The following is a 49783-nucleotide window of genomic DNA, read 5'->3' on the forward strand; positions in this document are numbered from 1 at the left end:
GGGGCGTCCTCGAGCGACGCCCGGCGCAGCCGGCGCCACAGCGGCCAGTCCTCCTCGCCGAGGCGGCGCAGCGACGGCGAGGGCCGGTCCGCGGGCGGGCGGGTGCTCACGAGCGCACCAGCAGGGCGAGCGCGTCGGCCGGCACCGGCCGGTCGGCCCAGACCAGCCGGACGGCCCCGGGGTCCGAGGTCCCGACGTCGGCCCCCCGCCAGACGAGGTCCAGGCCGGCGTGCTCGACGGCGCGCCGCGAGCCCCCGTCGTGCTCCAGCAGGTCGGCGACGACCGGCAGGTCGGGCCGCACGGCCGCCGCGGCGCTCCGGGCGGCGACGAGCTCCTGCGCCAGACCGCGGCCCCGCACCCCGTCGGAGGAGGCGGTGGCGGTGGCGGTGGCGGTGGCGGTGGCGGTGGCGGTGGCGGTGGCGGTGGCGGTGGTTCCACACCACGCCGTGGCGGACGTCGCAGCCGCCGACGCCCAGCAGGCGCCCCGCCTCCTCGCCGTCCCGGCCGCGAGCGACCCAGCTGCCGAGGCCGCAGTCGTCCCAGCCCTGCTGCCACCGGGCGACCACCACGCGGGTCTGCTGCCCGAGCACCTGTCGGCCGCTCGGCAGGCGCTCCTCCGCCCCGAGGTCGGCGTGCAGGGCGTGCACCTCGCCGAGGTCGTCGTCGGTCGGGCGCCGCAGCTCCAGCCGCTCGGCCAGCACCCGCTCGAGGTCCCCCACGCGGGCGAGCCTCGCACGGGCGCCGCCGCTCTCGCCGCGACGGACGGCCGTCGGAGCGCCGCGCCGCGTCAGCCCTCGCGGAGCTCGGCCGGCAGCGCGTCGAACCACTCGACCACGGCCGTCTCGTAGCGGGTCCCGAAGTCCAGGGTCACCAGGTCGACCGGTCGCGCCCCGGCCGCCAGCGCCTCGACCCGCGCCTGGTGGTAGCCCTCCAGCCGAGCCGCGTGCACGGCGCGGTGCTGGGCGACGAAGGCGGCGAGCTCTCCCGGCGGCAGGTGCCGGGCGAAGGCCAGCACGAGCAGCAGCGGGTACCGGATCTGCTCCTCGGCGGGGAGACGGGACAGCCACTGCCGGAACGCCTCCCGCCCCTCGTCGGTCACGGCGTACGCCCGGCGGTCGCGGGCGCCGACCTCGGCGGCGACCACCAGCCCGTCGTCGGCCATGGCGGCGAGCTCCCGGTAGACCTGGCTGCGGGTGAGGCTCCAGAAGTCGCCGATGGCGCGCTCGGCCGTCCGGAGGAGGTCGTAGCCCGACTGCGGCCCGTCGTGGAGGAACCCGAGCAGGGACGCCGCGGTGGCGTTGAGAGCCCTCGGCATCGCCACCCCCTCCCTGCGCCCGGGTCTTGACCATCCACTGTAGACCGTGCCACGCTCCCGGCATCGACAGTCCACAGTGGACACGGGAGCCGAGATGGACCTGCACACCGCCCTGCTCGTGCCGCACGTCGTCGCCGGCGGCCTCGGGCTGCTGCTCGGCCCCGTCGTCATGGCGCTGCCCAAGCGGCGCGACCGCCACGGCCTCGCCGGCCGGGTCTACGTGCCCGTCGCGGTCGTCATGACCACGACGGCGCTGGGCCTGTTCGCCCTCGACCCCGGGCGCCTGTGGGGCCTCGCCCTGATCGCCGCCGCGACGCTCGTCACCGCACTCTCGGGGGCGTCCCTGGCCCGCCGCCGGCCGCGCGGCTGGGTGCCGGCGCACATCCGCCTCATGGGCGCGTCCTACCTGTCCTTCGTCACGGCCTTCCTGCTCACGCAGTGGTCGAGCCCGCTCGCCTGGATCCTCCCGACCGCCGTCGGCACGCCCCTCATGGCCCTGGCGGTCTCCCGGCTCCCGCCCGGGATGCGCGCGACGGGCGGGCGACCGCGGAGCGCCGCCGCCCGCCCCGCCGAGACGGTGCCCGGCACCTGAGGCCGCGCGTCACGGTGCCGTCACGACGTGCGCGGCACGGACCCGCGCGCACCCGGGGCCCCGCGAGCGGTGGCAGAGTTCGGCCACTCGCCCGTCGACGCCGGCGGGCCGCACCCCGAGCACCGGAGGATCCCGTGACCAGGACCAGGACGACCGTCGCCGCCGCCGTGAGCGCGCTCGCGCTGCTGGGCGCCGCCGCCTGCGGGAGCGAGGAGGAGCCGGCGACCACCGAGGGCGGCGTCGAGCTCATCTCGGCCGGGACGCTGACGACGTGCACGCACCTGCCCTACGAGCCCTTCCAGTTCGAGGACGGCGGAGAGATCGTCGGCTTCGACGTGGACGTCGTCGACGCGATCGCGGCCGACCTGGGGGTGGAGCAGGAGGTCATCGACATCCCCTTCGAGACCATCCAGTCGGGCGAGGCGCTCAACGCCGGCCAGTGCGACCTCGCGGCCGCCGGCATGACGATCACGGACGTGCGCGAGGAGAACATGGACTTCTCCACGCCGTACTTCGAGGCCACGCAGGCCCTCATCACCCCCGTGGGCTCCGGCCTCGACTCCGCCGACGCGCTGGAGGGGCGCCGCCTCGCGGTCCAGTCCGGCACGACCGGCGCCGTCTACGCCGAGGAGCAGATCCCCGGCGCCGAGCTGGTCACCTTCGAGGACCTCGCGCTGCTCCTCACCGCGGTCGAGAGCGGCCAGGTGGACGCCGCCATCAACGACAACGGCGTGCTGCTCGACTACGCCGCCGACAACCCCGACCTCGAGGTGACCACCGAGTTCAACACCGGCGAGCAGTACGGCATCGGGGTCCGCACGGGCAACACCGCGCTGCTCGAGCAGGTCGACGCCACCCTCGCGCGCCTCGACGACGACGGGAGCTACGACGAGATCTACACGACGTGGTTCGGGGCGGCGCCGGGCGAGGCGGCGAGCGCCGCGCCGACCGGCAGCTGACGCGGCCGGTGAGCAGCAGGAGGTCACGGTGACGTCCGCCGGGTCGGCGCGACCGGCGGCGCCGCGGGCGGGGCTGCGGGAGCTGCTGCGCAGCCCCCGCCGCCGCGCCCGCGTCATCCGCGGGGTGCAGTACGCCGTCCTGGTCGCGGCGCTCGTCGCCATCGCCCTGGTCGCGGACTGGGGCGAGATCCGCCGCGCCTTCCTCGACCCCGAGGTCGCCGCGGCCCAGTTCCCCGACGTGCTGACCGTGGCGCTGGTCAACACGGTCGTCTACACGCTGCTGGGCTTCACCTTCGGCCTGGCGCTCGGCCTCGTGCTGGCGCTCATGCGGCTGTCCAGCGTGGCCCCCTACCGCTGGCTCGCGACGATCTACATCGAGTTCTTCCGCGGGCTCCCGGCCCTGCTGGTCTTCATCGCCATCGGCAACGGCATCCCGCTGGCCTTCGGCGTCTTCCTCAACCGCTACGTCGTCGTGACCCTCGCGCTCGGCCTCGTCGGCGCCGCCTACATCGGGGAGACCATCCGCGCGGGCATCCAGGCCGTCCCGAGGGGGCAGGTCGAGGCGGCTCGGTCGCTGGGCATGTCGGCGGGTCGGGCGACGCTGACCATCGTCATCCCCCAGGCCTTCCGCATCATCCTGCCGCCGCTCACCAACGAGCTGATCATGCTGACGAAGGACTCCTCGCTCGCCTACCTGCTCGGCGCGACGATCGCTGAGCGAGAGCTGGCGCAGTTCGGGCGCGCGGCGCTCAACGACTACCGGAGCCTGACCCCCGTCCTCGTGGCTGGGCTCTGCTACCTGATCATCACCGTGCCGCTCGGCTTCGTCGTGCGGCGTCTCGAGTCCAGGACGGCGAGGTCGCGATGAGCGCCTCCGGCACCAGCAGCTCCCTCGAGGCGCCGGGCGCCTCCCGCGGCGAGGACGACGCGGTCGTCGTCCTCGACGGCCTCGTCAAGCGCTTCGGCGAGACCGAGGTGCTCACCGGCATCGACCTCGAGGTCCGCCGCGGCGAGGTCGTGTGCGTCATCGGGCCGTCGGGCTCCGGCAAGTCGACGCTGCTGCGCTGCGTCAACCTCCTCGAGGAGCCGAGCGGCGGGCGCGTCGTCGTCCGCGGCACGGACGTCACCGACCCGGACTGCGACATCGACGCGGTCCGCCGGCACGTCGGCATGGTCTTCCAGTCCTTCAACCTCTTCCCCCACCTCACCGTGCTGGAGAACTGCACGGTGGCCCAGCGGAAGGTGGCGAAGATCGGGAAGGCGGAGGCCGACGAGCGCGCGCGGGCGAACCTCGAGCGCGTGGGCCTGGGCGAGCGCGGCGACGCCTATCCCGCCGAGCTCTCCGGGGGCCAGCAGCAGCGCGTGGCGATCGCCCGGGCGCTGAGCATGGAGCCCGACCTCATGCTCTTCGACGAGCCGACCTCCGCCCTCGACCCCGAGCTCGTGGGCGACGTCCTCGAGGTGATGCGCGACCTCGCCGACGAGGGCATGACCATGCTCGTGGTGACCCACGAGATGGAGTTCGCCCGTCAGGTGGCCGACCGCGTCGTGTTCATGGACGGCGGCGTCGTGGTCGAGGAGGGCCCGCCCTCGCAGGTCATCGGGGCGCCGCGCGAGGCCCGCACCCGCGACTTCCTCGACCGGGTGCTCAACCCGACGCACGAGCGCTGACCGGGCGCGACGACCGGACTCGCGTGCTGGGCTCAGGCGGTGCGACCGAGGCGGGCGAGCACGCGCACCTCGCGTGGCGCGCCGACGGGGGCCTCCACGCCGGGCCGGCAGACGCCCTCCCCGTGGATCGCCTCGCCGAAGCCGTCCGCGCCGCCCTCGACCCGGTCCAGCTCGGCCTCGGAGAAGGTGCCGCCCGTCGAGCCGGCGCCGACGGCGCGGGCCACGTCCCAGCGGTGCACGAGCATGTCCCAGACGTAGAACTGCTCGAGCGTCGCGCCCAGCGTCGTGGGGCCGAACCAGCCGTCGTAGGCGATGGCGGGGACGGAGGGGTCCGCGAGGGCTGCGGCCACCCGACGGGCGTGCTCCCGCCACGCCGCGGCCGGGTCCGCGCTCAGGTCGGGCGCCTCGCCCAGGTCCACCCCGTGGGTGGCGAACAGCTCGCGCTGGGTGTCGACGAGGTGGGCTACCACGTCGCGGGCGGTCCACCCCTCGCACGGCGACGGCGCCTCCCAGCCCCCGGCAGGGACGGCGTCGAGGACGGCGGTGAGAGGTCGGTCGGCGGACTGGTGCTGCTGCAGCGTCGTGGTCATGCCGCCGGACCGTAGGGACTGCGAGCAGGCTGGGTCTTGATGGAACCCGACAGCACCCCGCCGCGAGCGCCGGCGCGCGCCGACCTCGTCGAGCGGGCCCACCTCAGGGACCCGCGGGACACCTCCCACGTCATGTCCCGCTACGACCCCGACCCGGGCCTGGCGCCCCTGGTGCGGCGCTTCTGGATCCCGGTCTGGTCGGTGCCGCCGGGGCAGGAGGCCCCGCAGCAGGTGCTGCAGCACCCCGTGTGCCTGCTGGTCGTGACACCGGACTACGCGCGCTTCTACGGCGTCACCTCGGGGCTGTCCACGACGGTGCTGGCCGGCGACGGCTGGGCGGTCGGCGTCATGTGCACCCCGGCGGCCGGGCACCTCCTCGCGCGACGGCCGCTCGCCGAGCACGCGGACCGCGCGGTCGACGTCGGGGAGGTCCTCGGCGCAGCGGCCGGCCCCCTCGTCGAGCGGGTGCGCACGGCGATGGCCGCCGACCCGCTCGACCCGGCGGCGCACGCAGCCGCGATGGCGGCCTACGGCGACGCGCTGCGCCCCCTCCTGCCCGTGGACGCCGAGGGCGAGCTCGTCGACCGCGTGGTCGCCTTCGTCGAGGAGCGCACCGACGTGACGCGCGTGTCCCAGGTCTGCGAGGCGTTCGGCCTGTCGGAGCGGGCGCTGCAGCGCCTCGTGCACCGGCGGGTCGGCCTCACGCCGAAGTGGCTGATCCAGCGCCGACGCCTCCACGAGGCCGTGGGGCGGCTGCGGGCCGGCGGGACCACGCACGCGGAGATCGCGGCGGACCTCGGCTACGCCGACCAGGCCCACCTCGTCCGCGACTTCTCGAGGGTGACGGGCACGACCCCCGGGCGCTTCGCCGCCGTCCACCGCACCGGTGTCGCGCAGGCTCAGGCGGACGACGCGGCGCGCCCGTAGACGAGCCGGCGGAGCAGCACCTCGGCGGGGCCGGCGCGACCGGCGCGCTCCAGCGCGACGGCGACGACCGCGGTGAGCGCGTACGTCGCCACGCCGACGGCCGCCACGAGCGCCGTGCCGGCACCGACGCCGAGACCCGCGCCCCACGGCGCCAGCAGCGGCGCCATGACCACGGACTGCAGGAGGCAGCTCGTCAGCGAGCGCTTCCCGACGGCGGCCGCGACCCACCAGGCCCGGCGGGGCGCCCACGGGCGGCCCTGCGACGTCGCGCGCTCCTGGCGGGCGCCCACGAGCCACCCCACCAGCGCCACGAGGGCGACGGCACCGGCACCGGCACCGGCCAGGCCCGTCCCGGCGTGCAGGACGCCGAGCAGGTACCCGACGGCCGGCCCGACCTCGCGCACCTGCACGGACGCGAGCACCAGCGGCACGGCGCCGGGCGCGCTCAGGGCGAAGCCGCCGACGGCGAGGCGGCGCAGGAGCGCCCGGTGCTCGACGGGGCGCTCGAGGACGCGGCGTCGGGCGAGCAGCAGACCCACGACCGCCGGGCTGGGGAAGCACACCACGAGGAGCGGGCCGCCGAGGAGGACGACGACCGCGCCCAGCGCCCGCGTCGCCGAGGACGCGAGGTAGGTGTCCGGGGCGAGGGGCAGCCCGTCGGTCGCACCGTCCTCGCCGAGGGCCACGCCGTCGAGCCCGCCGACGGCGAGGAACGGCAGCAGGCCCGCGGCCCCGACCCGGAGCAGCACCCGGTCGGACGCCCGCACGAGGAGCACGAGGGCCAGGTCGAGCAGCCCGTACGTGAGCAGGACGTCGCCCTCGAGCAGCAGGACGAGGTGCGCCAGCCCGAAGGCGCCGAGCCACAGCGACCGCCGCAGCAGCAGGGACCGGGCCTGCGGCCAGGGCGCGCCCCGCTCGGCCGAGCGCCGCACCACCACGGCGAGGCCGTGCGCCACGAGGAGCGTGAACATCGGGAACGCGCGGTTGTCGACGAGCAGGCCCACGACGCCGTCGGTCGCGCGGTCGGCCCCGGTGCCGTCGACGGGGCGGAAGCCCGGCCCCAGCACCCGGTCGGTGACGTGGGAGGTGCTGTTCGCGAGCGCGATGCCCAGCAGCGCCACCCCGCGGGCGACGTCGGGCACGGGCGAGCGCTCCGCGGCGGTCAGCGGGGCGGCGCGCGGGACGGGCGGGATGGCCGGCGGTGCGGTCGTCGCGACCCGCAGGCCGGCAGAGGCGGGCTCCGCCCGGGGGCGCCCGGCGCCCGCGCGGTGCCGGGGGGGCGTCGACGCCGAGACCGAGGTCCGCGTCACCCCTCGACGTCCGCCGCGGCGCGGGCCTCCCCCTCGGCGCGCGGGTGCGGAAGACTCCGGGCCGCGCCGGCCCACCCGCGCACCCGCCCGCCGGAGGGGCGGCAGGACGCCCCCCGGCCCCCGCGCGACGACCCCAGGAGGAGCCGCGATGAGCCGGCCTCGCTGCCCGGAGCGCCTCGAGCCCGTCCGCGGCTGGCAGGCCCTGTGGCGCGGGGCGTACGAGGTCGAGCACGCCGGCTCGACGTGGACGGTCGACGTCGACTTCTTCGACTGGCAGGAGCGCGTGGGCCTGTACCGCGACGGGGTGCGCGTGGACGAGCGCCGCTCGCGGGCGCGCTTCGCCCTCCCCGGCGGAGCCCACCTCGACGCCCGGCTGTCCACCTTCGGCATGCGCCGCGCCCACCTCGTCGTCGAGGGGCGCGAGGAGCAGATGCGGCCCCTGCCCGGGACGGGCGAGGCGTGGCGGGCCGACCTCGGCCGACGGCGCCCGCGGCTGGCGAGGGCCCTCGCCGCGCTGTCGTGGGTCGTGCTCGCCGTCGCCCTGGTCACGCAGGTGCCCGGCTGGGTCGACGGCGCCGCGGGCCTGCTCGGCGCCGAGCCCGTCGTGGGCTGGGAGCTGCCGGGGCCGGCCGACTCCGTCCTGGTGGTCGCCGGCGTCCTCGCCGCGCTGGAGCGCGCGCTCGCCATGCGCTGGAACCGCTGGCTGGACGGGTGAGGGCCCGCCCGCCCGGGGCGTGGCCCCCCTGCGCCGCGCAGCCCCGCAGCCCCGCAGCCCCGCAGCCCCGCAGCCCCGCAGCCCCGCAGCCCCGCAGCCCGTGCCGATCCGTGCCGTCGTCGTCACCGCCGCGGCACACTCGCGGTCATGGCGACGTGGGACGACGTGCGGCGGCTCGTCGCCGCGCTGCCGGGCACCGAGGTGCACCCCTCCTACGGCGGCCGGCCGTCGTGGCGCGTCGGGGGACGGGCGTTCGTCTGGGACAGGCCCCTGACGGCGGTCGACCGGGAGCACCTCGGGCCGGGGGCGCCCCCCGAGGACGAGCCGCTGCTCGGCGTCCGGGTCGCCGACGAGGGCGTGAAGCAGGCCCTGCTCGCCGAGGAGCCGCGGGCCCTGCTCACCACGCCGCACCTCGACGGCTCCCCGGTGGTGCTCGTGCGGCTGGCGCGCGTCGGCGACGACCTGCTCGCCGAGCTCGTCGAGGACGCCTGGCGCGCCCGCGCCCCGCGCCGCCTCCTGGCGGAGCGGGACGGCCGGGACCGGGGACCCTCCGGGGCGTGACGGGCGCCGGTCACCGGCGACCTCGAGGTCGCCGGCCCCGGCGTCAGCGGTAGCCGAACAGCGGGGGCAGGGCCAGCACGACGACGGCCGCCCACCCGCCGAGCACGGGCAGGTAGGTCGTCTGCCACCGCGCCAGCCGGTCGGCGCGCGTACGGCCGGCCAGGAAGCGGACGGCCAGCACCGCGGCGACGACGAGGTCGACGAGCAGGACCGCGTTCAGACCCAGCGCGGCGACGCGGTTCGGCGTCCAGCCGAGGTCGCCGACCCGTCCGAGCAGCGCCACGAGCACGAGGGCGTCGAGCACCAGCGCGCTGACCACGGCGGCCAGCTGGGCCCAGTCCAGCGCCCCGGGACGGCGCGAGGGCTCCTGCGCGGACAGCGAGTAGAGGACCAGCCCCAGGACGACGACGAGCAGCAGGTCGAAGCCGAGCAGGAGGTCGCGGTCGAAGCCGGCCGCCAGCCCCGTCAGCGCGTACACGACGGCGGACGCCGTCAGCACGAGCGCGAAGAGCGGGGTGAAGACGGCGGTGAGCACCGGGGCCATGTTCTCGACGACCGACTGCTTGGCCTCGACGAGCCAGGCGGCGACGACGACCGCGCCGGCGGCCCCGGAGGGCACCAGCCACGCCAGGACCTGCTCGACGACCTGATCCCCCGCCGGCTGCAGGAGCAGCACCGTCAGCCCGACGAGCACCACCCCGCCGAGGGCGATGAGGGCGTAGTAGACGACCCACTCCCCCGTGAAGCGCACGACGTCCATGCGCCGCGACGGCGAGCGCCAGTCCCCGCCCACGAGGGCGTGCCCGACGGCGAACCACAGGACGACCGGCAGGTGCAGCGCGACGAGCAGCTCGGTCGAGGAGCCCTCGGCCCACGGCGAGGCGACCGCCACGGCGGCGCCGAGCGCGAAGGGCGCGGCGGCGGCGAGCCAGCCGCGGGCGCCGAGCCGGCGCCCGTCGCCCCGTCCGTCCCCCCGCCCGCCTCCCGGCCCGTCGCCGCCGCGCAGGCCGACGAAGGCGAGGAGGAAGAGCAGGACGAGCAGGACGTGGACGACCAGGTCCGCGGGCCGCTCGGGCGCGGCACCGAGCAGCCGGGGCACCTGCACGGCCGCCCCGGCGCCGACGGCGAGGAGCACCGCCTGCCGCAGGCGCCCGCGCGGTCGCCCGTCGTCGGCGGCCGGTGCCAGCACGAGCTGCTTCCAGAGCCGGTCGCTGTGCTCGCGGGCGTACTCGGCGGACAGCCCGTCGAGGGCGCCGAGGCGCCGCACGGCCACGAGGAAGGCCTCGTCGGCGTCGAGCCCGACCGCGCGCAGGTCCTCGACCGAGTCGCGCAGGTGGGCCTCGAGCTCCTCGACGTCCGCGGTGGCGACCGCCGGGGAGCGCCCGACGTGGGCGCGCCACTCGGCGATGCGCGCCTCGGTGCTGTCGACCTCGGGAAGACCCATCACGCGCCGCCGAGAGCGGGCCCGAGCGGGGGCAGCGACCCGGCCGCGGGCAGGGACGGCGCCTGCTTCCACACCCCGTCCAGCGCGCGGACGACGGCGCCCCACTGCCGGCGCTGCTCCGCGAGGGCGGCGCGACCGTCGTCGGTGATGGCGTAGTACTTGCGACGCCGCTCCCCCGGCGGGGTGCGCCAGTCGGTGGTCACCCACCCGAGCCGCTCGAGCCGGTGGAGCAGCGGGTAGAGCATCCCGTCGCTCCACTCCATGTCGCCGCCGGAGACCTCGCGCACGCGTCGGAGCAGCGCGTACCCGTAGCTCTCCCCCTCGCCGAGGATCGTGAGCACCAGCGGGGACGCCGAGGCCGCCACCAGCTCCTTGTCGATGTGCACTCCGACCTCCCGCGCTCCGCGTCGTGATACCTAGTAGTGCTATGCATAGCACCGCAGGGGGTCCGTTGGCCAGCACCCGGGAGCTGCGCCCCCCACCGGCGCCCGACCGCCGGCGCAGGAGCTCCCACGGGTGGCGCCGGAGGCGCCAGACTCACCGCGTGGCGGACGACGACGACCTCGCCGAGCGCGTGCGCGCCCTGCTGGCGCGCGAGCCCGACCGCGCCGAGCGGCGCATGTTCGGCGGCCTCGCCCTCCTGCTGGGCGGTCGCATGGCGCTGGCCGTCACCGGGCGCGGCGAGCTCATGGTGCGCGCCGGCGCCGACGCGGCCGAGGAGCTGCTCGAACGGGCCGGCGTCGAGCCCGTCGTCATGCGCGGACGCCCCACCCGCGGGTGGGTGCTCGTGCGTCCGGAGGTCCTGGAGGACGACGATGCGCTCGGCGACTGGGTCGCCCGCGGCGCCGCCACCGCGCGCTCCCTCGGCCCCCGGCGCTGACGCCCGCGCCCGACGACCGGGCGAGGACGCGTCCGCCTCGGCGGGCCGGGCGCGCGAGCGCCGCGCAGACTGCCGTCGTGGTCAGGGACGCGGGCGCCGTGGAGGTCCACGAGGGCGTGGAGCTGGCGCACCTCGACGACGAGCTCTTCGACGGCGCAGAGGCGACCAAGCGCGACCTCGTCGCCCACGTCGAGGCCCTGGCCGACCGGCTGCTGCCCGAGCTCGCGGGCCGGCCCCTGACCGTGGTGCGGGTCCGGCCCCGGCAGCGCCCGTTCGTCCAGAAGAACCTGCCGGCCTCCGCGCCGTCCTGGATCCCCGTCCGGGAGGTCTGGTCCGAGGCCTCGCACCGCACCGTCCGCTACCCGGTCGCCGACGACCTCCGCACGCTGGTGTGGTTGGCCGGGCAGCGGGCGGTGGAGCTGCACCCCGCGGTGCTCGACGGCGAGGGGCGCGCCAGCCGCCTGGTGCTCGACCTCGACCCGCCCGAGGGCGCGCCCTTCGCGGCGGTCGTCGCCGCGGCCCGCCTCGTGCGCCGGGCCCTGGACGACGCCGGACTGCGCGGTGCCGTGAAGACGAGCGGCGCGAAGGGGCTGCACGTCGTCGTCCCGGTCCGGGACGTCGCCGTCGAGGACGCCGCGGCCGCGACCCGGGCCCTGGCCGCACGCGCCGAGCGGCTGGACCCGGCGGCCACGACGACGGCCTTCCTCCTCGCCGACCGGCGGGGGCGCGTCTACCTCGACCCGACCCGCGCCGGGGGCGGCACGCTGGCGTGCGCGTACGGCCCGCGCATCCGCCCCGGCGCGCCCGTGTCCGTCCCCGTCGCCTGGGACGCGCTCGACGACGTCGTCCCCGGCCGGCCGACCCTGCGCGACGCCGCCCGCCTGCTCGGCGACGGCGACCCGTGGCGGGAGTCGCTGCCCGCCCCGCAGCCGGTGCCGCAGGACCTGGTGGCGGAGGGCCGCGCGATCCCCTCGCCGCGCGCCGCCGCGATGCACGAGGGGAAGCGACGAGCCCGGGCCCGCCGCGAGCCCTGACCCGCCGGCGCTGCTCCCCCGAGACCCGCGCCCCGGCCCTGCCAGCGACCGGCCCGCGCCGGGCGCAGAGGGGCTCGGGTCAGCCCGGCTCGACGCCGTAGGCGCGGGCGAGCAGGTCCAGGCGCTCGGCGCGGCCCAGGCGGGGCAGGTCGCCGCTGTCGCGCACCACGCGGCCGCGGGCGGCGAAGTCGGCGAGGAACCCGCGGGCCCAGGCGACGTCGGTGCGCGTGGGGCTCAGCGCCTCGTTGAGCACGCCGGCGTCGCCCGGGTCCAGGCAGAGCTTGCCGCGCAGGCCCAGGTCCATCGCGAGGTCGCAGGCCTCGCGCAGCCCGGAGCGGCCGCCGCCCGTGGTGGGGCCGTCCACGGGCGCGGGCAGCCCGCCGATCCGGCTGGCCACGACGAGCCGCGAACGCGGGTAGCCCATGGCCACCTGGGTGTCGGCGGTGGCCGTGTCGAGCCGGTAGTCCTGGCTGCCGAAGGCCAGGCGCACGCAGCCGCGGGCCCGGGCGATGGAGACGGCCTCCTCGACCCCCAGGGCGGACTCCACGAGCGCGACGACCGGCACCTCCCCGCCGAGCCGGTCGGCGGTCTCGGTGACCTGGGTCCCGGACTCGGTCTTGGACAGCACGACGCCGACGAGGCCGGGCAGCCCGCGCAGGGCGTCGACGTCGCGCGACCAGTGCTCGGTGGCGCGCCCGTTGACCCGCACCCACGCCCGGCCGCCCCCGGAGGGCCCGCCACCGGACAGCCACGCCACCGCCGCGTCGCGCGCCTCCTCCTTGCGCGTGCCGTCGACGGCGTCCTCGAGGTCGAGGACGAGCGCGTCGCACCCCGAGCGCGCGGCCGCGTCGACGTCGCCCGTGGCCGGCACGAGCAGCCACGAGCGCGCGAGGTCCAGGGGCACCGGCCGAGCCCGCGGCGCCCGGTCCGGGACGTCGGTGAGGAAGTCGATGGCCGCGGTGCGCAGGTGCCGCGAGGTGGGCGCGTTGAAGTGGTGCCGTCCGGGCACCTCGAAGAACGACCCCTCGGGGACGGCGGCGGCCAGTCGCCGCGAGCGCTCGAGGATCCCGTCCTCGCTGCCCGTGGCGAGGAGCACGGGCTGCTGCGGGGGCTCGGCGGGGTCGATGCCACCGCTGCCGTGCATCCCCTCGACGAGGCTGATGAGCGCTCGCACGTCGTTGCCGGCCACCGAGTCGGCCATCGTCAGGTAGGCGCTGGTGATCCGGTCGGTGACCTCCGCGCCGTCCTCGACGTGGGCGCGGGCCTGCTCGACGTCGAAGCGCTCCAGCGGCTCGCCGTCCGGGACGCCCCCGAGGACGGCGGACAGGACCCGATCCGGCACCTGGACGGCCGCCCGCCAGCCGACGCGCGCGCCGAGGGAGTAGCCGACGTAGTGCGCGCTGGCGACCCCGTGGGCGTCCAGGACGGCGACGACGTCGTCGACGAGCAGGTCAAGGCTGTAGCGGGCCGGGTCGTGCGGGGTGTCGCTGGCGCCGTGCCCGCGCTGGTCGAGCGCGATGACCCGGAAGCCCGCGCGGGGCAGGTCGCGGGTCCACCCCGTCTGCGCGAAGTTCGCGGCCGCGCTCGAGGCGAAGCCGTGCACGGCGACGACGACGGGGGCGTCCTCGCCGGAGCCCTCCTCGGGCTCCCAGACGTAGCTGGCGATGCGGGTGCCGTCGGTGGAGACCACCACGTGCGGCTCGGGGACGTCGGCGCTGACCACGGGGCCATCCTGGCGGACCCGCGCGTCGCCGGGACCGACGTGCTCCTCGGCGTCGCGCGGGCGGGGCTCACCCCTGGGCGGCCGCGCCCCAGCCGTGCCAGCGCTCCACCTCGACGCGGACGAGGACGCGCGGGCGGTCCCGTGCCGGGTAGTCCTCCCCGGTGTAGTGCCGGGAGAGCCGGTCGATGCCGGCGAGGCCCTCGTCGTCCTCGATCGAGACGACGCGCCCCTGGACGCTGACGTGGGTGTACCAGTCGCCCTCGGCCAGCGCCGTCAGGGAGACGCGGCCGTCGCGGCGCAGGTGGTCCAGCCGGGCCCGGCCCGCGTCGAGCCCCAGCAGCACGCGGCCGTCGTCCTCGACCAGGTACCAGGTGGCCACGGTCACCGGCCGGCCGTCGGCGGCCACGGTCGCCATGACCGCGGGGTTGGGCCGGGCGAGGAGCTCGGCGACGTCGTCGGGCAGCGGGGGCGTGGCCATGGGCTCACCGTGCCAGCGCCCCACCGCCACCGCGAGCGGTCCGCGGCGACGCGCTGACGCCGACCGCGGGGCAGCTCTCGCGAGCGGGGCGCGTCCGCGAGCCCCGCGGCGTCGGGCTACGGACGTGCAAGAGCCCGCCTCCCCCGAGGGGGAAGCGGGCTCTTGGAGTTCCTGCGACTACGTGGTGCCGGAGAGTCGGAACTCACCCGGGCTCACGAGGCGGGAAGGCTCAGAGGGCGCGGACGCCCTGGGCCTGGGGGCCCTTCTGGCCCTGACCGACCTCGAACTCCACGGCCTGGCCCTCGTCGAGGGTGCGGTAGCCCTGCATGTCGATCTCGCTGTGGTGCACGAAGACGTCAGCGCTGCCGTCGCTCGGCGAGATGAAGCCGAAGCCCTTCTCCGGGTTGAACCACTTCACGGTTCCCTGTGCCATGTGACCACCACTTCCTTCACGGGTGTCGGTCGCACACCGTGCGCGACCGGCCGACCCAAGCGACGGCGCCTCGGACCCTCCTGTCGGGACCTCGTTCTCACCGCCGCCTCGTTACCGCGAGCGTGGTTGACACGACACACGAAACTGGACGACGCGCCTTGTATAGCACCTCCAGCGCCTCACGTCGCCCCCGGAGCGTCGACGACCGGGGCCGCGCGCCTCACCGGGGCAGCAGCTCGGCCTCGGGGACGCCGTCGCGCAGGACCACCCGCACCTCGCGCTCCTGCGCGCCCTCCGGGCCGACCACGTCGACGGTGCACACGGCCTCGCCGGTCAGGACGGAGGCCGGGCACGACCCGGTGAGGTCGACGGGCTCCCCGCTCGCGCTCTGACCGGTGCAGGTGAGGACCACCTCGAGACCGGGTGAGGGCGAGCCGCAGTCGAGGGAGGAGGGGTCGACGCCGAGCTCCTCGACGACCTCGGTCGCCTCCGCGACCCCGGCGCGGGCCTGCGGGCTCCCCGAGACGAGGACGTCCTCGGCGGGCACCTCCCCGACCGCCTGCACGGTGCCCCACACGGGCGCCAGCGCCTGGACCGCGAGCACCGCGACGACGACCGACCCCGCGCCCAGCAGCACCGCCGCCCCCGAGCGCACGGCCCCGGTGCCCCGGCTCCGCGAGCGGACCAGGCCCACCAGGCCGGCCACCAGGGCCGGCACGCCGGTGAGGACGGAGAAGACGACGGACAGCACGCCGAGGACCAGGGCCGTCGTCGCGACGTCGTTGTGCGGGTCCTCGTGCGGGACGGCGACGTCGTCGTGACCGGTGGGGGAGCTCATGCGCGGGGCACCTCCTCGGGCCGGTGCGGGCCGGCCCCTCGCCGATGGGCGTCCGTGCGGGAGGACGTCAGCGCGCAGCGTGCCAGTGCGCGGGCCGGCCGAGGACGTCCGGCACGGTCGTCGCCCGGTCGCCGCTCGCCGCCTCCAGCTGCGGCCGGGTCAGGAACAGCGCCCCGGCCAGGCGCGCCCCGCGCACGTCGGCGCCGCGCAGGTCCGCCCCCAGCAGGTCGGCCCGCGAGAGGTCGGCACCGCGCAGGTCGGCGCCGAGCAGGAGCGCCCCGCGCAGGTCGGCGCCCCGCAGGTCGGCGTCGCGCAGACGCGCCCCGGCGAGGTCGGCGTGCGGGCCGACGCGCGGGGGACGGCGCCGGGCGCCGGACCGGACGCCGGCGCGCACCACCGAGCTGGTGCGCACCAGCAGCGGACCGACGTCGGCCCGCAGCGCCCCGACGTCCAGGGCCGCGAGCCCCGGCGCGTCGAGCTCGAGGGCGGCCCGCGCGCGGGCGCGCGCCGCGCGCAGCCGGGACCGCAGGGCCTCGACGTCGGCGCCCCCGCCCCGGTGGGCGTCGGCGAGCGCCACCGCCTCGGCGAGGTGGTGCAGGACCTCCAGCAGCGAGCGGCCCGGCGCGAGGGCGGCGTGCATCGCCGCGGTCTCCCGCGGGGAGCGCGCGGCCCGGGGCTCACCGAGGACCAGGCTGACGACGTGCTGGCCCGCGCCGAAGCAGTCGAAGACGACGCATCCCGGGAAGCCCTCGGGCCGCAGCCGGTCGTGGATGCCGCAGCGGGCGTCGCCTCGCAGGTTCGGGCAGGCGACCCCGGCCGGCTTGTCGATCGCGAAGTCGGCGGAGGCCGCGAAGGCGGGGGCCACGCAGCACAGGCCGACGCAGCGCGAGCAGTCCGCGCGCAGGGTCGAGCGGTCGTCGCCGTCGCGCCCGTCCGCGCCCGGGCTCCGGGGGCCCGCCGCCTCCGGGGAGGTCACAGGAGGATGAGGAGGAGCACCCCGGTCAGGAGCGCGGAGATCAGGAGAGAGCCCAGGCAGCCCAGGCGGTTGCTGAAGAAGAAGAACATGGCCCGAGTGTGGAGCGCCCCCGCCCGGGCCGCGCAGCGGGACGGGCGCACCGCCCGGTGGGCGGGCGCGACGACGCGTGCCGCAGCATGGGAGGCGCACGGCGGGCGAGGCGAGGAGGGCTGGTGGACGACCGGCGCAGGCGGCCCCACGACGTCCCGGTGACGGACTGGGTGGAGCAGCAGATCCGCGACGCCCAGCAGCGCGGCGCCTTCACCGGCCTGCGCCTGGAGGGCAGGCCCATCCCGGACCTGCACCGGCAGCGCAGCAGCCACCAGTGGGTCCTCGACTGGGCCGAGCGCGAGGGCGCCGACCTGTCCGCGGCGATGCCGGTCGGCCTCGCGCTGCGGCGCGAGCGGGCGGCGCTGCGCGCCGAGGTCCCCGAGCTGCGCTCCGAGGAGGCTGTCCGCGAGCTCGTCGCCGACTTCAACGGCCGGCTGCGCGACGCCTACCTGCGCCCGGTGTCCGGTCCGCCGCTCGCCGTCGGCCCGCTCGACCTCGAGGTCCAGCTCGAGCGGTGGCGGGCCGCCAACCCGCCCCGCCCCGCCCCGGCGCCCCCGGACCCGCCGCCGCGGCCGTGGTGGCGCCGGCGCCGGCGCTGACGCGGCCCCGGCCGTCCGCCGGCGGGGCCCGAGCGAGCGCACCGCCCCCGAGCGGTTGACAGCGCGCCGGGAGCGGTGGGCAGGATCGCTCCACCGGTCGCGACGACGCGACCGGCAGCTCTCCCAGGAGGTCCGTCATGGCAGGCAACCGCGCAGTCACGTACCGGGGACCGGGGAAGGTCGAGGTCGGCGAGATCCCCTACCCGACGTTCGAGCTACAGGACGGCCCCGGCGTCAACCCCGCCAACGTCGGACGGCAGCTGCCGCACGCGGCGATCCTCAAGGTCGTCACGAGCAACATCTGCGGCAGCGACCAGCACATGGTCCGCGGGCGCACGACGGCGCCGGAGGGGCTCGTCCTCGGCCACGAGATCACCGGCGAGGTCGTCGAGACCGGCCCGGGCGTGGAGTTCATCAAGAAGGGCGACCTCTGCTCGGTCCCCTTCAACATCGCCTGCGGCCGCTGCCGCAACTGCAAGGAGGGCAAGACCGGCATCTGCCTGAACGTCAACCCCGACCGCCCCGGGTCCGCCTACGGCTACGTGGACATGGGCGGCTGGGTCGGCGGGCAGGCCGACTACGTCCTCGTCCCCTACGCGGACTGGAACCTGCTGCCCTTCCCCGACCGCGACCAGGCGCTCGAGAAGATCCGCGACCTCACGATGCTGTCGGACATCTTCCCGACGGGCTTCCACGGCGCGGTGACGGCGGGCGTGAAGCCCGGCTCGACCGTCTACATCGCCGGCGCGGGCCCGGTCGGCCTCGCGGCCGCCGTCGGCGCGCAGCTCCTCGGCGCGGCCGCGGTGATCGTGGCCGACCTGGACGAGCGGCGGCTCGAGCAGGCGCGCAGCTTCGGCTGCGAGACGGTCGACGTCAGCAAGGGCGACCCGAAGGACCAGATCGAGAGCATCCTCGGCGTCCCCGAGGTCGACTGCGGCGTCGACGCCGTCGGCTTCGAGGCCCGCGGCCACGGCGACGGCTCCTCGTCCGAGGCGCCGGCCACGGTGCTCAACTCGCTCATGGAGATCACGGCCGCGGGCGGCGCCCTCGGCATCCCGGGGCTCTACGTCACCGGCGACCCGGGCGGCGTCGACGAGGCGGCGAAGAAGGGCTCCCTGTCGCTGAGCCTGGGCACCGGGTGGGCGAAGTCGCTGTCGTTCACCACCGGCCAGTGCCCGGTCATGCGCTACAACCGCCAGCTGATGACGGCGATCCTGCACGACAAGGTGCAGATCGCGAAGGCCGTGAACGCCACGGTGATCCCGCTGGAGGACGCCCCGCGCGGCTACGCCGAGTTCGACAGCGGCGTGGCGCAGAAGTTCATCCTCGACCCGCACGGCATGGTCCCCGCGGCCTGAGCCGCACCCGGGACGACCCGCACGAGGTCCCGCCCTCCCCCGCCGGGCGAGGGCGGGGCCTCGTGCGCGAGGCTCCCGGTGTGCGCAGAGCCTCGAGACGGCGGGGCCCCGCGGCCGAGCCGCCCCCGGGCGCGCCTCGCCCGCGCGCCGACCGCGTCCTGGACGGGCTCGGCGCCGCCGTCGTCGTGGTCCTCGGCCTCGGCGCCCTCCTCACGCTGGCCCCCGCCGCGGCGGGCCTGTCCATGACCTCGCCGTGGGCGCAGCTGGTGACGCTGCGGTCGCTGACGGGCGCCGCGTGCCTGGCGCTGGCCCCCCTGCTCGCGCTCGTGGCCCTCCTGGTGCAGCGGCGCCGCCGCCGGACGGCGCGCGGACGGCCGCGGTGGCTGCTCGGGCTGGTGGGGTGCCTGCTGGTCACCGGGCTGGGGCACGCCGCGGTGCTCGCCGTCCGCGCTGCCGCGCCGGGGGCCGCGCCCGCGGCGACGGCCGGGCCGACGAGCGCCGCGGGACCGGGCGACCTGGTCGTGACGACCCTCAACGTCGGCCCCCGCGGCGTCGCCGCCGACGAGGTGGTCGCGCTCGCGCTGCGCCGGGGGTCCGGGGTCCTGGCCCTCTCCGAGACCCCCGCCGAGCTCGCGCAGGAGGTGGCCGACGGCCTCGGCCGCGCCGGCCGACCCGTCCAGCTGCTGTCGACCGAGCCCTCGGAGGTCCCCGGCGACCTGCTGGAGCCGCGCCTGTCGGGCTTCCTGCTCCCGTTCGTCCGACCGGCCACGCACCTGCTCGTCTCCACCGACCTCGGGCGCTACGAGGCGTCGCCGGCTCCGCCCCTGCGCGGGGGCGCGGTCGTGGCGCGCCCCGCGGACGGCGACGGCCCGGCGCTCGCGGCCGTGCACACCCTCCCGGCCGTGCCCGGGCTGTTCGCCATGGACGAGTGGCGCGCCGAGACCGCCGCGGCGGTCGCGCTGTGCGCTCAGCTGCCGGGCGGGGTCGTGGCGGGCGACCTCAACGCCACCGCCGACCACGCCGTCGTGCAGCGCTCCGGGTGCACCCCCGCGGCGACGGCCGGGGCCTCCGCGCCCGGCACGTGGCCGGCGTCGCTGCCCCCGGCCCTGGCGGCGCCGATCGACCACGTGCTGGCCGACGAGGAGGCCTGGCGCGCCGTCACCGCGGTGCTCGACGACGTCGGCGGCAGCGACCACCGGGCCCTCACCGCCGTGCTCCGCCCCCGCTGACGCGCCGCGCCCGTCCGTCCGTCCGAGAGCGATCAGGCGACGACTCGCCCGTGTGGGGGCGCGGGGTCAGCGCGCAGCGACCCCCGAGCCCGCGGGGGCGGCGCCGCCCGCCAGCCCGTCCAGGGCGTCGACGTCGAGGCGCGTCAACAGCTGCGCGCCGCCGTCGACCGCGAGGACGTGACGGGTGGTGCCGAGTCCCTCCATGACGCGGGACAGCGGCAGCGAGGACGTCGCCGAGCGGGTCACGACCTGGCCGTAGCCGAGGTGGCGGAGCGAGGCCCCGACGTGGCCGGCCAGGGCGCGGCCGATGCCGCGGGCCTGCCACGCGTCCTCGACGAGGACGCCCATCTCGGTCGTGAAGTCCGCGCTCGGCCGCTCGCCGACGTGCGCGGTGGCGACCGCCACGACGTGGCGCGGCGCCGACATGACCACCAGCACCAGGGGCTCGCGCAGCATCTCGGTGAGGGCGGTCAGCGACGGCGCGCGACCACCGCTGCGGTAGCGCTGCAGCAGCGTGGTGCCCGTGCAGCGGCCGTGCAGCGCCGCCAGGGCGGGCAGGTCGGCGGCGACGGCACCGCGCACCACCAGCCGCGCCGGCGCCGTCTCGGCCCCCCTGCGCGCCGACAGGCCCGCGAGGACGTCGAGCGGGGTGTCCTCGCCCAGCGCGGCGGGCGAGAGGCCGGGGCCCGTGGGCTGCAGGTGCCAGGGGCGGCGGGCCAGCGCGAGGCCGTCCTCGACCGGCAGGGGCGCGGGAGCGGTGCGGCGAGGGGTCGCGCGGCTGCGGCGGGTGCGGCCCGCCCCGGCGGGGTGGGTCCCCTGGGCGAGGGTGCGAGCGGCGCGGCGGTCGGCGCTCAGGGCGGGGGTGACGGTCATGGCGCTCACGGGGTCCTCCTGCGGTCCTGCCGGTCTGACGTCGTGGACAGTGCACGAGCCGTGTCTCCCGGCGGTGACGCCGTGTTTCCGGTGTGTGACGCGGGTCACCCCGCCCCGCTCCGCTCCGCTCCGCACCCTCCGACCGCCGCCTCCCGGACGCCCCGTCCGACCGCCCCGCCGTCGCCAGTCGGCCGCCGACCGCCGACCGCCGACCGCCGACCGCCTCAGCCCAGGACCGGCGCCCAGGTGCCGGCGACGACGGCCGTCGCCGTGGCGAGGCCCGCCACGGCCGTGCAGACGGCGACGACGCCGGCGTCCCGGGGCGCGAGGGTGCTCGCGCGCGCCCACGTGCGCCCGGCGCCGGGCACGCCGAAGCCGCGCGCCTCCATGGCCAGGGCCAGGCGCATCGCGCGGCGAAGGGCGATGACGAGCAGCGCCAGCACCTGCCCGGCCACGACCCGGGTGCCGGCCAGCGGCCCGCCGGCGTCGCCCAGCCCCCGGGCGCGGCGGGCCAGCGCGAGCGTCCGCCACTCCGCGACCAGCAGCCCGACGAGGCGCAGCCCGGCGAGGCCGCCGAGCACGAAGCGGTGCGGCAGGTGCAGCCGCTGCGCGAGCCCGTCGGCGAGGTCGGTGGGGTCGGTGGCCACCAGCAGCGCGACGCCGGGGATCCCGACCGCGAGCACGCGCAGCGTGATGGCGACGCCGAGGCCCAGCGAGCCCTCGGTGACCGTCAGCGGCCCGGCGCCGAGCAGCACCTCCCCCGAGTCCCGGCCGATCACGGTCGTCACCAGCCCCGCCGGGACGCTGGCCACGAGCACCGGCAGCAGCCGCACGAGCAGGGTCCGGGGGGCGAGCCCGACCAGCGGCAGCAGGCACAGCTCGAGCGCGAGCGCGACGCCCGCGCTGACGACGTCCACCGTCAGCAGCAGTGCGACGGCGATGACGAGGCCGCCCAGCAGGGTCGCCAGCGGGTTGGCGCGCGTCAGCGGCGTCGACCGGACGTCGCCGGCGAGGCCGCCCAGCGTCGAGGTCCCCCGCGTCGAGGCGCTCGGCGTCCCCGCCCCGGTCGGGGCCCCACCGGTCGTCCCCCGCCCGCTCGCCGCGCCCGCGCTCACCGTCTCCCCCGCCAGCGGGCGAGGCCGCGCGGCGGCGGCGGGTCGCCGCGGGGCGCCAGCGGCACCGCGGGGTCGGGCGGCTCGAGGTGGTGGGTGCGGGCGCCGAGGGCCTCGACGAGGTCGGCGTCGTGCGTGACGGCGAGCAGCGCGGCCCCGCCGTCGACGAGCTCGCGGAGCAGCTCCACGAGCTCGGCCCACGTGAGCGCGTCCTGGCCGAAGGTCGGCTCGTCGAGGACGACGGCGCGGGGCCCGGTGGCGAGCGCGGTGGCCACCGAGAGCCGGCGCTTCTCCCCGCCCGAGAGCGTGAAGGGGTGCGCCCGCGCGAGCGCGGTGAGCCGCAGCCGCTCCAGCAGCTCGGCGGTGCGGCGGCGGACCTCCTCCTCGGGGCGCCCGAGCAGCCGGGGCCCGTGCGAGAGCTCGTCCTCGACGGTGGCGGCCACCAGCTGGTGCTCCGGGTCCTGGAACACCGTGCCGACGCGCCGCAGCAGGTCGCGCGAGCGCCAGCGCCACGGCGAGGGCCCGAGGCCGTCGGCGAGCGCGCCGGTGGCCACGACCGCGCCGCCGACGGGCTCCAGCAGGCCGGCCAGCGTGAGGGCCAGCGTCGTCTTGCCCGCCCCGTTGGCGCCGGTCAGGGCGGTGCAGGACGCCGCGGGCAGGACGAGGTCGGCCGAGCGGACCGCGACGGGACCTCCCGGTCGCGCGCAGGCGAGCTCCCGCGCCGCCAGCAGGTCCTCCCCCGGGGTCGGGGCTCGCCAGGCCGGGACCAGCGGGCGGGTGCGGAAGCGCGGCGGGACCCAGACCCCCCGCGCCGCCAGGTCGTCCCCGTGCGCCGCGAGCACCTGCTCCGGCGGCCCGTCGGCCACGACCGCAGCGCCGTCCCCGCCCTCGTCCCCCGGGCGCCCGAGCACGACGACGCGGTCGACGACGTCGGCCCACACGGCCACCCGGTGCTCGACGACGACGAGCGTCGCCCCGGTCGCGTCCAGCGCGCGGACGACGGCGTCGCGCACCTCCACCACGCCGGCGGGGTCGAGGTTGGCGGTCGGCTCGTCGAGCAGCACCAGGCCCGGGCGCATGGCGAGCACGCCGGCCAGGGCCAGGCGCTGCTTCTGCCCGCCCGACAGCGCGGCGGTCGGGTGGTCGAGCGGCACGTCCAGGCCGACGGCGTCCAGGGCGGCGCGCACCCGCGGCCAGATCTCCTCGCGGGGCACCTCGAGGTTCTCGGGGCCGAAGGCGACGTCGTCCCCGACGCGCGCGAGCACGACCTGGCTCTCCGGGTCCTGGAGCACGAGGCCGGCGCGCCCCCGGCGCGCACCGGCCGGGGCGCCGCCGACCAGCAGCTCGCCCGCCGACTCGCCGTCCTCGGCGTCGCCCTCGGGCAGGACGCCGACCAGCCCGGCCAGCAGCGTCGACTTCCCCGACCCGGAGGGGCCGAGCAGCAGCACGCGCTCGCCCGGCTCGACCTCGAGGTCCAGCCCGGCGACCGCCTGCGCCCGCCGGCCGCCGTGGCGCCAGGACCAGCCCCGCGCGAGCACGCCGACGGGTGGGGCGCCGGACGGAGAACCGGCGCCCGCCCGGTCCCCGCCGCCCCGGGACGCGCGCGCGGGCGCCCGCCGGGCCGGAGGACGGGCGGGCACCGCGCTCAGACCCGCTCGCCGGAGCGGCCCGAGGCGAAGCCCGACAGGGCTCCGGTGCGTGCGAGCGCGCGCACGACGAGGTGGGCGAGCAGGCCGGCGAGCACGATCCCCGAGGGGACGGAGAAGAGGACGTAGAGGAGCTTGTAGCCGGACTCCCACGCCGGGTAGTAGAACGTCGTGTCCATCAGGCCCACGGCCAGGCCCGCGCAGGCGCCCGAGAGCAGAGCCGCGGGAAGGCCCCAGCGCCGGTAGCCGAGGACGGCGAACCCGAGCTCGGCCGCCAGACCCTGCACGACGGCCCAGACCAGCACGGGCACGCCCCACTCCGTGCCGATCAGCATGGACGTCAGGCCAGCGAGGACCTCGGCGAACAGGGCCGCCCCCGGGCGGCGCACGACCAGGCCCCCGAGGAGGGCGGGGAACAGGAACCCGCCGTTGAGGACGGCCGAGAGCGGCGCGAGGAAGGCGAGTCCCTCGGCCAGCGGCCGGTACGCGATGCCGAAGGCCCACAGGGCGACGCCGGCGGCCACGCCGACGACGGCGCAGACGACGATGTCGACGACCCGCCAGTGGGTGCGGCTGCGGCCGGCGGCGCCGGTCGGGGTGGTGCGCGAGGTGCTGGTCATGGTGGTGCTCCTCCCGTGCGGTGCACGAGGGGGACCGCGTCCGCACGCGCGGACGTGGACGAGCCCGACTCCCTACGCCGGTGCGAGCCGGGTCAGGTTCGAGGGTCTGCGGCTGTCGCCGCACTCTCAGCGCCCCACGGCGCTCCCCTGTCGTTCGCGGGGAGCCTAGACCGGGTGCCGGCCGGGCTCGACGGGACCCGGGTCGAGGACCCGGACCGACGAGGACGACGGAGGGGCTCAGCCCGCCCCGGGCGCGGCGGCCGCCGCGGTGGCCACCGCAGCGGCCAGGACGTCGACGTGCACGAGCCCGACGGCCCGCCCGTCGGCCGCCGTGACGACCAGGGGGGCGAAGCGGTCCCGCGCGGGGCGCGCCATCGCCCGGGTCAGCGCCTCGTGGGGGGCGGTGCGCAGTCCCAGGGCGGTGACCGGGTGGCGCGAGGCGAGCCCGTCGGGCAGCGGCGCGCCCACCGACACCGGGCGGCCGCGGTCGTCGACCTCGAGGTCGTCGGCCCCGGGCGCGCGCACCAGCCCCGCCAGGCCGGCGCCGGGCTCGGCCGAGCGCCGCAGCTCCCGCACCACCGCGAGGTCGGGCTGCGGCCACGCCGTCGCCGGGCGGCCGAGGAGGTACCCCTGGGCCAGCGGCACCCCGAGCCGGGTCGCCGCGGCCAGCTGGTCGCGGGTCTCGACGCCCTCGAGGCAGACCCAGGCGTCGAGGGTGTCGGCCATGTCGCCGACCGCGCGCACCGTCGCCTCGACCGCCGGGTCGACGCCGAGCCGGGCGACGAGGTGGCGGTCCAGCTTGACGAAGGACGGCCTGACCTCGAGCACCCGCGAGAGGCCGGCCCAGGCCGCCCCGACGTCGTCGAGGGCGACGAGCGCGCCGGCTGCGCGCAGGGCGTCGAGCGCGGCGATCACCGCCCCGTGGTCGTCCGGCCACCGCTCCTCCAGGACCTCGACGACGAGTCCGCCGAGGTCTCCCCAGGCCAGCAGCTCCGCGAGCACCCCCGGGGCGACGAGCGCCCTGGCGTCGACGTTGACCGTCAGGAAGGTGTTCGGCGGGAGCCCCGCCAGCAGGGGGCGGGCGGTCCGCAGGGCCAGGACGTGCAGGGTCTCCAGGAGGCAGGGCTCCTGCGCGGCGACGGCGAAGAGCGGGGCCGGACCGACCCCCAGGTGGGGCGCCGGGCGCGCGAGGACCTCGTACCCGGCGACGACCGCGCGCTCGAGGTCCACCAGCGGCTGCACCGCGCAGCCCAGCAGGTCGGGACGGGCGAGCACCGCGGCCAGCGCGCCGGAGGCCGAGACCGGGGCCGGGGCGGGGGATGGCGGAGCGGCGCTCGCGGGCGTCATGTCGAGCGCACCTGCGCCCTGACGGCGGACAGCGCGGCGTCGTCGAGCTCGGTGCCGTGGTCGGCGCGCGCGTGCTCCCCGACGGCGCGCAGCAGCTCCTGCTCGTCGCCGGCCTCGAGCTCCCTCGTGCACCCGGGGACGACGTCTCCGCAGCGGAACACCTTCATGCGAGCTCCTCCCCCTGCGCCGCGGCGGGTGCCGCTGCGGCGCGCTCACCGCCCCCGGCCGTCGACCGCGGACGAGCCACTCGACCGCCGGACCGCGGTCTGCGCAGATCGTCCCCCGAGGCACGGACGTCTGGCTACTCCGGGTCAGCGCAGGGGACCCTCCGTCATGCGCCCCCCGCGCTTGCCCCCCCGACACGGCGACGGCAGGCTGTCGTCCATGGGAGACGCCATCTGGAAGCTGGTCGGGTCGGGCGGTGCCATCGCCTCGGGGCTCCTCGCCAACAGGGTCCTGACCGCGGTGTGGCGCACGGCCGTCGGGAACGAGCCGCCCGTCAACCCCGAGTCGGACGAGACCTCGTGGGGCGAGGCCATCGCGTGGGCGGTCGTGTCCGGCGCGGTGATCGGCGCCGGCAGGCTGGTCTTCCGCCGCAACGCGGCGCTGTACTTCCGCAAGGTCACGGGCCACTTCCCGGGCAACCTCGAGAGCGCTCACTGACGTCGTGGTCCTGCGCTCGCTGCGCGACCCCGACGGCGGCCCGGCGCGAGGGGTGCGCGTGCTGGCGCTCCTGCTCGTGCTGGGCCTCGTCGCGGCCCTGATCCCCGCACTCATCCCCGCGCTCCGGGGCCTGCTCGACCTCGTGACCTGACATCTGCTCTCCGCCGATCGGCGGATATCCATCTTTCAACGACCACACCCCTGCTCCCCGCGTGCCGAGACCTCCTCGGACGGCGCCCTCGGGGGAGAGTCCCCCGAGCCGTCACCACGGGGGATTCACTGCTATGGAGACCATCGCGCCGGCCGTCTCGGCCACCGCCACCACGGACCAGTACCACTGGAGCAGCGCCGCCCCGCGGCCCCGACGCCGTCGTGGCCGCGTCCGGGCGCTCCTCTCCGGCGGCCTGGTGCTGGGGGTCGGGTCGGTCGCCACCCTGGCGGCCTGGACGGACACCGAGTTCATCTCCGGCAACGGCGCCGGCGGTGTGGACGGCGTGGCCGCGAGCATGTTCGAGGTCCAGCAGAACGTGTGGGACGGCGTCGACGGCGCGGCGGACTTCACCGACCGGGAGACGCAGGACGAGGCGGGCGGACTGGTCTTCTCGCCGCTCGAGGCGACCTCCCTGTCGCCCGGGGACGTCGTGTACGCCCCGATGCAGCTGCGCGCGGCCCCGGAGAGCGTCGGCGCTGCGGTCGACCTCGCCCCGGCGGTCATGGAGGTCGGCGGGGACCGGGCCTTCTTCGACGCGCTGCGCTACTCGGTGCGCAGCGGCGTCTCCCGGGACGCCTGCGGCGACGCCGCCTTCGACTCGGCGACGCAGAGCGGCGTCCCGCTGGTGACGAGCAGCCCCCTCGGCACCGGCACCCCGACCACGGCCGCTGACGACTCGTCGACCAGCGCCTTCACGCTCGAGCCCGGCCCCGACGGCCAGGCCGGCGAGCCCGTCGACCTGTGCTTCGCCATCACCCTGCCCGGCGGGTCGCCCGACGTCGACTCCCTGCGGGGCAAGGGCGCCACCCCCGTGTGGTCCTTCACGAGCCAGTCCGTCTGAGCCGGGAGACCGGGGCCGGGCGAGACGGCGCACGCGCAGGACAGGACGACCGGGGGACGTGATGGGACGGACGACGGAGCGGCTGCGGGAGGCCGCCCTCACGACAGGGGCGCTGCTCGGCAGCGCGTGCCTGGCGCTGCTCGTGCTGGGGACGGTGCTCGACGCGACGCTCGTGGTGTTCAAGACGGGCTCGATGGCGCCGACCATGCCGACCGGCGCGCTCGCCGTGGTGCGGCAGGTCGACGCGGCGGACGTCGTCGTGGGCGACGTGGTCACCGTGACGCGGGAGGGGAAGCTCCCCATCACCCACCGCGTCGTCGAGACCTCCGCCGACCCGGCCGTCCCGGGGGGCGCGGTCCTCGTCCTGCGCGGCGACGCCAACGACTCGCTCGACCCGGCGCCCTACGAGGTGACCCGGGTCGGGCGCGTCGTGTGGTCGTCACCCCACCTCGGCAGCTGGCTGGAGGGGGCGCAGCGCCCCCTCGTCCTCGGCGTCGCCACGCTGCTCGTCGCCGGCCTGGCCGTGGTCGTCTCGTGGCCGCAGCGCGAGGCCGTCGAGGTGCGGGCGTGAGCCGCCGGTCCGCGGGCGCCGCCCTGCTCGCCGCCGCGCTGCTCCTCCTCGGCGCCGCTCCGGCGTCGGCGTCCGGAACGCGCGAGCAGCGCGACTTCCTCCGGGTCGAGTCGACGGTCAACCCGCAGGCCCTCAGCCGCATGTACCCGGGGAGCCGCGTCAACTGGCGGATCGCCGCGGACATCGCCGGCGCCCCGGAGGGTGACCTCACCCTGCGCATCGTCTCGTCCGGCGCCATGGTCGACCACGACAAGGGGCTGGTGGCTGTGCTGCGCAGCTGCGCGGTCCCGTGGCAGGGCGTGGACGAGCAGGTGCACTCCCTCTCCGACCCCTTGCCCACGTGCGCCTCGGACAAGCGCGTGCTGCTCGACCCGACCCCCTCAGGGACATCCCCACCGAGCTCGTGATCCCGGCGCGGAAGATCACCCCCGCGCAGGGCGAGCGGCTGCTGCTGTGCCTCGTCCTCCCGCGCAGCGCGCCGGACGAGCTGCAGGGCGCGAGGTCCTTCTTCGGCATGAGCGTCACGGCGCAGGGCGACGAGATCGACCCGGTGCCCGAGCCGGCTCCCAGCGGGGACCCGGGCCCCGGCCCGGGCGGTGACGGAAGCGACGGCGGCAGCCCCGACGAGGACGGGAGCGAGGGCAGCGACCCCGGCGAGACCGGCGGCGACGGCAGCGGCGGTCGTGGCGGCGGCACCGGCCCCGGCGGCGACAGCCCCGCCGGCGACGGGAGCGGCGGCGGCAGCCCCGGTGGCGACGGCGGCGGCGGCGGCGGCAGCACCCCCGGCAGCGGCCCCGGCAGCAACGGCGGCGGCGGCGGCGGCACACCCGGTAGCGGCAGCAACGCCGGCGACGGCAGCGGCGGTGCCGGCTCCGGGGGCGCCACGTCGACCGCGGGCGCCGGCTTCCTCGAGACGGTGCTCGCCTCGCCGCTGCCCCAGCGCCTCGCGCGCACGGGCCTCGACGCGCTGCCCGCGCTCGCCCTCGCCGCCGCCGCCGTCGCGGGCGGTCTCCTCCTGAGCCGCCTCGCCCGCACCGTCACCCGTCGGAGGACCTCGTGACCCGCTCCCGTCGTGGCGGCCCCGGCAGCTCCCGCGCCCGGCTGCTCGCCGGCGCCGGCGCCCTCGCGGTCGTCGTCGCGCTCCTGCCCGCGGTGGACCGCGCCGTCGGTCCGGACGACGACGGCTCCGCCGCCGCGCTCCCCCTGCTGGCGCTCACCGACGCCTCGTGGCTCGACCAGGAGCACGTGCGGTCCTCGCTGGTCCGCGGGGTGCGGGACTGCACCCGTGCGCACCGGTACTCCTCGACGGCGAGCAGCCGCATGCTCTCCGGCTCCCTGCTCGGGACGTCCCTGGACCCGCTGGCGGCGCTCTCCGGGGTCTCGACCACGCACACGGGGGAGGTCGGCACCTCCGCGACGGCCCAGCCGTCCACGGCTCCGCCCGTCGGCCCGGACGCCCACGCGGCACCGCTGTCGGTGACAGCCGTCCGGTCCGCCGTGAGCACGCAGGTGGCGTCCGCCCTCGTGCTGCCCGCCCCCGGCCAGGAGGTCGGCCTGCTCCAGCAGCACGCCCGTGCGGCCAGCGACGGCGAGGCGGCGGCCGCCACCGGCGCGGTGACCGACGGCGGCGTCGTCCGGACGACCGGCGGCGCGGGGTCCGTGCCGGACGGCAGCCTCCCCGACCCGGCGACCCTCGACCTCGCGGCCCTCGCGCCCGGCGTCGCGTCCCTGGCGGGGGTCCGGCTCCAGGTGGGCGCGCTCGCCTCGACGGCGATGCTCGACGGCTGCCTGCGCGACGAGACCGGCGCCGCCCCGGTGCGCGACTACGGCATCGCAGGGCTGCGCCTGGTGAAGAGCACGCCGACCGTGGCGGCGCTGCGCGAGAGCGCGGTGAGAGCCGCGTCGAACGCCCAGACGTCGGTGACGGCGCTCGAGGGCCGGCTGGTGACCGCGATCCAGGGCGTGGCGGGCCTGGCGGGAGCTCCGACGACCGTCAAGGTCCACGTCGACGTGGCCGCCGCCGTCCAGCCGCTGCTGTCCGCCCGGCTCGGCGCGGGCACCGAGGTCGTCGTCGACATGGGCGCGGGCACGGTGGAGGTCGACCTCGACCGCCTGCTCGCGGGCCAGCGCGGGCTCAACGGCCGCGCTCCCTCCACCGAGCTCGTGCTCGACCAGGCGCTCGTCGACCACGTGGCCGCCCGCACCGCGGCGCTCGTGGAGCAGTGGGCCGCGAGCGTGCAGGCCGCGGTGGACACCGCCCTCCGCGCGGCGAGGGTGACCGTCGACGTGGCGCTGCTGGGAGTCCCGCTGCTGACGCTCGACGCGCCCGTCAGCAGCGTCCTGGCCGGCACCGCGAAGGTCAGGCTGATCGGCCTCCTCTCGCTGGGCGTCCCGGCGGACGTCGCCGGCCTGGTGACCGCCGTCGTCGTCAGAGATCTCCAGGCCGGCCTCTTCGGCCCGACGGGGGTCGTGGCGGCGCTCGGGGCGACGGTGCGCTCCGTGGCCCCGCCGGTGACGGACGCCGCGAGGACGACGCTTCTCGGCGTCCGCTCGGCGATGTCGCTCGTCGTCAACGACCAGCGGGACGCCGGCGGCGTCCACGACGTCACGGCGCTGCGGGTCCGCGTCCTGCCCGGCGTCTCGCCGTCGCTGACCGACCTGCGACTGGCGACCTCGTCCGTGGGCCCGGTGGTCGAGCGCCCCTGACACCGGCTCGGCGCGAGGCCCGGCTAGGTGCGCGGGCGGGCGTCGCCCGGCTCGGCGGGGCGGTCGGCGTCCTGGTCGGCGGACGCGGCGCCGGCCTCGGGCATGCCGCCCTCGGGCGCCTCGCCGGGGGCGAGGTCGCCGAGCTCGTCGAGCAGCAGCAGGTCGGGACGGACCTTGCCGGTGCGGTAGGCGGCGCGGCCGACCATGTGCGCGGCCACGGGCGCCGTCACCAGCTGGAAGACGACGACGAGGGTCACCACCCCGAACGCCGCGGGCGTGCGCACGGCGAGCGCCACCCCGATCGCGACCAGCACGACGCCGAGCGCCTGCGGCTTGGCCGCCGCGTGCAGGCGGGTGAGCACGTCGGGCAGCCGCAGCACGCCGAGGGCGGCCACGACCGCGAGCAGGACGCCGGCGCCCAGGCACACGGCCGACAGCACGTCGAGCACCGTGCCGAGCGGCCCCTCCGCCGGGCTCACTGGGTGTCCTTGGCGGCGAAGCGGGCGACCGAGACCGAGCCGACGAAGCCCACCAGCGCCAGGACGACGAGGATCGGCAGCGTCGCGGTGCTGCGGGTCACCGCCGCGTGGAGGCCGAAGCCGGCCACGAGGACGACGACGAGGGCGTCGAGCGCGACGACCCGGTCGAGGATCGTCGGGCCGACCACGGCGCGCGCGACCACGCACCCCGCGGCGGCCAGCAGCAGCGCGCCGGCGAGCAGCACGAGCACCGAGGTCGGGCCCGTGACGCCGAGCTGGGTGGCCAGGGCGCTCATCGCCGGTCCTCCTGCCGGTCGTCGGGGTGGTCGGCCCGCTCCCGCGGGTGCGCGGCGTCGTCGTCGGGAGCCCGCCGCCGCGCGGAGTCCTCGCCGGGCTCGCCGACCTCGTGGACCGGCTCCCCCGGGCGCGCGGTGCGCCCGGCGCGCCGGCCCCCCGCGGCCACGCGGCGCCGCACGGGCGGGCGGGGGTGGCGGCCCATGCCGCTCGCGTCCCCGCTCTCGACGTCGGAGACCTCCTCCGCCGTGCCGAAGGCCCGGACGATCCGCTCCTCGACCTCGAGCACGTGGCGGCGCTCCCCCTCGGCCGCCTCGCGGTCCGGGGTGTCGAGGACGTGGACGAACAGGCTCTGGGTGCCCGGGCGCACCTCGACGACCACGCTGCCCGGCACGAGGGAGATGAGCTCGGCGGTGGCGGTGAGGTGGGACAGGCTCGCCGTGCGCAGGTGCACCTCGAGCACCGAGCTCAGGGGCGTGCGGCGGGACAGGACGAGCACCGCCACCTCCAGGGACGCCCGGACGAGGTCGACGACGAACGAGACCAGCAGCCGCACCAGGGCGCCGGGGCGCACCGCGCCGGGGAAGCGCAGCGGCGGCTGGGGGAAGACGAGGACCACGAGCAGGCCGAGGACGACCCCGGCGAGGACGTTGGCGACCGACAGGTCGCCCCACAGCAGGACCCACACCAGTGCCGTCCACACCAGGACGGGCCACTGGACGACGGCCCGGCGCGCGCGCGTCACCGCCCGCTCCCCGGGAGGTCCTCGACGGCGGGGGCCGACACCCGGTCGGCGGCCGGCTGGCCGAGCACGGCCTGCACGTAGGGGCGCCGCTGGAGCAGCTCGGCCGCCGAGTCCTCGGCCACGCGCAGCAGCGGCCCCGCCAGCACCGTCAGGGACAGGCCGAGCGCCACCAGGGCGGCGGTGGGCGCCACCATCCCCCGCGGCACGCGGGTCATCTCCACCGGCGCCCGCTCGGGGTCGATCTCCACGCCCGTCAGCGCGCCGGCGGCGACGTGCTCGCCGTCCTCCTCGGGCGGGGCGACCGAGCCCTGGGCCCGCTCGACGGCGTCCCGGCGCTGCTGCACCTCGCCGACGCCGGACAGCGTGGTCGACGCGTCGGGGACGTCCTCCTCGAGCGCGCGCGTCTCCTCCTCGCGGTCCACCGTGGACGGGCGGCTCCAGAACGCGCGGTTCCAGGCCTTCGCGACGGCGTACAGCGTGAGCAGGCTCGTCAGGACGCTGCCGCCCACGAGGACGAGCGGCAGGACGCCGCCGTCGGCCACCCCCGCCTGGATGAGGCCCGCCTTGCCGAGGAAGCCCGACAGCGGCGGGATGCCGGCGAGGTTCATCGCCGGCACGAAGAAGAGGACCCCGAGCAGCGGCGAGAGCTTGGCGACGCCGCCGAGGTGGTCCATCGAGGTCGTCCCGCCGCGGCGCTCGACGAGGCCGAGCACCAGGAACAGCGTCGTCTGCACGGTGATGTGGTGGATGACGTAGAAGACCGCCGCGGCGAGCCCCACCACCGAGCCCACCGCGATGCCGAAGACCATGAAGCCGATGTGGCTGACGAGCGTGAAGGACAGCAGCCGCTTGACGTCGCTCTGCGCCACCGCTCCGAGGATGCCGAAGACCATCGTGGCGAGGGCCACGACGAGCAGGACGTCGTCCAGGCGGCCGTCGGGGAACAGCAGCGTCTGCGTCCGGATGATGGCGTAGACGCCGACCTTGGTGAGCAGGCCCGCGAACACCGCGGTGACGGGGGCCGGGGCGGTCGGGTAGGAGTCCGGCAGCCACGCCGACAGCGGGAAGACGGCGGCCTTGATGCCGAACGCCACGAGCAGCGACAGGTGCAGCACGAGCTGGACGCCGGGGGGAAGGGCGTCCAGGCGCTCCGGGAGCTGGGCGAGGTTGGCCGTGCCCGTCGCCGCGTACACGAGGGCGATGGCGACGAGGAAGACGAGCGAGCTGGTGATGCTCACGACGACGTACGTGGAGCCGGCGCGGATGCGCGCGCTCGTCCCGCCGAGCGTCAGGAGCACGAAGCTCGCCGCCAGCAGCATCTCGAAGCCGACGTAGAGGTTGAACAGGTCGCCGGAGAGGAAGGCGTTGGAGACGCCGGCGGACAGCACGAGGTAGGTCGGGTGGAAGATCGCGACCGGGGCGCCGTCGTCGCCGTCCGCGGCGCCCTGGGCCACCGAGTACACGAGGACGCCGAGCGTCACCGCGCTGGAGACGCTGAGCATGAGCGTGGACAGCTGGTCGGCCACCAGGGAGATGCCCACGTCGGCCGGCCAGCCGCCGACGGTGACGACGAGGGTCCCGACGTCCTGGACGGCGACGAGCATGGCGACCGCCGTCACGAGGACGACGGCCAGCGCCGAGATGCTGACCGCGGCCTGCGCGCGCCGGTGCCGGGCCAGCGCGAGGGCGAGCCCCGCGGCCACCAGGGGCACGAGCACGGGCAGCGGCACCAGGGTCGGCCACTCCAGCACCTGGCCCTGGGTGGCCCGCAGGCCCCGGCCCTGGGCGCCGTCGGGGCCGTCCGCGCCGCCGAGGGCCACCGCCTGGGCGAGCAGGCCCGCCGCGGCGACCACCGCGCCCGTCACGGCCGCTCCCCCCGGCCCCGCGCGCGGCGCTCCTCGCCGCGCGCGGCGCTGCGCCGGGCGCGCCGCTCCGCACGGCCGTCGGCCGGGGCGTCCGCGGGCGCGGGGCTCGCGTGGGCGCGGCGGCGGTCCTCCGAGCGCTCCTCCACGGGGGTCTCCTCGTCGTCCGGGTCGTAGCTGCCGGACGTCTCGTCGCGTCCCGCCCTCGTGCGGATCTGGCGGTCCTCGACGTCGTCCTGGACCTCGTCGTGCCCGTGCAGCTGCCAGCTGCGGTAGGCCATGGCGAGCAGGAAGGCCGTGAGCCCCAGCGTGATGACGATCGCGGTCAGGACCATGGCCTGCGGCAGGGGGTCGCTCATCTCCGAGTCCGCCGCGCTGCCGACCAGGGCCGGCGCCCCGGCCCGTCCGCTGGCCACCAGGAACAGGACGTTGATCCCGTTGCTCAGCAGGATCACGCCCACGAGCACGCGCGTGAGGCTGCGCTCGAGCACGAGGTAGACGCCCGTCGCCACGAGGACGAAGACGACGGCGACGAGGGCCAGCGCGGGGCTCACCGGGCGTCCCCCCGCGGTGCGGCGGCGCGCGCCGCCGCGGCGCGCACGTCGTCGGTCGCCCCGCCGCCCGGCGACTCGCCCCCGTCGCCGTCCCCGGGCCCGCTGCTGACGCCCGACCCGCCCAGCCCGCCCGAGACGGACAGGGCGGCGCTGCGGCCGGGGTGCGCCGCGGCGTCCGCCTCGATGTGGGCGTCGACGCCGCCGCCGAGGCTGCGGAGCACGTCGAGGACGAGGCCGATGACGAGCAGGTAGACGCCGAGGTCGAAGAAGAGGGCGGTGACCAGGTGGATGTCACCCAGCACCGGCACGTGCAGGTCGCGCACCGCGACCTGCAGGGGCGTGTAGCCCAGCAGCGCGGCGGCCAGGCCGACGCCGGCGGACAGGAACAGGCCCGAGCCGAGGAGCAGGCCGGCGGGCACGGGCGCCGCCCGGTCCAGCTCGCGGCGTCCTCCGGACAGGTAGCGGACCATCAGCGCCAGCCCGGCCACGAGACCGCCCGCGAAGCCGCCGCCGGGCTGGTTGTGCCCGGCGAGGAGGAGGTACAGCGAGAAGAGGACGACGGTGTGGAAGGTCAGCCGCGTCACCGTCTCGAAGATCACCGACTGCCGCTCGGCGGGCAGCGAGGGGGCCGTGAGCGTCCAGCTGCGGGGCGCGCTCTCCTCGCCGGCGTCGGGCACCGCGGCGTCCGCGGGCTCGGGCGCCCGCGCCGCGGCGGCGGCCGCCGACGCCGAGGCGTAGGACGCGGCGGGCACGGAGGCGGCGTCGCGGCCCTCCTCGGTGTCCAGGTGGCCGAAGCGGTGCCCGAGGAAGACGAGGCTGGCGACGCCGGTGGCGGCCACGAGCAGGACCGAGAGCTCGCCGACGGTGTCCCACGCCCGGATGTCGACGAGGATCACGTTGACGACGTTGCGGCCGCCGCCCTCGTCGTAGGCCTGCTGCGGGAAGGGCCCGGAGACGGGCGCGGCCGTGCGCGCGCCGGCGGCCACGAGGCCCGCGGCGCTGACGGCGCCGCCCACGGCCACGGCGAGAGCCGCTCGCACGTAGCGGCTGCGCGCCAGCGGACGGTCGGAGAAGTACGGGGGCAGGCGCCGCAGCACCAGGACGAAGACGACGAGGCTCACGGTCTCGACGAGCACCTGGGTGAGCGCGAGGTCCGGCGCGCCGTGCAGGGCGAACAGCAGCGCGACGCCGTAGCCGGTGACGCCAAGGAGCACGGCGGCCTTCAGGCGGCGTCGGGCGCGGACGGCGGCCAGGGCCGCCGCCCCCACGACCACCCCGGTCGCGAGCTGCGCGGGCGAGTCCCACCAGCGCACCTGCAGGTCCCACGCGCCGGACAGGGCGGCCGCGAGGCCGGGGCCGAGGACCAGGACGGTGAAGATGACGCCGAGGTAGGCGGGCAGCGAGCCGCGCTGGGTGGCGCCGGTCGTCTCCACCGCGAGGCGCTCGGTGAGGCGCACCAGGCGTCCGTAGCCGCGCTCGGTGTCCACGAGCACCGGCGCGAGCGCCTGCACCCGCAGCACGGTGCGGCGGCCCGCGAACAGCAGGGCGCCCAGCGCGATCGAGAGGAGGCTGAGGCCGAAGGCCGGCGAGAGGCCGTACCAGGTCTCCAGGTGCACCTCCGGCTCGCCGCCCGTGGACGCCGCGTAGGGCTCGAGCAGGCGCTCCCACGGCCCGGTGGCCACGCCGACGACGACGCTCGCCAGCGCGAGGACGGCGGGGGCGACGGACAGCCACGCGCCCACCGGGTGGCCGTCGGTGGCCGCGCGGCCCTTGGCGGCGAAGGCGCCCCAGCAGAAGCGGATCGTGTACGCCGCCGTCAGGCCCGAGCCCAGGACCACGACGACGAGCGCGACCGTCGCCCAGCCCTCCTCGCGGTGCAGCAGGGCGTCGAAGGCGCTCTCCTTGGCGGCGAAGCCGGCCAGGGGCGTGACGCCCGCCATCGACGCGGCGGCCAGCAGCGCGGCGCCCGTGACGACCGGCAGCCGGCGCGGGACGCCGGAGAGCTGGCGCAGGTCCCGCGTGCCGGTGGCGTGGTCGATGGCGCCCACGGACAGGAAGAGCGTCGACTTGAAGAGCCCGTGCGCGCACACCAGGGCGAGCCCGGCGAGGGCGCCGTCGGGGCCCCCGACTCCCACGAGCACGGTCATGAAGCCGAGCTGGCTGACCGTGCCGTGGGCCAGGAGCAGCTTGAGGTCGTACTGCCGCAGGGCGCGGTAGCCGCCCACGAGCATCGTCGCGCCGCCCAGGCCGAGCACGAGCGGGTGCCACCCGGGCGCGTCGGCGAAGCCCGGCGCGAGGCGGGCGAGCAGGTAGACGCCCGCCTTCACCATCGCGGCGGCGTGCAGGTAGGCGCTCACCGGCGTGGGCGCGGCCATGGCGCTGGGCAGCCACAGCGAGAAGGGCCAGATGGCCGACTTCGACAGGGCGCCGACGAGGACCAGGACGAGCCCGGTCGTCGTCGCGGCGCCGGCCGCCGGCGGGGAGGCGACGATCTCCGACAGCCGGTAGGTGCCGGCGCGCTCGGCGAGGACGACCAGGCCCACGAGCATGGCCAGGCCGCCGAAGGTGGTGACGACGAGCGCCCGCATGGCCGCCAGGCGGCTGCTGCGCTGCTCCGTCAGGTGCCCGATGAGCAGGTAGGAGAAGACGGTCGTCAGCTCCCACAGCACGTAGAGCAGGAGGACGTCGTCGGCGAGGACGAGACCGAGCATCGCGCCCGCGAAGGCGACCAGGACGCCGGCGAAGCGGCCCAGGCCCTCCTCGCCGTCCTCGAAGTAGGAGGTGCAGTAGGCGAGCACCAGCGCGCCGACGCCCGTGACGAGCAGCCCGAGGACGAGCGCCAGGGAGTCCAGCCGCAGGGCCAGCTGGAGGTCCAGGAACGGCACCCACGGCACGACGTGGACGCGCTCGGCCCCGGCCGTGACGGCGCCGGCCTGCGCCACGAGCCACGCCAGGGACGCCGCCGGCACGAGGGCGAGGACGACGAGGGCCCGTCGGCCGAGCAGGCCCACCAGGAGGGGGGCGAGCAGGGCGGCCACGGCGTGGGCGCCGACCAGCACGATCATCGGGCACCCGGCCTCTCGGGGTCGGTGGGCGCGGTCCCGCCAGGGGTCCGCGCCACGAGCGGTGCTGCGCGCGGCGGGGCGCCGCGCACCGGCCGGGACCTCGGGCGCCGGCGCCCCCGGTGACCCGGAGCGCCCTGCCCGACCCGTCGGCCGTCGGGAGGCACTCTACGCGGGACGGCGGCCCCTCCCCCGCGCCCGAGCCGGGTCCGGGCCCGCGAGGGCCGCGCCTCAGCCCGCGAAGGGCAGCACCGGCAGACCGCGGACGCCGGGACGGACGGAGAACAGCGCGCCCGCCAGCGGGTCGTCGTCGTCGCCGTCGGGGTCGTAGCCCTCGGCCGAGGTGGTGATGAACAGGTCCGCGAGGTCGGGCCCGCCGAAGGCGCACGCCGTCACCTGGCGCGCGCCGACGTCGACGACGGCGAGCAGCTCCCCGTCCGGGGACGTGCGGTGGACGGCCGACCCGCCGAAGAGCGCGGACCAGACGCACCCCTCCTCGTCGACGGCGAGGCCGTCCGGGTGGCCGAGGTCCTCGGGGACCTCGCGCACCCGGGAGCGCTCGACCACCTCGCCCGCGTCGTCGAGGACGAGGCGGTCGAGGCCCGCCGTCGCGGTGTCCTGGTAGTAGGCGGCCGAGCCGTCGGGCGTCCACGCGAGCCCGTTCGAGACGGTGACGCCGGTCAGGACGGGATGCACCGACAGGTCCGGGTCGAGGCGGTAGAGCGTGGCCGCGCCCTCGCGCTGGTCGTAGGCCATGGACCCCACGTAGAACCGCCCGCTCGGGTCGCACGCGCCCTCGTTGAAGCGCACCGAGTCGTCCGCCCAGACCTCGGGCAGCAGGCGGGGAGGGACGCGCCCGAGGTCGCCGTCGTCGAGCAGGGCGAAGCAGCGCTCCAGCGCCAGGACGTGGCCGCCGCCGGCGCGGGGGCGCACGCAGGCCAGCACGTCGCCGAGGTGGTCGCGCTCCACGGCCGCGTCGTCGGCCGGCTCGCCGTCCCACCCCTGCGGCAGCCGCCAGGAGAGGAGGTCGCCGCGCAGCATGTCGACCCACCGCAGCGCGCCCGCCCGCTCGTCCCAGACCGGGCCCTCGCCGTGGTGGGCCAGCGGCGACGTCACCCGCCGGGCCTCCAGGCGCAGGCCGACGGCGGGCTCGGCGGCGTCGGGCCGACCTGCCTCGACGGCCTCGGGACGGGGACCGGGGCGGGCGTCGTCCGACGGGGGGACCTGGCGTGCGCTGTCGTCCATGCCGTCGAGTCTGCCGTCGCGCGGTGGCGCGGGCAGGGCGACCGGCGCCCGGCGGCGCCTCGGGGGCGGCCTGCGGCCGCGACGCACCCGGCGCCCCTCCCGGAGGCCCGTCGGCGGCGACGACGCGCCCGGGCGGGTGGCGCCGGAGCGCTCGAGGGGGCCGGCCGGACCCGGTGGGGATGGTCCGCGGCGGCTCCCGCGTTGTCCCGGACATGCTCGATCCCCACGACCTCGTGGAGGTCTACGAGACCTCCGACCTCACCCCCGGCGAGCGGCCGGTGCTCGTCCACGCGCTGCGCGGCTTCGTCGACGCCGGCTCGGCGAGCTCGCTCGCCATCAGCACGATCCTCGACGAGCTCGAGTCCGAGCCGGTGGCGCGCTTCGACGCCGACCAGCTCGTCGACTACCGCGACCGCCGCCCGCGGATGACGTTCCGCACGGACCGCTTCGACGCCGTGGTGATGCCCGAGATCCTCGTGCACGCCGTCCGCGACGCCGCGGGCACGCCCTTCCTGGTGCTCTCGGGGCCCGAGCCCGACCTGCAGTGGGAGCGCTTCGCCGCGGCGGTCCGCCTGCTCGTCGAGCGCTTCGACGTCCGCATGGCCGTCGGCCTGCACGGCATCCCGTGGGCGGCCCCGCACACCCGCCCGGTCGGGCTCACCCCGCACGCCACCGACCGCGCGCTCATCGCCGGCCGTCCCCGCTGGATCGGCGAGGTGGAGGTCCCCGGGCACATGGGCGCCCTGCTCGAGCAGCGGCTCGGCCAGGCGGGGGTCCCCGCCGTGGGCTTCACCGCGCACGTGCCGCACTACCTCGCGCAGGCCGAGTTCCCCCCGGCCGCCGTGGCGCTGATCGAGGCGCTCGCCGAGACGGCGGACCTAGAGCTGCCCACGGGCTCGCTGCACGACGCCGCGCGCGACGTGCTCGTCGAGGTCGACCGGCAGGTGGCCGGTGACGAGGACACCCGCAGCGCCGTGACCGCGATGGAGCACACCTACGACGCCGTCCTCGCCGGCCGCGCGCTCGAGGGCCCCGGTCTGCTCTCCCCGTCGCTGCCGGCCGACGAGATGCCGGACGGCGACGAGCTCGCGGCCGACCTCGAGGCCTACCTGCGCGGGCTCGACGCCTCGGGCGACGAGCGCGACCAGCCGTGGTCCCCGGGCTCGCCGCAGGACAGCGCCCCGGCGGACGGCAGCGCGGACGCCCCCGCCGGCGAGGCGCCGGGCACCTCCGCGGGCGGGGCGCCGGACGCCCCCGCGAGCGGGTCCGCCGTCGACGGCCCCGAGGCGGCCGCCGACACCTCGGACGACGACGGGGAGACGCCCCGCCCCTGAGGGCCGCACGCCGACCGGGGAGCCGGACGGGGTAGGAAGCCCCGGTGACCTCCTCGACGCCCGGCCCGGCGGCGCCCGCAGCGGCGCCGCCGGCCCTGGGCCCCGTCGACCGCGTGCCGGCCCCGCTGCTGATGGCGGCCTCGATCGGCAGCGTCCAGTTCGGCAGCGCCATCGCGAGCACCCTGTTCCCCGCCCTCGGCGCACCGGGGACCGTGCTGCTGAGGCTGCTCCTCGCGGGCGCCCTGCTGGCCGCGCTGCTGCGGCCGCGCGTGCACCGGTGGTCGTGGCAGGCCCTCGGCGGGTGCGCGGTGCTGGGCGCCGCCATGGCGGGCATGAACGGGCTGTTCTACCTCTCGATCGAGCGCCTGCCGCTCGGCGTCGCCGTGTCCGTCGAGCTGCTGGGGCCGCTCGTCCTGTCCGTCCTGCAGGCGCGCCGCGCCCAGGACGTCCTGTGGTCGGCGCTCGCCCTCGCGGGCGTCGTCCTGCTCGGCGCCCGGGCCCTGGGTGATGGGGCCCTCGGGGACGCCGGGGCCGGCGGGGGCCTCGACGTCCTCGGCCTCGTCCTCGCCGCCTCGGCGGGCGGGTGCTGGGCGGGCTACATCCTCGCCAGCGCCCGCGTCGGGCGACTCGTGCCGGGCACCGGCGGCCTGGCGGTCTCCCTGCTGGCCGGCGCGCTGCTCATGGCGCCGTTCGGGATCGGCGGGGCGCTCGTCGTCCTGGAGCGGCCCGAGCTGCTGCTCGCCGCCGGCGCCGTCGCCGTGCTGTCCTCGGTCGTGCCGTACGGGGCCGACCTCGCCGCGCTGCGGCGGCTGCCCACCCGCGTCTTCGGCGTCCTCATGAGCCTGCAGCCGGCGGCGGCGGCCCTCGCCGGACTGGTCGTGCTGGGCCAGGGCCTCACCCCCGTGGAGCTCGTCGCGCTGGTCCTGGTCAGCGGGGCCAGCGCGGGCGTGGCCCTCAGCCGCCGCCGCGGGGAGCCGACGAGCGCCCGTCCGGAGGACGTCTCCCGCACGACGGGGCGACAGGGGCGCGGTCGTCGCCGCGCTCGTCTACCCTGGAGGTAGTCCAGCGTTCACCTACTTGGGAGCGCGCCCGGACGACACCGCCCGCGACCCGAGGAGGACCCATGGCCGACACCAAGGTCACGATCGTCTACTACTCCATGACCGGCACCATCGACACGATGGCCCGCCGCCTGGCCGCGACGGCCGAGGCCCAGGGCGCCGAGGTCCGGCTGCGCGCCGTCGGCCGCGAGGACGCCGCGGGCGCCGAGGGCTCCGTCGAGCGCCCCGAGCAGCCCACCGCCGAGGACATCACCTGGGCCGACGTCGTCCTCTTCGGCACGCCCTCGCGCTACGGCAACATCGCGGGCCGCCTCAAGGTCTTCATCGACTCCCTCGGCGCCCAGTGGGCCAACGGCGAGCTCGCCGACAAGGTCTACGCGGGCTTCACCGCCTCGCAGACCCTGCACGGCGGCCAGGAGGCCGTCCTGCTCAGCCTGTACACGACCATCCACCACTTCGGCGGCATCGTCGTGACCCCGGGCTACACCGACGGCTCGAAGTTCGTCGACGGCAACCCCTACGGCGTCGGCCACGTCACGGGCGCCGGCAACGACGAGCCGGTCGGCGACGTCACCAACGGCGCGCTCGACCACATGGTCACCCGCGCCATCACGGTCAGCCGCCGCCTCACCAGCTGACAGCGACCCACCGCGAAGGGCTCGCACCCGCACGGGTGCGGGCCCTCCGGCGTCCGCGGGCCGCTGCCCTCGCGCCCGAAAGTTTCGCTACGGTCACGCCGTGCCCCGCCTCGAGACCCCCGCTCACCTCCCGAGCGACCCGGAGGCCGTGCGGGACGTCGCGTCCGGTGCCGCTCCCGGGCTCGCGGCGCCGCCGGCCCGGGCCACCCTCGCGGACGTCGCGCGGTCGGCCGGGGTCTCCCAGCCGACGGTCTCCAAGGTGCTCAACGACCGGGGCGACGTCGCGCCGGAGACGCGCGACCGCGTGCAGCAGGCGCTCCGGGCGGTGGGCTACCAGCGGCGCGGCGGGCGCGGCCCGGGGGCGCAGCGCCGGCGCGAGGGGGCGCTGCTGGTCGAGCTGGTGCTCTCCGACCTGGACTCGCCGTACGCGCTCGAGGTCCTGGCGGGTGCGGAGGAGGGGGCAGCGGCCGCCGGGGCCGGGCTCGTGGTCACCGCCGTCCACGGCCGCCGGGCCGGCGGAGGGCGCTGGCTCTCGCGGCTGGAGGGGCGGCGCTCGGCGGGCGTCGTCCTCGTCGTCTCCAACCCCGCGCCGGAGGCCGCGGCCGAGCTGCGCCGCCTGAGCACGCCGCTGGTCCTGCTGGACCCCGTCGGCAGCCGCGACCCCGAGCTGCCGACGGTGGGGGCGACGAACTGGAGCGGCGGGCTCGCGGCCACCCAGCACCTGCTCGACCTCGGCCACCGCCGCATCGCGGTCATCAGCGGCGACCCGGCGCTGGCGTGCAGCCAGGAGCGGGTCGAGGGGTACCGCGCGGCGCTGGGCCGGGCCGGCGTCCCGGTCGACGAGGCGCTGGTGCGCTTCGGCGACTTCTCGCCCGAGGGAGGGCGCCGGGAGGGCGGCGCGCTGCTCGACCTCGCCGACCCGCCCACGGCCGTGTTCGCGGGCTCGGACGTGCAGTCCTCCGGCGTCTACCAGGAGGCCCGGTCGCGGGGCGTGAGCGTGCCCGAGGACCTCTCGGTCGTCGGGTTCGACGACCTGTCGCTGTGCCAGGTGCTCTCCCCGCCCCTGACCACGGTGCGCCAGCCGCTGGCCGACATGGCCGCGCACGCCGTGCGGATGGCCCTGGACGCCGCGCTCGAGGAGCCCGCGGTCCCCGGAGCCGGCTCCGGGCCGCCCCAGCACCTGCAGCTGGCGACCAGCCTCGTCGTCCGCGAGAGCACCTGCCCGCCGCGCTCCTGAGCCGCATCTCGCCGTCCTGCCGGAGGGTGCGCCCCGCGCTCGAGCGTCTCGAGGACGACCGTCAGCTACCGGCTCACGGTCGTAGCGTCGCTGCGTGCATCACGACGACAGGTCGGGGCGCCTGCTGGTCCGGGTCTTCCCCGACCACGGGGCCGAGTGGCCGGTGTGGGGTCGGTGGGGCGCGGGCCGGCAGGGAATGCTCTCCCCCGCGCACTTCCCCGGCCTTCCCGCCGAGCTCGTCGAGGACCTCAGGGCCTGGCAGCGCAGGTGGGAGGACGAGAACCCTGAACCGTGGGTCAGGCGCCCCTCCCCGCAGGCCGCGGGACGACAGGCCGAGCTCGACCGGCTCGCACAGCGCCTCGCCGCCGAGGTGTGCGCCGTCGCTGACGTCCAGACCGACACCTGGTCCAGCACCGGCTGAGCGCCCGCGCAGTCGTGACGGCGCTCGAGCGAGACCGGCACCAGCACGGCCGGCCCGACCGCGCACCCTCCGACCACCGCGGCCGAGGTGTTCGCAGCGCTGCGCGCATCGACGCCGGGCCCCTGGCCACCGGGGTGCGGACCTCGTCGCAGACGCCGGGGAGGACGTCCACCTCTCTGCGATCGTCAGCGGCATGCCCGATGACGTGCAGTCCCGCACGACCGCCAACCGGCGAGCCGTCGCTGATCTCTTCGCCGGCCTCGACGACGACCAGCTCGACGCGCCCAGCCTGTGCGCGGGCTGGCGGTGCCGCGACGTCCTGGGCCACCTCGTCATGACGCTGGACCTCAGCTTCCCCGGCTTCCTGCGCGAGGTCCTGCGCGACCGGGGCCGCGCCGGCGAGACCTCCGACCGGCTGGCGCGCTCCTACGCCGACCAGCCCGTGGACCGGCTCGTCGAGACCCTCCGCCGACGCAGCAGCACCGCCCTCGCCCCGCCCGGGGTCGGCCTCGGCGGCCCCTTCACCGACTCCTGCATCCACCTGCGGGACGTGGCCATCCCCCTCGCCATCACCACCACCCCACCGGTCTCCGACTGGGCGCGCGTCCTGGACTTCCTCACCACACCGCGCGCCCGGAGGGCCGGCTTCCTCCCCCGGGGTCGGCTCGACGGCCTCGCGCTGGTCGCCACCGACAGCCCTTGGACCGGTGGCAGCGGCGCCCTCGTCACCGGCACCAGCGAGGCCCTCGCCCTGTCCATCACCGGGCGTCCCGTTCTTCTGGCCCACCTCGAGGGGGACGGCGCCACGACGCTGTCCGACCGGGTGCGCGCCGCCCTCCCCCGATGAGCGGGCGCTGAGCACGGAAGACGGCCGCGCTTCTCGCGCGCCGACGTCGGTCGGGACAGCCGGCCCCCCTGGCTGGTCTGGTGACCGCTTGGTGGCAACCACGAGTGGTGGCACGGTGCGCTCGTGAGCGCCGAGGACGACCCCGCCGGGGCCGCCGGCCCCGTCCGCCTGCTGCGCAGCCAGCAGCTGGTGCCCACGAGATCTCCTGCCGGAGCGCCGTGAACCATGATCGCGGGATGGTCCTCGAGCACGCGCTGCTGTCGGTCGAGCCCGGGCGGGAAGACGCGTTCGAGGACGCCTTCCGGGAGGCCAAGACGATCATCGCGGGCATGCCCGGCTTCGGGCGCCTGACGCTGTCTCGGTGCCTGGAGCGCACCAGCACCTACCTGCTGCTGGTCGAGTGGGACCACCTCGACGACCACACCGTCGGCTTCCGCGGCTCGCCCGAGTACCAGCGCTGGCGCCGGCTGCTGCACCACTTCTACGACCCGTTCCCCGTCGTGGAGCACTACGAGCAGGTGCTCAGCGCCTGACCGCAGAGGATCGGCCTCGGGGGTGCCCGACGGTCCGACTCACCCACCGCGCGGCGAACGCGACCACGATGCACGAGAAGGCCCGGCCCCTCCATGAGGAACCGGGCGCTGTGATCTCGAGGTCTGCGGCGGGTCAGGAGTCAGCGCAAGCAGAGCCGCGGGCCGCCGTCTGACGAACCCGACACGACGATCCTGAAGCTGTCACCGATGAATCGAGCGTCATGAGTGGCGTTGCAGTTGGTCGGAAGAGTCTCCGGGAATCCGGAACCGCTTCCTGGGGTGTCGACCTTGATCTTCACCTTCTGCGCCTTGCCCGTGCAGGTGCCCGACGCTCGCCCGAACGCAGGGATGAAGTACTCGGGCGCCTGGTCAGGATCGAGGACCGGCACCTCGTCGGGAACCGCGTAGACGCCCGACTCCCCGTACCAGCGCTCGCCCTTGGGGCAGGTGAGCTGGAACTCGACCTGGGCCGACCTGCCGTTCGCGATCACCTTGCCGCCCAGGACGCTCGCCGTCGGCGTCGCCGCCAGTGCCGCTGAAGGCGCGAGCGCCAGAGCGATCACTGCGGCTGCTGTGGTGAAGACCTCGCGCATCGGCCGTCCTGCTCGTCAGGCAGCGGCGACCCGCTGCTCGTCGGCGGGAAGGTACTCCACCGGGGCCAGCAGCACACGCAAGTCGTCGCGGAAGTCACTCAGCGTGCACGGGACGCAGAAGCGCCCGGCCCCTCCGAAGAGGGACCGAGCCCTCACCGCCGAGTCGACGTACGACCGATGCTGCGGTGGAACCGCATCCGTCCAGCACCCTCGTCCGCTGGACCGCCGAGGGCCGTGCGACCACGACCGCTGCGCTCCCCCGGCCCGCGGTGCGCAGCGGGCGGTCAGCTCTCAGCGATCTCATCCCCGGTCTCTGACGAGGAACCCGCGACGGCGCGCAGGGACACCAGCGGCCGCTGGTCGCACCGCGAGGGCCTGCCTGCCCAGCGGCACGGGTCCCGCTACCGCGAGCGCACGAACCGGTCGACGTCGGCGGTGCGGCCCGCGAGGAGGATCTCGTCGCCGTAGGTGAGCGTCGTGCTCGCGTCGGCGTAGGTGAACTCCTCGGCGCCCGCGGGCTTGACGGAGACCACGGTCACCCGGTGGCGGCGGCGCAGCCCGCTCTCCCCCAGCGGCACCCCGACGAGGTCCTGGGGCGGGCGCGCGGTCGCCAGCACCCAGTCGCGGCTGACCTGCAGGTAGTCGCTGACCTCCCCGGAGACCAGGTGGGCCACGCGCTGGCCCATCTCCTCCTCGGGCAGCACGACGTGGTGGGCGCCGACGCGGCGCAGGATGCGGGCGTGCTGGCGGTCCAGCCCCTTGGCCCAGATGCTCTCCACGCCGAGCTCGTCCAGCAGCGCCGTCGTGAGGATGCTCGCGTGCTGGTCGTTCCCGATGGCGACCACGGCCCGGTCGAAGTCCTGGGCGCCCAGCTCCTCCAGCGCCTCCCGGTCGGTGGAGTCGGCGACCACCACCTGGCCGATGTGGCCCGCGAGCCGCTGCACGACGACGGGGTCGCGGTCCACCGCGAGCACCTCGGCACCGCGCCGGACGAGCTCCAGGGCGAGGGCGGTGCCGAAGCGGCCCAGCCCGAACACGACGACGGGGGTCAGGCGGTCAGCCAACGATGGTTCTCTCCTCGGGGTACTGCGTCCGGCGGGTGCGCTCGCGCAGGGCGAGCGCCGTGGCGAGGGTGAGCGGCCCCACCCTGCCCGCGAGCATGAGCGCGACCAGCACGAGCTGCGCGCTGGTCGGCAGGTCGGCCGTGATGCCCGTCGAGAGGCCCACGGTCGCGAAGGCGGAGACGGCCTCGAACAGCGCCGCGTCCAGGCTGACGTCGGACAGGTCCAGCAGCAGGGACGTGCCGACCACGGCGAGCGCCGTCCCCAGCAGCGCGACCGAGAGCGCCTGGCGCTGGGTGGCCGCCGGCACGCGGCGGCGGCCGACGACGACGCCCGGCTCGCCGCGCACCTCGGCCCACACGATGAAGGCCAGGAGGCCGAACGTCGTCACCTTGATGCCGCCGGCGGTGCCGGCGCTGCCGCCCCCGATGAACATCAGCACGTCGGTGAGGAAGAGGGTCTCCGGGAGCATCGCGCCGACGTCCACGCTGTTGAAGCCCGCGGTGCGCGCCATGACCGACGCGGTGAGGGCGCCGAGGAGCCTGTCCTCGGGCGCGAGCGCGCCGAGCGTCGCGGGGTTGCGGGCCTCGGCGACGAGGACGCCGACCGTCCCGACGACGAGCAGCACGACCGTCATCCACACGGTGATGCGCGTGAGCACCGACCAGGTCGACGGGCGCCGCCAGGAGCGCAGCAGCTCGAAGACGACCGGGAAGCCGAGCCCGCCGACGACGACGGCGAGGCAGACCGGCCCGATGACCCACGGGTCGCCCGCGTAGGCGACGAGGCTGTCGGCGTTGGTGGAGAAGCCGGCGTTGTTGAACGCCGAGATCGCGTGGAAGACGCCGTCGTACAGCGCCTCTCCCGCGCCCTCGTCGTAGGTGGTGGCGAACCGCGCCGTGAGCACCGCGGCGACGACGGCCTCGCACGCCAGGCTGAAGACGACGACGCGGCGCACCACCCGGCGGACGTCGGCGCCCGTGAGCGTCTTGGTCTCCGTCTGCGCGACGAGGCGGGCGCGCAGCCCCAGCCGGTGGCGCAGCAGCAGGGCGAGGAGGGTCGCCAGCGTCATGATCCCCAACCCGCCAGCCTGGATCAGCAGCAGGACGACCGCCTGCCCGAATCCCGACCAGTACGAGCCGGTGTCCACGGTGACCAGCCCCGTCACGCAGACCGCGGAGACGGCGGTGAACAGCGCGTCCACCAGCGGGGCCCGCTCGCCCGACGCCGTCGCGAGCGGCAGCGACAGCAGCGCCGTCCCGACGGCCGACGCCGCGGTGAACCCCCCGACGACCACGAGCGCGGGGTTGCCGGCGCCGCGGACGGCGCGCCCGGGGCGCCCGCGCCGGACCCGGCGACGTGCTGGGGACGACCCCCCGGGGCGGGGCGGGGACGCCGGCGGGCTCTCGTGCACGGCGCACACCGTGGCACTGGCCCCGGCGCCGACGCGCGCGGGTCCCCCTGCACCACCCGCCTGCGCCTCACCGGGTCCGGTCGGCGCGGCTCAAGGCAGGCGCGCCGCGGCCGGGAGGGCCGTCGCCAGCAGCTCGCCGGGCCGCTCCAGCACTCCCTGCAGCACGCGAGCCGCCCCTCCCAGGACGACGGCGTCGGCGCCGAGCCGCGCCGCGCGCACCTCGACCGGCAGGACGCGGGCCCGCAGCACCCGGCGCGCGAGCTCGGCGCGCAGCGGCGGGCCGATCCACGGCACCAGGGGGGCGTAGACGCCCCCGAGGACCACGGCGTCGACGTCGAGCACGTTGACCGCCGAGGACGCGGCCACGCCGAGGGCGCGCCCGGCGTCCGCGAGCGCGCGCAGGACGCGCTCCTCGCCGCGGCCGGCGGCGCGCGCGAGCACCGCGCCCGCGCCGCCCCCCTCCGCGGCGGTGCTCCCGTCCGGGTCGAGCCCCGCGGCGGCGAGGACGGCGTCCTGACCGGCGTAGACCTCCAGGCAGCCGGTCGCCCCGCACCCGCACACCGGGCCGCCCGGGTCCACGCCGACGTGCCCCAGCTCACCGCTCCACCCGTGCTCGCCCCGCAGCAGCCGCCCGCCCACGACGGCGCCGGCGCCGATGCCGACCTCCCCGGAGACGAGCAGGAAGCTCCGCGGGGCCGGCGCCCCTTCCCCCACCGACCACGCCTCCGCGAGCGCGGCCAGGGCCGCCTCGTTCTCCAGGGCGGTCGGCAGCGCCCCCGCCGTCGCGCTGGTCGCCCCGCCCCGCAGCCGGCCCAGGACGTCGACGTCGTGCCACCCCAGGTTGGGCGCGAGGCGGACGACGCCCGCGCGCGCGTCCACCAGGCCCGGCAGCCCCCACGCCGCGCCGACGACCTCCAGGCCCTGGTCCGCCGCGGCGGCGAGGACCTCCTCGGCCAGCTCGGCCGCGCCCCGCAGGACCTGCTCCGGTGGGGCGCCCCGCTGGTCCCCCGGCACGACGCGCAGGACCCGGGTGGCCCCGGAGAGGTCCCGCACCCCCGCGGCCAGGTGGCGCACGCCGACCTCGACGCCGAGCCCGGCCACCCGTCGTCCCGACAGGCGCAGGCGCTGGGCCGGGCGCCCGCGAGCCGGGCCGGGCGGGTCGGTCTCCTCGAGCAGCCGCGCGAGGAGCATCTGGTCCACGAGGGCGGACACGGTCGTGCGGGTCAGCCCGGTCGCCGCGGCCAGCGACGCGCGCGACGGGGGCTCGGGCGCGGCGGCCACCCGCGCGAGGAGGGCGGCGCTGTTGCGCTCCCTCAGGTCCTCCTGGCGCGTGACGTCCACGCGCGCACCGTGCCACAGGGCGCTGCGGCTCGGGCTGCCCCAGCGGGTCACCACTCGGCGGGCGGCGGCCGCGACCACCGAGGTGCGCCGTCCGTGCCCCTCGCCCCCGCGTGGCGAGCACCGTCCGCGGACTCGGGGCCGCACCGGGGGTCGGTCGGGCGCGAGAGGCGCGGACGCGCGCGATCCCCGGGCGTGGCCCACCATCGCCGCATGAGCCTGAGCCCGTGCAGTCCGGAGCCGCCCGTCGTGATCGGCCGAGCGGCGTCGAGCAGGTGAGCGCCGTGGGCTCCGCCACCCGCCTGGCCGACCGCGCCATCGCCTGGTACCAGCGGCGGATCTCCCCCCGCAAGGGGTACAGCTGCGCGCACCGGGTCGCCCACGGCGGCGACTCGTGCTCGCAGGCCGTGCGCCGGTCCCTGCTCGACCGCGGGCTCCCCGGGGCGGTGCTCCCCTCCCTCGTGCGCTTCGCGGCCTGCTGGCAGGCGGTGGCGCTGCTCACCCCCCACCAGCGGGTCCAGGGGGTCTGCTGCTGCGGCCCGATCCCCATCCCCTTCGGCTTCGGGCGCCCCTGAGGGGTCGGACGTCAGCGCCGTGGGGCGGCCCCCGGGCGGCGCCCCCCCCCCCCCGCCCGCCCCACCACCCCCCCCCCCCCCGCCCCCCCCACCCCCCGCCCGGCCCCCCCCCCCCCAAACACCCCACCCCCAGCGCCCCCAACAACCCACCCCCACCCGCCCCCACCCCCCCCCCCCC

56 protein-coding genes, 1 pseudogene and 1 riboswitch (1 of these 58 running past the window's edge) are annotated in these 49783 nt (G+C 77.2%); of the genes and pseudogenes, 28 read left to right on the forward strand and 29 right to left on the reverse strand.

What is annotated here, in order from left to right:
- Both Q0848_RS15245 and Q0848_RS15250 read right to left on the reverse strand, forming a co-directional pair.
- On the reverse strand, window positions 1–110 hold the 5' portion of the coding sequence (locus Q0848_RS15245; RefSeq protein WP_299039048.1) for a GNAT family N-acetyltransferase. 400 nt of this gene lie to the left of the window's left edge; the window shows 110 of its 510 coding nt (coding positions 1–110); it begins with the start codon at window positions 108–110; its stop codon lies beyond the left edge, outside the window.
- Entirely contained in the window at window positions 107–358 is a 252-nt protein-coding gene (locus tag Q0848_RS15250; RefSeq protein ID WP_299039049.1) for a hypothetical protein, read from the reverse strand. The genes Q0848_RS15245 and Q0848_RS15250 overlap by 4 nt, the downstream gene beginning before the upstream one ends.
- A gap of 22 nt (window positions 359–380) precedes the next feature.
- Here Q0848_RS15250 and Q0848_RS15255 point away from each other — a divergent pair, with 22 nt between their 5' ends.
- A complete protein-coding gene (locus tag Q0848_RS15255) occupies window positions 381–848 on the forward strand; it encodes a hypothetical protein (protein WP_299039050.1) in 468 nt (155 codons plus the stop codon).
- On the opposite strand, the gene Q0848_RS15260 is transcribed toward Q0848_RS15255, so the two are convergent.
- Window positions 788–1315, reverse strand: a complete 528-nt coding sequence (locus Q0848_RS15260; RefSeq protein WP_299039051.1) for a PadR family transcriptional regulator — start codon at window positions 1313–1315, stop codon at window positions 788–790. The two genes, Q0848_RS15255 and Q0848_RS15260, sit on opposite strands and share 61 nt — an antisense overlap.
- A 94-nt stretch (window positions 1316–1409) precedes the next feature.
- Between Q0848_RS15260 and Q0848_RS15265 the strand changes: the two genes are divergently transcribed.
- The 4 genes from Q0848_RS15265 to Q0848_RS15280 all read left to right on the forward strand — a co-directional run bounded on the left by Q0848_RS15265 (window position 1410) and on the right by Q0848_RS15280 (window position 4537).
- Window positions 1410–1907, forward strand: a complete 498-nt coding sequence (locus Q0848_RS15265; RefSeq protein ID WP_299039052.1) for a DUF2306 domain-containing protein — start codon at window positions 1410–1412, stop codon at window positions 1905–1907.
- Window positions 1908–2089: 182 nt separating this feature from the next.
- Window positions 2090–2866: a basic amino acid ABC transporter substrate-binding protein gene (locus tag Q0848_RS15270; RefSeq protein ID WP_366146632.1), complete on the forward strand. Its 777-nt coding sequence runs from the start codon at window positions 2090–2092 to the stop codon at window positions 2864–2866.
- Window positions 2867–2948: 82 nt separating this feature from the next.
- On the forward strand, window positions 2949–3734 hold the full coding sequence (locus Q0848_RS15275; protein ID WP_366146633.1) for an amino acid ABC transporter permease: 786 nt from the start codon (window positions 2949–2951) through the stop codon (window positions 3732–3734).
- Window positions 3731–4537 (forward strand): amino acid ABC transporter ATP-binding protein, encoded by an 807-nt coding sequence (locus Q0848_RS15280; protein ID WP_299039058.1) that lies wholly within the window; start codon window positions 3731–3733, stop codon window positions 4535–4537. The genes Q0848_RS15275 and Q0848_RS15280 overlap by 4 nt, the downstream gene beginning before the upstream one ends.
- Window positions 4538–4569: 32 nt before the next feature.
- On the opposite strand, the gene Q0848_RS15285 is transcribed toward Q0848_RS15280, so the two are convergent.
- Window positions 4570–5127, reverse strand: coding sequence for a maleylpyruvate isomerase family mycothiol-dependent enzyme (locus Q0848_RS15285; protein WP_299039060.1), 558 nt, complete (start codon window positions 5125–5127; stop codon window positions 4570–4572).
- 39 nt (window positions 5128–5166) lie between these two features.
- On the opposite strand from Q0848_RS15285, the gene Q0848_RS15290 reads away from it, so the two are divergent.
- Entirely contained in the window at window positions 5167–6054 is an 888-nt protein-coding gene (locus tag Q0848_RS15290; protein WP_299039062.1) for an AraC family transcriptional regulator, read from the forward strand.
- Here the strand turns inward: Q0848_RS15290 and Q0848_RS15295 are convergent.
- Window positions 6027–7364, reverse strand: a complete 1338-nt coding sequence (locus Q0848_RS15295) for a DUF418 domain-containing protein (RefSeq protein ID WP_299039064.1) — start codon at window positions 7362–7364, stop codon at window positions 6027–6029. The two genes, Q0848_RS15290 and Q0848_RS15295, sit on opposite strands and share 28 nt — an antisense overlap.
- A gap of 148 nt (window positions 7365–7512) precedes the next feature.
- Between Q0848_RS15295 and Q0848_RS15300 the strand changes: the two genes are divergently transcribed.
- Both Q0848_RS15300 and Q0848_RS15305 read left to right on the forward strand, forming a co-directional pair.
- Window positions 7513–8079, forward strand: coding sequence for a hypothetical protein (locus Q0848_RS15300; protein WP_299039067.1), 567 nt, complete (start codon window positions 7513–7515; stop codon window positions 8077–8079).
- Between the two features lie 147 nt (window positions 8080–8226).
- Window positions 8227–8640: an MmcQ/YjbR family DNA-binding protein gene (locus Q0848_RS15305; protein ID WP_299039070.1), complete on the forward strand. Its 414-nt coding sequence runs from the start codon at window positions 8227–8229 to the stop codon at window positions 8638–8640.
- Between the two features lie 43 nt (window positions 8641–8683).
- On the opposite strand, the gene Q0848_RS15310 is transcribed toward Q0848_RS15305, so the two are convergent.
- On the reverse strand, window positions 8684–10084 hold the full coding sequence (locus Q0848_RS15310; protein ID WP_299039072.1) for a permease prefix domain 1-containing protein: 1401 nt from the start codon (window positions 10082–10084) through the stop codon (window positions 8684–8686).
- Window positions 10084–10470, reverse strand: a complete 387-nt coding sequence (locus Q0848_RS15315; protein ID WP_299039073.1) for a PadR family transcriptional regulator — start codon at window positions 10468–10470, stop codon at window positions 10084–10086. Before Q0848_RS15315 ends, Q0848_RS15310 begins: the two co-directional genes overlap by 1 nt.
- Window positions 10471–10628: 158 nt before the next feature.
- On the opposite strand from Q0848_RS15315, the gene Q0848_RS15320 reads away from it, so the two are divergent.
- Together Q0848_RS15320 and Q0848_RS15325 are read left to right on the forward strand one after the other, a co-directional pair.
- The gene (locus Q0848_RS15320) at window positions 10629–10964 is read left to right on the forward strand and encodes a TfoX/Sxy family protein (protein WP_299039075.1); all 336 of its coding nucleotides are present in this window, start codon (window positions 10629–10631) and stop codon (window positions 10962–10964) included.
- Between the two features lie 77 nt (window positions 10965–11041).
- Window positions 11042–11998 carry a hypothetical protein gene (locus tag Q0848_RS15325; protein WP_299039077.1) on the forward strand — a complete coding sequence of 319 codons (957 nt, stop codon included), beginning with the start codon at window positions 11042–11044 and terminating at the stop codon, window positions 11996–11998.
- Between the two features lie 79 nt (window positions 11999–12077).
- Here the strand turns inward: Q0848_RS15325 and Q0848_RS15330 are convergent, their stop codons facing one another.
- The 5 genes from Q0848_RS15330 to Q0848_RS15350 all read right to left on the reverse strand — a co-directional run bounded on the left by Q0848_RS15330 (window position 12078) and on the right by Q0848_RS15350 (window position 16446).
- Window positions 12078–13721 (reverse strand): alpha/beta fold hydrolase, encoded by a 1644-nt coding sequence (locus tag Q0848_RS15330; RefSeq protein WP_299039079.1) that lies wholly within the window; start codon window positions 13719–13721, stop codon window positions 12078–12080.
- Between the two features lie 67 nt (window positions 13722–13788).
- Complete coding sequence (locus Q0848_RS15335; RefSeq protein WP_299039080.1) at window positions 13789–14199, reverse strand: TIGR03618 family F420-dependent PPOX class oxidoreductase; 411 nt, start codon at window positions 14197–14199, stop codon at window positions 13789–13791.
- A 229-nt stretch (window positions 14200–14428) separates the two neighbouring features.
- Window positions 14429–14632, reverse strand: a complete 204-nt coding sequence (locus tag Q0848_RS15340) for a cold-shock protein (protein ID WP_299039082.1) — start codon at window positions 14630–14632, stop codon at window positions 14429–14431.
- Between the two features lie 220 nt (window positions 14633–14852).
- A complete protein-coding gene (locus Q0848_RS15345; RefSeq protein ID WP_299039084.1) occupies window positions 14853–15470 on the reverse strand; it encodes a DUF4190 domain-containing protein in 618 nt (205 codons plus the stop codon).
- Window positions 15471–15537: 67 nt separating this feature from the next.
- Complete coding sequence (locus Q0848_RS15350; RefSeq protein ID WP_299039085.1) at window positions 15538–16446, reverse strand: pentapeptide repeat-containing protein; 909 nt, start codon at window positions 16444–16446, stop codon at window positions 15538–15540.
- Between the two features lie 212 nt (window positions 16447–16658).
- Between Q0848_RS15350 and Q0848_RS15355 the strand changes: the two genes are divergently transcribed.
- The 3 genes from Q0848_RS15355 to Q0848_RS15365 all read left to right on the forward strand — a co-directional run bounded on the left by Q0848_RS15355 (window position 16659) and on the right by Q0848_RS15365 (window position 19722).
- Window positions 16659–17135 (forward strand): DnaJ family domain-containing protein, encoded by a 477-nt coding sequence (locus Q0848_RS15355; RefSeq protein WP_299039088.1) that lies wholly within the window; start codon window positions 16659–16661, stop codon window positions 17133–17135.
- Between the two features lie 137 nt (window positions 17136–17272).
- Entirely contained in the window at window positions 17273–18493 is a 1221-nt protein-coding gene (gene fdhA, locus Q0848_RS15360; RefSeq protein ID WP_299039091.1) for a formaldehyde dehydrogenase, glutathione-independent, read from the forward strand.
- An 80-nt stretch (window positions 18494–18573) separates the two neighbouring features.
- Window positions 18574–19722, forward strand: coding sequence for an endonuclease/exonuclease/phosphatase family protein (locus Q0848_RS15365; protein WP_299039093.1), 1149 nt, complete (start codon window positions 18574–18576; stop codon window positions 19720–19722).
- Window positions 19723–19788: 66 nt separating this feature from the next.
- On the opposite strand, the gene Q0848_RS15370 is transcribed toward Q0848_RS15365, so the two are convergent.
- The 6 genes from Q0848_RS15370 to Q0848_RS15395 all read right to left on the reverse strand — a co-directional run bounded on the left by Q0848_RS15370 (window position 19789) and on the right by Q0848_RS15395 (window position 25487).
- Entirely contained in the window at window positions 19789–20604 is an 816-nt protein-coding gene (locus Q0848_RS15370) for a hypothetical protein (RefSeq protein ID WP_299039095.1), read from the reverse strand.
- Between the two features lie 215 nt (window positions 20605–20819).
- A complete protein-coding gene (locus tag Q0848_RS15375) occupies window positions 20820–21710 on the reverse strand; it encodes an energy-coupling factor transporter transmembrane protein EcfT (RefSeq protein WP_299039097.1) in 891 nt (296 codons plus the stop codon).
- Window positions 21707–23245, reverse strand: a complete 1539-nt coding sequence (locus Q0848_RS15380) for an ABC transporter ATP-binding protein (protein WP_299039099.1) — start codon at window positions 23243–23245, stop codon at window positions 21707–21709. Before Q0848_RS15380 ends, Q0848_RS15375 begins: the two co-directional genes overlap by 4 nt.
- 107 nt (window positions 23246–23352) lie before the next feature.
- Entirely contained in the window at window positions 23353–23973 is a 621-nt protein-coding gene (locus tag Q0848_RS15385) for an ECF transporter S component (RefSeq protein ID WP_299039101.1), read from the reverse strand.
- Window positions 23974–24025: 52 nt separating this feature from the next.
- A riboswitch (TPP riboswitch) is annotated at window positions 24026–24132 on the reverse strand.
- A 78-nt stretch (window positions 24133–24210) separates the two neighbouring features.
- Complete coding sequence (locus Q0848_RS15390) at window positions 24211–25320, reverse strand: EAL domain-containing protein (protein ID WP_299039103.1); 1110 nt, start codon at window positions 25318–25320, stop codon at window positions 24211–24213.
- On the reverse strand, window positions 25317–25487 hold the full coding sequence (locus Q0848_RS15395; protein WP_299039105.1) for a DUF1059 domain-containing protein: 171 nt from the start codon (window positions 25485–25487) through the stop codon (window positions 25317–25319). Before Q0848_RS15395 ends, Q0848_RS15390 begins: the two co-directional genes overlap by 4 nt.
- A 217-nt stretch (window positions 25488–25704) precedes the next feature.
- Between Q0848_RS15395 and Q0848_RS15400 the strand changes: the two genes are divergently transcribed.
- The 7 genes from Q0848_RS15400 (at window position 25705) to Q0848_RS15430 (ending at window position 30312) form a co-directional block, all read left to right on the forward strand.
- On the forward strand, window positions 25705–25983 hold the full coding sequence (locus Q0848_RS15400; protein ID WP_299039107.1) for a DUF4235 domain-containing protein: 279 nt from the start codon (window positions 25705–25707) through the stop codon (window positions 25981–25983).
- 4 nt (window positions 25984–25987) lie between these two features.
- Window positions 25988–26134 (forward strand): hypothetical protein, encoded by a 147-nt coding sequence (locus Q0848_RS15405; RefSeq protein WP_299039109.1) that lies wholly within the window; start codon window positions 25988–25990, stop codon window positions 26132–26134.
- A 133-nt stretch (window positions 26135–26267) separates the two neighbouring features.
- The gene (locus tag Q0848_RS15410; RefSeq protein ID WP_299039112.1) at window positions 26268–27035 is read left to right on the forward strand and encodes a SipW-dependent-type signal peptide-containing protein; all 768 of its coding nucleotides are present in this window, start codon (window positions 26268–26270) and stop codon (window positions 27033–27035) included.
- Between the two features lie 61 nt (window positions 27036–27096).
- On the forward strand, window positions 27097–27606 hold the full coding sequence (locus tag Q0848_RS15415; RefSeq protein WP_299039114.1) for a signal peptidase I: 510 nt from the start codon (window positions 27097–27099) through the stop codon (window positions 27604–27606).
- On the forward strand, window positions 27603–28013 hold the full coding sequence (locus Q0848_RS15420) for a hypothetical protein (protein ID WP_299039115.1): 411 nt from the start codon (window positions 27603–27605) through the stop codon (window positions 28011–28013). The genes Q0848_RS15415 and Q0848_RS15420 overlap by 4 nt, the downstream gene beginning before the upstream one ends.
- On the forward strand, window positions 28010–28666 hold the full coding sequence (locus Q0848_RS15425; protein WP_299039117.1) for a hypothetical protein: 657 nt from the start codon (window positions 28010–28012) through the stop codon (window positions 28664–28666). The genes Q0848_RS15420 and Q0848_RS15425 overlap by 4 nt, the downstream gene beginning before the upstream one ends.
- Window positions 28663–30312, forward strand: coding sequence for a choice-of-anchor G family protein (locus tag Q0848_RS15430; RefSeq protein WP_299039119.1), 1650 nt, complete (start codon window positions 28663–28665; stop codon window positions 30310–30312). The genes Q0848_RS15425 and Q0848_RS15430 overlap by 4 nt, the downstream gene beginning before the upstream one ends.
- 23 nt (window positions 30313–30335) lie before the next feature.
- On the opposite strand, the gene mnhG is transcribed toward Q0848_RS15430, so the two are convergent.
- The 7 genes from mnhG to Q0848_RS15465 form a co-directional block, all read right to left on the reverse strand.
- On the reverse strand, window positions 30336–30791 hold the full coding sequence (mnhG, locus tag Q0848_RS15435; RefSeq protein WP_299039121.1) for a monovalent cation/H(+) antiporter subunit G: 456 nt from the start codon (window positions 30789–30791) through the stop codon (window positions 30336–30338).
- A complete protein-coding gene (locus tag Q0848_RS15440) occupies window positions 30788–31087 on the reverse strand; it encodes a monovalent cation/H+ antiporter complex subunit F (RefSeq protein WP_299039123.1) in 300 nt (99 codons plus the stop codon). Before Q0848_RS15440 ends, mnhG begins: the two co-directional genes overlap by 4 nt.
- Entirely contained in the window at window positions 31084–31830 is a 747-nt protein-coding gene (locus tag Q0848_RS15445; RefSeq protein ID WP_299039124.1) for a Na+/H+ antiporter subunit E, read from the reverse strand. The genes Q0848_RS15440 and Q0848_RS15445 overlap by 4 nt, the downstream gene beginning before the upstream one ends.
- A complete protein-coding gene (locus Q0848_RS15450) occupies window positions 31827–33578 on the reverse strand; it encodes a Na+/H+ antiporter subunit D (RefSeq protein ID WP_366146634.1) in 1752 nt (583 codons plus the stop codon). The genes Q0848_RS15445 and Q0848_RS15450 overlap by 4 nt, the downstream gene beginning before the upstream one ends.
- Before the next feature lie 113 nt (window positions 33579–33691).
- Window positions 33692–34246: a Na(+)/H(+) antiporter subunit C gene (locus Q0848_RS15455; RefSeq protein ID WP_299039129.1), complete on the reverse strand. Its 555-nt coding sequence runs from the start codon at window positions 34244–34246 to the stop codon at window positions 33692–33694.
- A complete protein-coding gene (locus Q0848_RS15460; RefSeq protein ID WP_299039131.1) occupies window positions 34243–37311 on the reverse strand; it encodes a Na+/H+ antiporter subunit A in 3069 nt (1022 codons plus the stop codon). The genes Q0848_RS15455 and Q0848_RS15460 overlap by 4 nt, the downstream gene beginning before the upstream one ends.
- Window positions 37312–37539: 228 nt before the next feature.
- Window positions 37540–38553, reverse strand: a complete 1014-nt coding sequence (locus Q0848_RS15465; protein ID WP_299039134.1) for an SMP-30/gluconolactonase/LRE family protein — start codon at window positions 38551–38553, stop codon at window positions 37540–37542.
- Between the two features lie 212 nt (window positions 38554–38765).
- Between Q0848_RS15465 and Q0848_RS15470 the strand changes: the two are divergent.
- The 7 genes and pseudogenes from Q0848_RS15470 to Q0848_RS15500 all read left to right on the forward strand — a co-directional run.
- Window positions 38766–39665 (forward strand): annotated as a pseudogene (locus tag Q0848_RS15470) (PAC2 family protein); the annotation flags it as partial.
- 266 nt (window positions 39666–39931) lie between these two features.
- Window positions 39932–40948, forward strand: coding sequence for a DMT family transporter (locus tag Q0848_RS15475; protein ID WP_299039138.1), 1017 nt, complete (start codon window positions 39932–39934; stop codon window positions 40946–40948).
- A 62-nt stretch (window positions 40949–41010) separates the two neighbouring features.
- Complete coding sequence (locus tag Q0848_RS15480) at window positions 41011–41586, forward strand: flavodoxin family protein (protein WP_299039140.1); 576 nt, start codon at window positions 41011–41013, stop codon at window positions 41584–41586.
- A 100-nt stretch (window positions 41587–41686) separates the two neighbouring features.
- Window positions 41687–42823 carry a LacI family DNA-binding transcriptional regulator gene (locus Q0848_RS15485; protein ID WP_299039142.1) on the forward strand — a complete coding sequence of 379 codons (1137 nt, stop codon included), beginning with the start codon at window positions 41687–41689 and terminating at the stop codon, window positions 42821–42823.
- 94 nt (window positions 42824–42917) lie between these two features.
- A complete protein-coding gene (locus tag Q0848_RS15490) occupies window positions 42918–43244 on the forward strand; it encodes a hypothetical protein (protein WP_299039144.1) in 327 nt (108 codons plus the stop codon).
- 193 nt (window positions 43245–43437) lie between these two features.
- Window positions 43438–44091 carry a maleylpyruvate isomerase family mycothiol-dependent enzyme gene (locus Q0848_RS15495; protein ID WP_299039146.1) on the forward strand — a complete coding sequence of 218 codons (654 nt, stop codon included), beginning with the start codon at window positions 43438–43440 and terminating at the stop codon, window positions 44089–44091.
- 236 nt (window positions 44092–44327) lie between these two features.
- Window positions 44328–44624, forward strand: a complete 297-nt coding sequence (locus Q0848_RS15500; protein ID WP_299039148.1) for an antibiotic biosynthesis monooxygenase — start codon at window positions 44328–44330, stop codon at window positions 44622–44624.
- 140 nt (window positions 44625–44764) lie between these two features.
- Here the strand turns inward: Q0848_RS15500 and Q0848_RS15505 are convergent, their stop codons facing one another.
- The 4 genes from Q0848_RS15505 to Q0848_RS15520 form a co-directional block, all read right to left on the reverse strand.
- The gene (locus Q0848_RS15505; RefSeq protein ID WP_299039150.1) at window positions 44765–45217 is read right to left on the reverse strand and encodes a hypothetical protein; all 453 of its coding nucleotides are present in this window, start codon (window positions 45215–45217) and stop codon (window positions 44765–44767) included.
- Between the two features lie 401 nt (window positions 45218–45618).
- Window positions 45619–46281: a TrkA family potassium uptake protein gene (locus Q0848_RS15510; RefSeq protein ID WP_299039152.1), complete on the reverse strand. Its 663-nt coding sequence runs from the start codon at window positions 46279–46281 to the stop codon at window positions 45619–45621.
- Window positions 46274–47575: a potassium transporter TrkG gene (locus tag Q0848_RS15515; RefSeq protein ID WP_366146635.1), complete on the reverse strand. Its 1302-nt coding sequence runs from the start codon at window positions 47573–47575 to the stop codon at window positions 46274–46276. Before Q0848_RS15515 ends, Q0848_RS15510 begins: the two co-directional genes overlap by 8 nt.
- Window positions 47576–47782: 207 nt before the next feature.
- Window positions 47783–49033 (reverse strand): ROK family protein, encoded by a 1251-nt coding sequence (locus tag Q0848_RS15520; RefSeq protein ID WP_299039155.1) that lies wholly within the window; start codon window positions 49031–49033, stop codon window positions 47783–47785.
- Window positions 49034–49314: 281 nt separating this feature from the next.
- Between Q0848_RS15520 and yidD the strand changes: the two genes are divergently transcribed.
- On the forward strand, window positions 49315–49605 hold the full coding sequence (gene yidD, locus Q0848_RS15525) for a membrane protein insertion efficiency factor YidD (protein WP_299039156.1): 291 nt from the start codon (window positions 49315–49317) through the stop codon (window positions 49603–49605).
- The last annotated feature ends 178 nt before the right edge of the window (window positions 49606–49783 follow it).

The organism is uncultured Pseudokineococcus sp. (assembly GCF_947495735.1).
GTDB lineage: Bacteria > Actinomycetota > Actinomycetes > Actinomycetales > Quadrisphaeraceae > Pseudokineococcus.

Coding starts and splice junctions, on each gene's coding strand:
- Q0848_RS15260 (WP_299039051.1), bottom strand. CDS start 1,315: ATGCCGAGGGCTCTCAACGCCACCGCGGCGTCCCTGCTCGGGTTCCTC.
- Q0848_RS15265 (WP_299039052.1), top strand. CDS start 1,410: ATGGACCTGCACACCGCCCTGCTCGTGCCGCACGTCGTCGCCGGCGGC.
- Q0848_RS15280 (WP_299039058.1), top strand. CDS start 3,731: ATGAGCGCCTCCGGCACCAGCAGCTCCCTCGAGGCGCCGGGCGCCTCC.
- Q0848_RS15285 (WP_299039060.1), bottom strand. CDS start 5,127: ATGACCACGACGCTGCAGCAGCACCAGTCCGCCGACCGACCTCTCACC.
- Q0848_RS15290 (WP_299039062.1), top strand. CDS start 5,167: ATGGAACCCGACAGCACCCCGCCGCGAGCGCCGGCGCGCGCCGACCTC.
- Q0848_RS15300 (WP_299039067.1), top strand. CDS start 7,513: ATGAGCCGGCCTCGCTGCCCGGAGCGCCTCGAGCCCGTCCGCGGCTGG.
- Q0848_RS15305 (WP_299039070.1), top strand. CDS start 8,227: ATGGCGACGTGGGACGACGTGCGGCGGCTCGTCGCCGCGCTGCCGGGC.
- Q0848_RS15310 (WP_299039072.1), bottom strand. CDS start 10,084: ATGGGTCTTCCCGAGGTCGACAGCACCGAGGCGCGCATCGCCGAGTGG.
- Q0848_RS15335 (WP_299039080.1), bottom strand. CDS start 14,199: ATGGCCACGCCCCCGCTGCCCGACGACGTCGCCGAGCTCCTCGCCCGG.
- Q0848_RS15340 (WP_299039082.1), bottom strand. CDS start 14,632: ATGGCACAGGGAACCGTGAAGTGGTTCAACCCGGAGAAGGGCTTCGGC.
- Q0848_RS15345 (WP_299039084.1), bottom strand. CDS start 15,470: ATGAGCTCCCCCACCGGTCACGACGACGTCGCCGTCCCGCACGAGGAC.
- fdhA (WP_299039091.1), top strand. CDS start 17,273: ATGGCAGGCAACCGCGCAGTCACGTACCGGGGACCGGGGAAGGTCGAG.
- Q0848_RS15385 (WP_299039101.1), bottom strand. CDS start 23,973: ATGACCAGCACCTCGCGCACCACCCCGACCGGCGCCGCCGGCCGCAGC.
- Q0848_RS15390 (WP_299039103.1), bottom strand. CDS start 25,320: ATGACGCCCGCGAGCGCCGCTCCGCCATCCCCCGCCCCGGCCCCGGTC.
- Q0848_RS15395 (WP_299039105.1), bottom strand. CDS start 25,487: ATGAAGGTGTTCCGCTGCGGAGACGTCGTCCCCGGGTGCACGAGGGAG.
- Q0848_RS15400 (WP_299039107.1), top strand. CDS start 25,705: ATGGGAGACGCCATCTGGAAGCTGGTCGGGTCGGGCGGTGCCATCGCC.
- Q0848_RS15410 (WP_299039112.1), top strand. CDS start 26,268: ATGGAGACCATCGCGCCGGCCGTCTCGGCCACCGCCACCACGGACCAG.
- Q0848_RS15415 (WP_299039114.1), top strand. CDS start 27,097: ATGGGACGGACGACGGAGCGGCTGCGGGAGGCCGCCCTCACGACAGGG.
- Q0848_RS15440 (WP_299039123.1), bottom strand. CDS start 31,087: ATGAGCGCCCTGGCCACCCAGCTCGGCGTCACGGGCCCGACCTCGGTG.
- Q0848_RS15460 (WP_299039131.1), bottom strand. CDS start 37,311: ATGATCGTGCTGGTCGGCGCCCACGCCGTGGCCGCCCTGCTCGCCCCC.
- Q0848_RS15465 (WP_299039134.1), bottom strand. CDS start 38,553: ATGGACGACAGCGCACGCCAGGTCCCCCCGTCGGACGACGCCCGCCCC.
- Q0848_RS15480 (WP_299039140.1), top strand. CDS start 41,011: ATGGCCGACACCAAGGTCACGATCGTCTACTACTCCATGACCGGCACC.
- Q0848_RS15495 (WP_299039146.1), top strand. CDS start 43,438: ATGCCCGATGACGTGCAGTCCCGCACGACCGCCAACCGGCGAGCCGTC.
- Q0848_RS15500 (WP_299039148.1), top strand. CDS start 44,328: ATGGTCCTCGAGCACGCGCTGCTGTCGGTCGAGCCCGGGCGGGAAGAC.
- Q0848_RS15505 (WP_299039150.1), bottom strand. CDS start 45,217: ATGCGCGAGGTCTTCACCACAGCAGCCGCAGTGATCGCTCTGGCGCTC.